This is a genomic window from Streptomyces sp. NPDC039609 (assembly GCF_055596705.1).
Genome location: NZ_JBVIUJ010000001.1, coordinates 1,044,379 through 1,099,247 on the forward strand (window position 1 = coordinate 1,044,379; position 54,869 = coordinate 1,099,247).

Genomic DNA, 54,869 nt, shown 5'->3' on the forward strand with positions numbered 1-54,869 from the left:
ATCCGGGCCGTGATCCAGGCCCGCCGGACGGGCGACTCCGGGTTCCGCGGCATCAGCGGCCGTCCCGGCTCCGCCTCCTGGTGGGCTGGGATCCTGTTCGTCCTCGCGCTCCTCGGCGGCGCCGCCGCCCCGATCGCCTCCATTGCCGGCCTGCCCGTTGGTCTCGGCACCGAGTGGCCCGTGCTGCGCTGGACGGGGCTGGTGGCCACCATCGTTGGGATCACTGCCACTCTGGCGGCGCAGAGCGCCATGGGAGCTTCGTGGCGGGTCGGTGTCGACGCCGCCGAGCGGACCGCCCTGGTCACCACAGGGATGTTCGCGAGCGTGCGCAACCCGGTGTTCACCGCGATGACCGTGACCGCGATCGGCCTGGCGCTGATGGTGCCCAGCGTGGTCGCCGGTCTCGCCCTGGCCGCTCTCGTCACCGCCGTCCAGCTGCAGGTGCGGATCGTTGAAGAGCCCTACCTCCGCTCCGTGCACGGAGCGGCGTACGACGCGTACACGGCCCGGGCCGGACGTTTCTGGCCCGGGATCGGCCGCCGCGCCGTATGACCGGCGAGGGCCGGTGGCGGGCGCTCCAGGGGTGTCTGGGTAGCATCGCGGTCATGCTCGTCCGCCCCGCCCGGTGCCCTCTGCCCGCGCTCGCCGCCCTGGTGGCCGGTGCGCTCCTGGCCTGCGCCCACCTGATGTGGGGACCCGGACACAGCGCGATGGCCATGGCCGCGCCCATGACCGGGATGACGACCACGGCCACGAGCCCGGCCGTGCCGACCGCGCACGCGGCCATCGTGGACGCCGAGCAACCTCCGCACCAGGCCGATCCGGCGCACGGCGAGTGTCCGGCGACGGGCTTGGACTGCCCGCTGGCGACCGCACAGACGCCCGTGCCCGTCGCTCTCGCGGCCGACCCCGGCCCAGACACCCTCGCAGCGCCGCCGGCCCCGGCCCAACCGGCGGCACCGGGCCCCGATGACGGGTGCGCCTGGCCACAGGCGCCCGATCCCGTCACTCTGCTCTGCGTCAGCCGTACCTGACACCACCCGCACCCCGCCGCGCCTTCTTGGCCGCCGGGTGCCTCGCCGTGTCCTGATCCGGCTCACTCACCAGGGAGAGTCCTCCTTCCATGGCCTCCACCACCACCCTGTTCGTCAGGCCGGCGACATCATCACTGCCATCGCCACCGCCGGCTACACCGCCATGCTCGTTTCCTGAACCCCCTGGGTCCCGGACTGCCGAGTCCGGGACCCAGGGGCCCCACCGGCCGAGTCCACCTCCCGCACGCACCCGAGCTCCGGCTTCCCGTCATGCCGCGACCAGTGCTGCGGAATCCGACACCCCACGTACGAGGAATCATGACCAGACTGAAGAAGAACCTCATCGCGGCCGCCGTCCTCGTCGCCGCGCTGGCCGTCGCGTTCGGCTCGTTCCTCCTCTTCGCGCCTCAGGACCGAGGCGCGGCGGCCCTCGACGCCGAACCCGCCGTGGACGCCCGGCCCGTCCGCGACACCAGCCATCGGCTCACTTCACCACAGCGCAGCGAGCTGACCGTCGTCGAGTTCCTCGACTTCGAGTGCGAGGGCTGCGGGGCCGTACATCCCACGGTGGAGAAGCTGCGTGCCGAGTACAAGGACCGGGTCACGTTCGTCGCCCGCTACTTCCCCATGCCTGGCCACCGCAACAGCACGACCGCAGCTCTCGCCGTCGAAGCAGCCGCCCAGCAGGGCAAGTTCGAAGCGATGTACACCAAGATGTTCGCCACGCAGAAGGAATGGGGCGAGTCCCAGGAGTCCAAGGCGGACCTCTTCCGTACGTACGCTTCCGGCCTCGGACTCGACATGACCACGTACGACTCCGCGGTGAAGGCGCCGGCCACCCTCCAGCGCGTCCAGGCCGATCAGCAGGACGGCCTCGGCCTCGGTGTCCAGGGCACGCCGACGTTCTTCGTCGACGGTGTGAAGATCCAGACGCCGGGCTCCTACGAGGACTTCAAGGCTCTCATCGAGGCCCGGCTCACGGGATGACCTCCGACGGCGCCTCACGGTTCGTCGGAGTCTCTGAATGGCTTCTCCGCGGCTCACTCGGCAGTCATCTAGGATGGGAACGTGAGTGCGATTGCGGGGGAGTCTCGACCCTCCCTGACCCCCAATCTGACCGGTGCGGAGCTGAGGCGCTGGTATTGGACCCTTGCTGAAGTGTCCGCGCTGGCCAGGGTGATGGGGCTACCCCTGGGCGGCGGCAAGGCAGCCGTGACCGCACGGCTGGCCGCCGCTCTGGACGGCCTCCCGGTGCCGGAGTCCGACCCGTCGCCGCGGCGGGCGGGGCGGCAGCTCGCCGCCCCCGTCCGCCGCGACACCGTGATCCCGCAGGGGCAGCGGTGCAGCCAGGTCCTTCGGGAGTTCTTCCGCAGAGAGATCGGGCCCGCCTTCCACTTCGACGTCTTCATGCGGGAGTACATAGCCGGGGCCGCCGGGCGAACCCTCGGCGATGCCGTCGCCCACTGGCACGCCACACGCGCCCAGGCGGCCGAACCCCAGGAGGTCGGTGCCCAGTTCGAGTTCAACCGATTCCTGCGCGACTGGCACGGCCGCCACCCGGAAGGCTCCCGCACAGCGGCCCTTGCGGCCTGGCAGGCACACCGGGCCCGCCCCCGTGACTGACGCTGCCCGCTCCGCGGTGATGCCAGACCTCGCCGACGCGGCCCGCGCCGTGAAAGCGAGCATCTCCTGCCGTAGCCAGGTCCCCCGACTGTCCGATTGAAGTCCTGAACAGCAGAAGCGTGGACATGCCCCGGCCAGGGGCCACCGGCAGGCGGGCGGGAGTCTTCGTCCCGTAGGGCCGAGAGGATGTCAGGCGGCCATGATGTCGTACGGCCGGCACGGTGCTTCTCGTGTCGCCCGTCATCGGTCGGGCGACCGGCCGTTAGGCTCGCGTCGCCACAAAGGTCCGATCTTCACGGAGGGCAGGGCGACGGGGATCAATCGAGAGCGCCTCGTCAGGACACTGACGTTCTGGCTGCGGCCGGCCTTCGCATTGCGGGTCATCAACCGGTTTCAGAAGATCGTGGGTTTCGACCGCTCGATGGCCCTGGCGTCCAGCGCCCTGACGGCGTTGGTCCCGCTCGCGATCATCCTCGGCGCGGTCTTGAGCAACGTCGTTCACTACGACGCCGCAGAGCAGATCATCAAGCGCTACAACCTCAGCGGAGCGGGGGCCGCGGCAGTCAGCTCGCTGTTCTCTCCTGCCGAAACGACCAGCGCGAGCGTGGGCATCTTCGGGTTCGTGCTTCTGGCGATCTCGGTGCTGAGCTTCGCGCGAGCCGCCCAGCGGCTCTTCGAACAGGTATGGGAACTCAAGCCCCTGAGCGTGCGCAACACACGCAACGGCTTGGGGTGGATCCTCACTCTCGGTGGCTACGCAGGGGTCACCGCGTTGCTCTCCGCGCTTCCTGAGGGAGGCGCGCTGGGTCTGGTCTCCGTCGTGTGTGGCGTACTGGTGACCGCCGTCTTCCTCGTCTGGAGCGGCTGGATCCTGTCGGCGAAACGGATCAGCTGGCCGGACCTGCTTCCCTTCGCCATCACCGGCGCCGTACTGACGGCGGCCTATTCAGTGGGCGCAGCCATCTACATGCCGCACCTGTTCAACTCCTCCGCAGCGCGCTACGGGGTGGTCGGTGCTGTCTTCGCGATGATCTCCGCCCTCTTCGCAGCCATGCTGGTCCTGGTCGCAGCGGCGGCACTGGGACGAGAAGTACAAGACGAGCTCACCCGGATCCGTGAGGGTGACCGCCCATCCGACCACGAGGTCCGCCGAGAGTGGGACACCATGGTCGAGCAGACGCGGTCACGATGGCGCACGGTACGTGGACAGGTCTCTCATCATCGGATCAAGAGCTCGAACCATTGACGTGCAAAGCCGGCCACGGCCGCCGTCAGGGCCTCGTAGAGGCGCTCGCCCCCGTCACGAGGCAGGCGGTTTACGCCGTGTGGACGGACGACACCATCCGGGCCTCCGACGACGTGACTTCACCGGCATCACCCTCCACGCGGCGCAGCGCAGGTGATGGCCATCCGGTCGATCCGGGCTGGTCGACAAGCCTGACTCTCCGCGTCGGCGCGCTGATGCTTCCATCAGTGCGTGACCGTGTCCGGAGGCTGCCAGGCGCGTTGACCATGGCATGAAGACTCGTGCTCTGCTTGGTGCCGTCACGCTCACGGCCTTGCCTCTGATCCTTGCTGTCCCTGCCCATGCCGATGAGCCCAACCACCTGAGTGACACGGCGAACGCCGTGAACGACCTGGCGGGCGAAGTGGCCGGCTCGGAAGCGCTCGGCGTCCGGGAGGTCGCGACCACTCTCGCCGGCCAATGAGCCTGCTTCTGGGCTGCCTGCCTCTGGACTGCTTCAGACCGGCCTCAGGCCGGCTTTGAGACCGGTGGCAGTTGGGCGTCCGTCGTCATGAGTTGATCAGCGCTCGGGGCGGAGCAGGCCGCGCTCGTACGCCTTCACCAGGCGCTGTGGCACCCGGTGCACCGCGCCGTCGACGGTGATCGGGACGAGCTGCGGCGTCGTGGCCTTCCACTGGGCCCTGCGGTGGCGGGTGTTGCTGCGGGACATCTTCCGCTTGGGGACAGCCATGGGGTTCTCCTTCGGTGATTCAGGGGCGACTTCGGGATGGGGAGCTCGACGTGCCCCGTAGCGGCCAGGCCTTTCCACGCCGTCGTGTCTGCCGGCCCGCAGAAGCGACGTCGGGGAGTCCTGGCCCGCTGCGGGGCTCTACCGGTTTCCGTACGGGAGCAAGGCCATTTCACGGGCGTTCTTGATCGCTGCGGCGAGCTGTCGCTGCTGCTGGGCGGTGACGCGGGTGACACGGCGGCTGCGGATCTTGCCGCGGTCGGAGATGAACTTCCGTAGCAGGTCGGTGTCCTTGAAGTCGATGTACGCGATCCCTGCTGCATCCAGTGGGTTGGGACGGGACCTGAGCGGCTTGTGCGGGTTCTGGCGGCGGGCCATGTGCGTTCCTTGTGGTCGTCGGGGTCGGCCGGGTCGTCGGGGCGTCAGGGTCGTCAGGAGACGGGGTCGAGGAGGGGGCCGAAGGCTGCCGGAAGGGACTTCCAGGCTTCGGGTCCCGCCGCGTATTCGGCGTCGGTGAGGAGGCAGGACTCGAGGAGTTGCTTCACACCGTGGCGGTCGAGGCCGGGGGACGTGAAGACGAGGTGCTGGCAGCAGTCGCCGTGTTCGGGATGCCAGTCGAGTGAGGCTGCCGCTCGGCGCATCGGCGGGACCAGGTCCCAGGCTGCGTCCGGCAGGGAGGCCAGCCAGGGGCCGACGTTCTCCACGCACAGGGCTCCGCCCGCCGCGTCCCAGGCGAGCAAGGTGTCGGGGCGGTCGGCGAGCCAGAACCGGCCGCGGCTGCGCGCGGCGGCGCAGCACAGGTCTTCCAGGGCGTCGTACAGGCGCTCGGGGTGGAAGGGGCGGCGGCTGTGCCAGACGAAGGTGGTGACTCCCGCTTCCTCCGCCTCCTGGGGAAGCAGGGCGCAGGCCGGGTGCTGGGCGGCAGCCGCCGCTTCCGCGTCGAAGCCGGCGCAGGCCGCCTGTGCGAGCTCGCCGGATGCGGCGAGCACCCGGCGTGCAGTGGGGTGGAGTTGGGCCAGCAGGGCGCGGTCCTCGTCGCCGGCTTCCTCGCTGTCGACGAGTGCGAGTACAGGTGCGTACTCGAGCTGTCGCGCCCAGGTGTCTCCGATGGTGCGCCGGTCGGTGGCGGCCGCGGCGAGGCCGGCGTCAGCCAGGTCGTCGCCGTTGACGAGGTAGGGCAGGACGAGCGACGGGTCCACCGCGGTGATCACGCCGGTGAGATCGAGTGCGTCGGCGCCGTGAGCGGCGATCACCTCCGCCATCGCCTTGGGTTCGACCGAGTCCCACAGCTCGACGACGGCCAGCCGGGTCAGGCCGCTGCCTGCAAGTCGTTCCAGCTCGGGGACCAGATCTTCGCGCAGTGCGCAGCAGGCGCAGTCGTTGACCAGCGGCGCCTCGTCCCGGGACAGCTCGCCCGAGGTGTCGCGCACCAGGCGCTGCACGGTGCCCTGCGCTGCCGTGGACAGGTCGTGATGGAGGGCGACGCTGCCGGGGACGGCCTGCAGCAGCCGGTCCACGACTTCCTTGCGGGCGTCGGAGTGGAGCCCGCCGACGATGACGACGGGCAGGGTCACGCCTTGCTCCCGTAGCGGCGCTGGAAACGCTCAACGCGGCCGGCGGTGTCCAGGACGCGGGCGGTGCCGGTGTAGAAGGGATGGCTCTGCGAGGAGATCTCGACGTCGATGACGGGGTAGCTGTTGCCGTCCTCCCACTCGACCGTCTTGTCACTGGTGGCGGTCGAGCGGGTGAGGAAGGCGAAGTCGGCGGCCTTGTCGCGGAAGACGACGGGTCCGTAGGCGGGGTGGATTCCGGGCTTCATGGGGTGTCCTTCAAGCGGGAGTGGGGGCGGAGGTCAGCGCTCTTCGCGGAAGTCGACGTGGCGACGCGCCACCGGGTCGAACTTGCGCAGCACCATGCGGTCCGGGTCGTTCCGCCGGTTCTTGCGGGTGACGTAGGTGTAGCCGGTGCCCGCGGTGGAGCGGAGCTTGATGATCGGGCGTACTTCGTTGCGTGCCATGCCGCTACTATACGGGAATGGAAATCGTTTTCAATAACGGTTCGGTTCAGAGAGAGGCAGCAGCACCATGTCCGCCCTATGCCAGCTGACCGGCGCCCGCCCGGGCTTCGGCAACGCCATCTCCCATTCGCACCGGCGCACCTCCCGCCGCTTCGACCCCAACATCCAGCGCAAGCGCTACTGGCTGCCGAGCGAGGGGCGCCATGTCCGCCTGACGCTGAGCGCGAAGGCGATCAAGACCATCGACCGAATCGGCATCGAGGCCGCGGTGGCTCAGATCCGCGCGCGGGGGGTAAGGGTCTGATGGCCAAGAAGAGCAAGATCACACAGAACGAGAAGCGCAAGGCCGTCGTCGCGCGCTACGCCGCCCGGCGCGGCGAGCTGAAGAGCGTCCTCCGGCGGCCGTCCTCGAGCGAAGCCGAGCGCCGGGACGCGTTGGAGGAGCTGGGCAAGCAGCCCCGCGATGCCAGCGCCACCCGGGTGCGCAACCGGGACAGCGTCGACGGCCGGCCCCGTGGGTACCTGCGAAGGTTCGGTCTGGCGCGCGTTCGGATGCGGCAGCAGGCGCACGCCGGATTCCTTCCAGGAGTCACCAAGTCCTCCTGGTAGCGCCCCTTCCTCCGGCGAGCACGCAAGAGTCCACATCTCCGGCGGGATGTGGGCCTGCGTGCCGCTGGCCCGTACCGACAGGGCGAGCGCGCGGTGGCAGCTCCTCACCGTCCAAGGCTCTGCACATGTGCTTCGAATCAGGCATGTGATGCCGAGCATGGCGCTCGGCCTGCCAGTCGTGGGCGCTCCTCGCGCCGACCCTGGGGTGATCGTTCTGTGACGTGCAGGAAGGCAACCTTTGATCCGACCGGGCGGTCAAGTGATCATGAGCAGACGCCTTGCTCGTACCGCCGCGCTCCCCACCGCCCTCCTGCTGCTCACCGCCTGCGCCGGTGGGGACGACGAGGGCGGGCACGCGAAGGCGCAGCCTCCGCGGCACCCGGTCTTCGACCAGCCGCTCGACCGCCAGGTCTTCCTGGCCCTGCGTCAGACGCAGAAGTCAGGCAGCGTGAGCTTCACTCAGACGGTGTCTCTCGAGGCCACGAGGGGCACGGCCGTACAGACACCGGTCGTTGCGTGGAGTCGATGACGGTGAGCGAGTGCCCGTTGCACGGGGTTGGTATGCGTCCTGAGTACCTGGTCGGGCGCCGTCTTGAGCAAGTGGTGGCTTCGTGGCACGTGTTCGGCTCGGAGGCCCCGTCCGGCCCGCTGGACGTGTGGCTGATCGACGGCGAGACGGTCGCCACGCACGTTATGACCGGTTCGGACTGGTGCCTGATCGTGGAGCCGTCGGCTCCCTTCGCGGGATACGACATGGCGGAGTCAGGCCGCGTCGAGGTAGCGCCGATCAGTGGCGAGACCCCGTTCGCCGATCACCTCGGCGAGACGGTACTGAAGGTCAGCCAAGAGGTTGCCCCGGACGGCGGGCGGCTCGCGCTGGAGATCACCTTCGACTCCGGCCGTGTCCGGTGTGAGACCTGGTTTGGGGAACTCCGCCTGTCCAGCAAGTGATCAGCACGCCGGGGCAACGGTGTGAGGCTGCCGCCGTGACTGGTGTGATCACGGTGACGCAGCCGACCTGGAAAGCCCGTTCAGGGGGTTGAGCCCCCGATGTCTTGGCGCGTTGGTGACACAGCTGCGGCATGAAAGAGATGACCCGGTCCGCAGAGGCCGTCCGTGGAGCCCGCCGTTGGAGGACTGAGTACTGCTGGTAATGGCGTACTGGCGCACCAACTTGACGCTGCGACAGCTCGCATCACTGGTCGCGTCTCACGGCCCGCAGCTGACCGCATTCATCAGCCACCTTGGCGCCCTGTTCGCGCTCAAGCCCCGCAGACGGTTCCGCAAGGATACCGTGCTCATCGCGGAGGGAACCCTGGTCCCGGCCGACGGGTTGGACGCCGCAGAGGCGGCCGCCCCCCCCACGACAGTAACGCGATCCTCGCCGCTTCGCACGTTGCGGGCACCGACTCGTGCTTGCGGTAAGCGCGTTCACGCACCGGATTCCTCCACGATCACCAACGTGCCGCGGCTGCCCGGGCCGACAGCGTGTCGAGCACCCGCCGGCACCCGGTACAGCTCGCCTGTTTCCACGGCGACCTTGGCGCCCTCCACCAGTAGTTCCAGCCGCCCGTCGAGCACCAGCAGCACCTCGTCTGCCTCGTGGGCCTCTTCCTCGACCGGGCTGCCGTCCATACGCAGGACTTTCACACAGGTCGCCCCCACCATTCCCAGAGTGTGGGAGCTCCAGGCAGCGGGCAGTGCGGCTGCTGTGTCCACGACGTTGATCGAACTCATTGCATGCCTCCTCAGCGGGTTGCCTCCGCCATGGCAGAAGCAGCCCGACCATCAGGTTCAGCGGATGCCGGAAAGCTACCTGAGCTGGGACGATCGTCGGTCGACCGTTTGGTAAAACCTGTCCCGACCACGCTCGATCACCCGGTCGGCGATGTGTGGCGAGCCGCTGGACGTTCGAGGAAGCGGTGCGATGGCTGCGCATCCACAACAAGTTGCGCGGCTCGGTGCCTGGGAGCGGTTGGCTACGGACGAGCCGAATGCGGCCGAAGGTGGGCGCCCCCGAATCGGCCGCGCAGATGGAGGCCGTGGCCAAGTCCACGCCCGAGCCGTGTGGAGAGGACTTCCCCCGGTTCGGGCAGGGCTCGGCCGGGGACGGGCTCAGTACCGGCCGGGACCTGGGGGCCTGTTGCGAATGTTGGTGGGGCGGACTTCTGGATAGCGCGTGGAATGCCCAGGTACACAAGGAAGTTGAGCACGTCATGACTCAGAAGCCTGCAGCTCCCCGCGCTCTGTCCGACGATGCTCTCTCCGAACTGCTGAACACGCAGCAGTTCGGCACCCTCGCCACCAATAAGCGCAGCGGCCATCCCCATCTCACCACCATGCTTTACAACTGGGACGCCACATCACGCATCGTGCGGTTCTCCACCACTGCCGACCGAATCAAGGTCAAGCAGCTCCGGCGTGACCCGCGCGCGGCCGTGCATGTTCCGGGAGGCGACGTGTGGTCTTTCGCCGTGGCCGAGGGCGAGGCCGAGGTCTCCGAGATCACGACCACGCCAGGTGATGCGATCGGGAGAGAGCTGCTCGCGATGGTGCCCGAGGCCGCGAAGCCGCAGGATGAAGATGCGTTCTTGGAGCAGTTGGTCGCCGAGCGCCGGGTGGTCATCCGACTGAAGGTATCTCGGCTGTACGGGACGGCACTCGACATCAACGGCTAATGACGATGTTCACAGTTGAGGTTGGGACGTGTTGGCATGGCGTGGGGTGGTGATCAGCGGCGGGCCGCCCGATCGGAGGCCAGGGACGCGACGGCATCGATGGTCTGGGCCAGGTGCTCCCGCTTGCGGTGGTAGCGCTTGAGGACTCTCCAGGTCTTGATCTCGGCGGTGGCGTGCTCGACGCAGATACGTTCGGACGACTGATGTAGGCGCGCACGCTGGTAGACGGTGATCTCGTTCGCAGAGGCGGCCTGGCCTTGCTCGGGCGGCGGGACCACGATCCGTTTCGGGTCGAGCTTGGCCAGGCCCTGGTAGCCGGAGTCCAGGGACAGCCCGACTTGGGGGAGCGGCCGAGCAGGTCTCCAATGCCTTCCGTCTTGAGCGCGGTCTGGTCGTGCATCCTGCCTGGCCGGTGGGCGCCGACCCACAGCAGACGGCCCTCGCTGTGGGAAGCGACGGTGTACTTGTGGGTGTTCTGCCGCCGCTTGTCTGAGACGAACCGGCGCCTTCCGGACGGGTGGGCGCGGGTCGGAGGACCTGGATTCCGTGCCGTCCAACCGCAGGCGCACGCCCTCGGCCTGGGCATAGGCGAAGACGTCGGCCAGGGTGGGCAGGCGGAACCCGGTGGGGGTAGCGAGGCCCAGGCGGTCAGGGCGCGTCCTGGCGATCTTCGACGTCAGTACGCTCTCCGGAAGACCAGGGCCTGGCACTACAGGTCAGAGAACGGAGGGAAAGGTCAGCGATGAGGGTCGAGTACGACGCAATGGCGAACATGGCTTACATCTACCTTGTCGACAGCATCGCCCCAGGAGAGGCCGTTCGGCAGGTGCCTGCCGAGGACGACACGGCGATACTCGACTACGACTCACACGGACGACTCCTGGGCATCGAACTGTTCAGTGCCAGACGCCGGTTGCACCCGGAGCTGCTGGCCGGCGCAGAGAGGATCGACCGTGATCCGCGTCCGCCGAGCACGTGATTCGTTGAGCGAGCCATGGGAGCCGAGGCACTCTGACGGATGCCCAGTGGGAGCGGCTTGAGCCGCTTCTGCCGATAAGCAACGGTCGTTGTGGGGGATGGCGGGACCACCGGCAGGTGATGAACGGGTGGTGCATCGGAGTCGGACGGGCGTGCGGTGGCGGGATCTGCCTGATCGCTACGGGCCGTGGAAGACGGTCCACGAGCGGCATCGCCGCTGGTCGGCGGACGGAAAAGGGAGGTGCTTCTTCGGCGGGTCCAGGCCGAGGCGGACGGCAGGTGACATTGACTGGGGCATCTCGGTCGACTCGACCTCCGATATCGCCACTGTGCCAGTCCTGAAGATCAGGTCGAGTCGGGTAGCCCCTCAGTCCTCGGGGTCGCGCAGGCCGACGCAGTCAAAGGCCCAAAATGCCTCTGAGTAGACGAAGGTGCCCGTCATCCACGGCTCGTGAGCGGACAACCGGGCGACCTGAAAGGCGGCTTCAGGGATCCGCAGCGACGGCGAACGGAAGCCCACCGCGCCGGCACCCTCGAAGCCTCGCGCGCCGTAGTAGCGCGGCGAACCCTCCAGGAATACCAACGGCACACCCTGGCTGTCGGCCGCCTCGAGGGCGTGGGCGACGAGCTGTGTACCGATGCCCTGACCCTGGAACTCCGGGTCCACGCCCAGCGGTGACAGCGACAGGACGTCCACGATCCGGCGCGGAGCGTCCAACCGCGTCGCGCTCAGCAGGACATGCCCGACGACCCGGTCATCAACGACAGCTACAAAGGACATCGGCACCAATGCGGCCTCGGTTACGCGAAGTGCCTCCACGAGCCCGGGAACCCGATCGCTGTCACCGAAGGCGCGCGTATGAACCTTGCGCACATCTCGGTGATCGTCAGCGGTCTCGTGCCGGATTACCAGCCCGGCACCACCGGGCGCTATCCGGGAGCTTTCAGGCGCATCGTGTGACGTCATGGCCGCGAGGATAGATCGCGGGGCGGCTCATGCGCGAGGCAATTGGGCACCAGGTCGTAGGGCCGGCTGCAGCCACTCATTGATGATGGCGACCAGCACTCTTGCCCCACTTCTCCGGAGGCCAGCGGAGGGTCGAAGGCCTATGCCCGACCGTAGGGGAGCAGACGTGCGCGCGCCCTTTGGGAAACAGTGCAGCAGCGGGGCCGGCCCCCCGGCGGCGGCCCAACGCGGCAGGCGTAGGCTGCCGTCCTCCAGGCCTGTGCCTCCATTGCTGATGCTCCGTCAACTTCTTTGACGCAAGCTGCCATCAGGGTCTTTCGCCGTCTACGAAAGAGAGGCTGCTCGGACCCTTGATGTGTCGCCCCGGCTCGCGAATGATGCTCCGGGCGTGTCGGCCGATGGTGGTCGCGTTCCGCCCGCCGTCACCGTCGAACCCGACCGGCCAGGGGGCCTGCTTTGCTGATGAATCGCCACATCCGGAAATCATTCGTTGCCGTCGTCACCCTCGCGCTGGTCATCGGCGCACAGCAGACAGCCTTCGCCGCCCCACCACCGGCCCTGCCCTCCCAGGCTGAAGCGATCGAGCTGACCTTCCAGCCGGCCTATGACTACGACACCGACGGCTGCTACCCGACCCCCGCCATAGGTGCGAGCGGAGGTCTGAATGGCGGACTCAAACCCACCGGCGCCCTCAACGGCAGCTGTCGGGACGCCTCGGACCTCGACAACACCAACGGTTACTCCCGCTGGACGTGCAACAACGGCTGGTGCGCCGTGATCTATGCGCTGTACTTCGAGAAGGACCAGGCCATCCCCGGCATCAGTCTCGGTGGCCACCGTCACGACTGGGAGCACGTGGTGGTGTGGATCCAGGGCAACGAGGCCAAGTACGTCGCGACCTCCGCCCACGGCGACTTCAACATCCATACGCGCGACCAGATCCGCTGGGACGGCACGCACCCCAAGATCGTCTACCACAAGGACGGCGTCGGCACGCACTGCTTCCGCGCGGCGAACACCAACGACGAACCGCCCGAGAACCACCGCCGTGCCTGGCAGTTCCCCGCGCTCGTCGGGTGGTCGGGCTACCCCGCGACACTCCGGGAGAAGCTCAGCGAGGCCGATTTCGGCAGCGCGCATTTCGGTCTGAAGGACAGCGCCTTCGCATCCCACCTGGCGGAAGCCAAGCCGGCGGGCATCCCCTTCGACCCGTACCTGTAGGCGCCCTTCGCGACCATCCGGCCGCATAGCAGGACGAGAACACGGAACGGTCCGTCCGGCTGCTGGGTCGGGCTCGGAGCGGCGCGGACTGCGGTCGCGCCAACACCCGGTCGGCGGCCACGGCAAGGAGGCCCAACCTTTCCGCACGCTGTGGCTTTCTCTTCCTTCAGAGGTTTGTTCGTCGGGTGGACGGTGACTGCGTACGGGATTCGGGCGCCGATCCGGGCCCGCCAAGACGGTAACGCCGGGTTCCGGGGAGTCTGCGGTAGGCCGAATTCGCCTCCTGGTGGGCGCGTGTCCTGGTCGTACTCGCGCCCTTCGGCGGTGCCGCAGCCCCAACGCTTCGCTCTCCGGACTGTCGGATCTGCCCGGCACCGCGACGCCGGTGCCGGGCAGGACGGGCTGGTGATCACGATCGCCGAGATCACCACCACGTTGGTGGCCCAGAGCGCCAACAGGATGGGCACCTCGTGGCGGATCGGCGTCGACGCCGACGAGTGGACCGTCCTGGTCACTCTGGGCAGTTCACCGCCGTGCGTAATCCCGCGTTCACCGGCGATGGCCGCGACCGCGATCGGCCGGCGCTGATGGTGCCCAACTCGGTCGCGGTCCTTGTCTGGTCGCCTCCGTCAGCCGAGGGCCGCGAACAGCTCGTTGCATGCCTCCTCGCACGAGCGGCAGGCTTCGGCACAGATACGGCAGTGCTCGTGCATGTCGGCATGGGAGGCGCATTCGTCGCCGCATGCCTTGCAGGCCATGGCGCATGCCCTCAGGATGGCCGCCGTGATGTTGGCGTCGTAGCCGGTGTGGCGGGAGAGCACAGCAGCGGTGGCGGTGCAGATGTCGGCGCAGTCCATGTCCATACGGATGCACTTGGTCAGATCACCCACCATTCCTTCCGACAGGCAGGCGTCCGCACACGCCGTACACGCCTGCGCGCAGGCGATGCATTCCTCGATGCAGCGGGTGAGCTTGGCCTGGTCGATGTCGCCGAGGTCGGCCGGGTAGGTGGCGAGCATGTCCTTCACGGTGGTGGACATCAGGGTGCCTCCCTCTCCGCGGAGCCAGCAGACCGGAGCGACCGCCTGGAAGCCCCACACATCTAGCTAACGCCCCTCGACGCGAACGTGCCCGGTTGGAGGCTCTGCTAGGGCTGGTGATCCAACTCGTCGAACAGTGGGCAGCGCGGGCCGGGCGCGACCCCGCCGGGGCGGCCCCGCGCCGGGCTCGGTTCGGAGCTGACGCCGCCGGGGCGGTGCCCTACTGCGGCGCTTCTGGCTGCACCCCTGCACTCGTATGAGCGGGCCGCGTACCTGGAGGCACTCGCCGCCATCGGTAGCCTCGATCTTTGGGACGCCTCCCGAGACGGGTTGCTGTGATCGCTGGCCTCACCTGCCCTGGAACTCCGGCGTGCTCGAAGACACGTCAATCGGATCAAGATGCTCAAACGGCAGATGTTGGGCCGAGCCGGATTCCAGCTCCTCCGCAAGCGCCTCCTGACGTCTTGATCGCCAGCCTCAACCGAGCGTGCAGGGAACTGGATGGCGTCACCTTCGGCGGCTGTGGAAAAGTTCTGGCGACAGCCACCAACGAAGAGACCGAGATGAACCATGACGATGCCCTCCAGCAGCTCAGCCGCATAGCGCATGAGAGGGCGTTCGGCCGGCAGGTTGGATCCCACCGGCTCATCCAGGCGGGGTTGGACGCACTCATAGCCGGGGTTGAGAGCCCTTCGCTCGCCATGCTCGCCGGCCTCCTGCGGAGCGAAGAACCGGAAGCCCCAGCTCTCTTCGACCAGGTCCTGGAGGAGCTCGGACTCCTCTTCCAAGCGCCGGCCGACCCCCGGGCCGCGAAGTGGGCCATGGCCTATTGGATCGCTGGTCAGATTGTGGACGGATCCCTCGATCCCGCTGCTGGCGCCCACCTGATCTGGGCCGACGTCGCCTACGACCTCGACTACCCCGAAGACCTGCAGCCACTCGTAACGTGCGCGCTCACACTGGATGACTGGGAGGAGAGCTGGGATGTCTCCCTCCAGGCACTGAAGGAAGAAGCGACCGAGGCGGCAGAACAACTCTTGATCAAGCAGCCGCCGGGAGAGAACAAGGACTGAGTGTCAGTGGATGCGCCGTTGAGTAGCTCATCCACTCGGCAGCAGTCGTCACATTCCGTGCACGCATCAGTGAATTTGAGCCAGAACCCGTTCTGGCGGACAGAGCCACGCGGCGGCTGTGCGGTCCCTGCCCGCAGGAGGCGCACTGACGGTCGTCGATGCCCCCCTCGCGCCCACCCGCGCCCACCACCGCCCTGGCGCGATGCCGGGGCGGGGCCGCCCGTGGAAGTGCGCCTCAGCTGGCCAGACGCTGCAGCGTCTGTTGGAGGGAGACCGTGCCGTTGACGGGCCGGTTGTGGGGGAGTTTGGCCAGGAGGACTGCCATGCCGCAGGTGTTGGTCACGCCGGAGAAGACCAGTCCGGCGCCGACAGCTGCGGACAGCCAGTGCGCGGGTGGCCAGGCGAGACCGGCCAGGAAGCCGGCGACGACCAGGGTGCCGGCGGCGAGGCGGACCTGGCGGTCCATGGGCCAGACGGCGCGTGCCCCGGCGGGACGCTCGACCTCGTGGCCGGCGGCGGCCCAGGCCGCGGTGCCGCCCTCCAGGGTGGTGGCCTCGATGCCGACGGCGGCGAGCCGAGCGCAGCCCTTGGCGGAGCGGGCCCCGGAGGCGCACACGACGAGGAGCGGCGTACGGCCTGCGACAGCCTTCAGGGTGTCGGCGGCCTCGGCCAGACGGTGGAGGGGGACGTTGTGGGCGCCGGGCAGGTGGCCGGCGGCGTACTCGCCGGGGGAGCGGACGTCGATCACGGTGAACTCACCGAAACGTCCGGTGGCCTGGGAGGGAGTCAGTGCGGCTGTCGTCACGGAGCGCATGCCTTTCTGGGTGATTCCTCCACGGTAGGATACCCATAGGGGTATGCGAGGAGGATGCTGTGCAACTCGACATGAGCGCAGAGGAGCTGAAGTCGGCGCTGAACCGGCTGCGGCGGGCACAGGGCCAGCTCGCGGGAGTGATCAAGATGATCGAGGAGGGCCGGGACTGTGAGGACGTCGTCACGCAGCTGTCCGCGGTCTCCAAGGCGTTGGACAGGGCCGGATTCTCGATCATCGCGACGGGGCTGCAGCAGTGCATGACCAGTGAGGACCCGGAGGTGCGGGACTCCGCGCAGATGCGGGCTCGACTGGAGAAGCTGTTCTTGTCCCTGGCGTAGTACTTGGGGCAGGCCACGGGGCTGTGTCACAGCGCCACGCCTGTCGCCATCGCCGCGGCCACGGCCAGCAGCAGGGCGCCGAAGACCCGCGGCAAGGCGGCGGGCGCGACCTTCGCGGCCAGCCGCCTGCGTCCCAGGCGCCCAGGACTGCCGCCGCGATGAACGGCATGATCAGCGCCCAGTCGAGGCTGACCCCGGCGGCCGCGCGCGCCGCGAGGGCGACCGGTGCGTTCGCGATGATGACCAGCAGGCTGGTGCCCACGGCCGCACTCATGGGTACGGCGAGCACGGTCACCAGGGCAGGCACGGCCAGGAAGCCGACGCCGAGGAAGCCGGTCACCGCGCCGAGTCCGGCCCCCGCGCCCGCCGCGCGTGCGACGGACACCGTCGCGTTCTCCGGCGGCGTTCGGTGGTGCAGCATCCGCAGGCCCGCCGGCACGGCCAGGGCCGCGAAAGCGAGAGTCGGTACGGTGGCGGGAATCTGCGCGGACAGAACACCGGCCGCGGCGGCGGGCAGAAGTCCGGCCGCCGCGAACAGCAGCCCGGCCGCCAGCGCACCTTCCCGGCGCGGGCATGGGCTGCCAGGGCGGTGGCCGAGGTGACGATCACGATGACCAGGCCGGCGGTGGTCGCCTCGACCAGGCTGAAACCGAGCAGGTAGATCAGGGCAGGGACGGTCAGGATGCTGCCGCCCGCCCCCAGGGAGCCCAACGCCAGGCCGACCAGCGCCCCGGCGAGCAGGGCGAGGACGAGCGCGATCATGTGACGGTGACCGCCTGGCCGTGTGCGTCCTGGATGGGCAGGCCCTCTCCGGCCCAGGCGATCATGCCTCCGGTGACGTCCACCGCCTCCACGCCGCGCGCGGCGAGCAGTCGCGCGGCCTGCCGGGAACGCTTGCCCGAACGGCAGATCAGTACGAGGCTGCGCCCCTCCCGGCTGCCGGGCGTATCCGCTCCCGCGGCTGCCAGCCGCGACAGCGGCACATGCAGCGCACCGGGCGCGTGACCGGCCTGGTATTCGTCCGCCTCCCGGACGTCGAGCAGGGCGGCTGTACGGTCCCGGATCAGGCGATGTGCCTCGGACGGAGTGATGCGGCCGGGGCCGCGTCGGAAGAAAAGCATGCTGTTCCTTGCGTGCTCCTCGTCTGCGGGACCGCCGACGGCCCGGCAGACGAAGCCGTGGGGGTTAGTTCCGGGCGGGCGTGACAAGCACGAGGTCGACGTCTGCGGCGGCTGCGTAGCCGTCGTCGATGGCCATCACGTCACGGCCCGCCGCGTCCAGCACGGAGGCGGCGATCGCCGCGCGCATCCCGCCCGCGCAGTGCACCCACACCGTGCCCGCGGGCACCTCGCCCAGGCGCTGATGGACCTGGTGGACGGGGATGTGCATGCTGCCCTCGATCCAGCCGTCGGCCCGCTCGCCGGCGCGGCGTACGTCCAGAACGACCACGCCCTCGCCCCGCCCGCGCGCGGCGGCCAGGTCGGCGAAGGTCGCGCGCGGGAACGACACCGGTTCCTCCTGCCCGGCGACCCAGTCGGCCGGTGAGCCGACGGCGGCTGCGGCCGGGCGATCGATACCCACGCGGGCCAGCTCGCGCTGAGCGCGGACGTCCTTGGCACTCCTCGCCAGCAGCGTCACAGGCTTGCCCCACGGGATCATCCCCGCCAGTTGGGTCGCCAGCTGCCCCTCGACCTCGAAGTTGAACGAACCGGCCACGTGCCCCTCGGCGAGCGCCACTCGTTTGCGCAGGTCGACGAGCCACTCGCCCGCCGCCAGACGACCCGCGATCTCGTCGGCGTCCGCGCGCTGTGGTGCGGTCAGGTCCACGGGAGCTGGGCCCGCGGAGTTGGCCGGGCCCATGTGCGCGTAGTAGGCCGGAGCATCATCCAGCCCGGCAACAGCTGCTGAGCACGCCTTCTTCTCCGACGAAACGGGCGTCGACTGGAATGTCACTTTCCTGCTGCTGGGGATGATGCTGATCATCGCAGTCCTCAAGCGGACGGGGCTGTTTGAGTTCGTGGCGATCTGGGCGGCCAAGCGGGTTCGAGGCCGTCCCCACCGGCTGATGGTGCTGCTGATTCTCGCTACGGCGTTCCTCTCCGCTTGGTTCGACAACGTCACGACCGTGCTACTGATCGCTCCGGTCACCATCGCGGTATGCCGCGACCTGGGGTTGCCGGTGGTGCCCTATCTGATCGCCGAGGTGATGGCCTGCAACATCGGCGGCGCGGCCACCCTGATCGGAGACCCGCCCAACATCACGATCGGTTCCCGGGCAGGCCTGTCGTTCAACGACTTCCTGCTCCACATGGCTCCCATTTCCATGCTGTTGATCGCGGTACTTGTCGCCCTGTGCCGGTGGATGTTCCGCTCCGCCTTCTCTTACGACCCCAAGCGTGCGGCCACGGTCATGGCGATGCGCGAGCGGGACGCCATCACGGATGGCAGGACGCTGGCGGTCAGCGGTGTCGTGGTCGCGATCGTGATGACTGGCTTCGTCCTGCACACGGCCCTGCACCTGGAGCCCTCGGTCGTGGCGATCGCCGGCGGCCTGGTGCTCCTTGCCGTCTCGCGGTTGAACACCAGGGAGGTGGTGGCCGACGTCGAGTGGGAGACGCCGGCGTTCTTCACCGGCCTGTTCGTCATGGTCGGTGCGATGGTGCGGACCAGGATCATCACCGATATCGGTGAGGCCGCCGCCCGAGCCACCGAGGGGCAGTTGTTCGGCGCGTCGATGGCCCTTCTGTTCGGATCCGTCATTCCCTCCGCCGTCATCGACAACATCCCGTTCGTCGCCTGGGTCAGCCCGATCGTCTCCGAGATCGTCGCCTCCTCCGGCGGAACGGAGGAGGCGGGCGTGCTCTGGTGGTCGTTCGCTCTGGGAGCGGACCTCGGCGGCAACGCGACGATCATCGCGTCCTCCGCCAACGTCGTCGTCGTGGGAATCGCCGACCGCAGCGGACACCACATCTCCTTCTGGCAGTTCAGCCGCTACGGCCTGGTCGTCACCGCCGTCACGATCACCGTCTCGGGCCTGTATGTCTGGCTCCGCTACTTTGCGCTCGCTTGACCACCGAAGGGGGTTGACAGCAATGGGCGAACCCGACGACGAGAGGATCGCCGACTTCGAAGCCCGACTGTGGCATGACGATCCCCGCTTCGCCCGTGGCTTGGACAAGGGCTGCCCCCGGCGGCCCCGCGAGGACCGCCGCGGCCGGGCATGGCTGGCCATGGCCTTCGCGCTGGCCGCCCTTGTCGCCGGAGCGCTTGTGCCGAACGGACTGCTGCTGGCGAGCGGCCTGGTCATGACCGCATTGCCGTGAACCTCCTCGACACCCGACGGCGCCGCCTCCACCGACGGAGGCACGAGGACCTGTTCTGAGTCCGGATCACGGGGGTGCTCGGCAGCCGCCGGCGCACCAGCCTCTTGTCAGACACCGCTGTTACGTTGACGGGAGGATCTTGCTTCGACCTCTGGAGAGGGCGTATGTACGACGAACGGCTCGCCGAGTTCTCCCGCGAGCGGCTGGACGGCCGTCCGGTACCCGACGACCTGCGCGTTCTGCTGGTGGCGCAGTGGGAAGGCCGTACCGACTTCACCCGCCTTCTCGACCTCGACTTCTTCGAGGCGGGAGAGGTCCACCCGCTCCTGGACACCAGCTATCTGAGCGAAAAGGAACTCGCGGACCCGGAGATGCAGGCTGTCAACGCCGCAGCTGCGGAGATGGCCACGTACGTCAAGCTCGTGGCGAAGGGCGGAAAGGGGTGGATCGGCTACTGGGTGCACCCCGACGAACCCGCGGACCGTGCATGGCATCTCACAGAGCTGGACACCGAGTTCACCTTCTGGAGCCTGGTCGGCCTCACCCTCACCGAGGGGGCCGCTGCCGAGCGGGCGAGCTACCAGGATGTGCCCGACGAGCGAATCGCGTTCGCACAACTGGCCGCCGAACTCGCCGAGCTTGGCCTACCGCTGAGCAACCAGGACTACGACGCCCTTGATGACACCGAGTACAGGGTTAACCCGGAGGAACTCATGGAGGAGCTGATCGAAGCCGAACGCGAGAAGCGCGGTCTTCGCTGAGCGGGGAGACGCCAGCGCCCCGGGTGCCGCACGGGAGGTGGTTGCTCTATGGGCCGCCGCCGGTCATGAGATATCTCGTTTGTCGGTCGAGCGGGCAATCCGAAGAAATGGCCTGCTGCAGCCCATCAACTACTTGGCCTGTTCGGAGTCGCAGCGGACGGCAGCGTCGGTCGGTCGACAGGTGAACCTTGCAGGTCAGACTGCCACGGGAGCCGCCCAGGGCAGCCGCCTTGCCGGGGACGACCTGCTCACTCGTCACCACCCCGGCGACCCGGCAGGCCACTGCACGACGCCCGCGCGCCGTCGGCCGTACAGGGGCGTCGTTGTCGTTCCCTGCAGACGGCCCACTCGGCCGCCGGCCTGTGCCCACCCGATGAGCGAAGTAGGGGTGCCGACACGGATCGACACGACCCTTCCGACCCGGTGAGGATGAAACGGGCACGTAGGCTTGGTCGCAGGTCCGAGCGCAGGGGTGGCAGGCTGGAATGGCGTGGAGGCATGTCGTCGTCCTGGCGATCGTCCTGCCGCCGCGCCTCTCATCGCCGCGGTGGCACGAGCGCTCTGCCAGTCACCGTCCCCGCCCCGGTCCTTTCGCCGACGTGTTCGGCCGCTACCTAGCGGCGGAGTCGGCCTCCGCGACCGCCTCGAACCGCCCCCGTACGCCATCCGTGTCGGGCTCATCGAACCCCGACCGCTGACCCCCTGAAGGAACAGTCCGCCCGTGCTGCTGCCCCTCGCCCTGTACGTGCTCCTCTTCGCATGTGCCTTGACCGTCACCTTCAAAGCTGCCCGGATCCGTACCTTGCCCGCGTGGCGCCGCTTCCTTCCGCTTGCCCTTTTGCTCGCCGCGACCGCGACCAGCCTCCTGCGCGGCGTCGGCGTCAGCGGACCGGCCGAGTTCGTCGCCTTCCCGCTCAATCTTGTGGCCATCGCCCTGGCCTGCCGCGAGATCCGGGCTGTTGGCGCCCGAACAGCGACCAGGCCGTCATAGGGGCCGCGTCGAGCTCTCACGCAGCAGAATCCACTGCGAATGACGCACGATGGAGATGAAGCGAAGGCAAGGGCGCTGCTGCCGCCTGCCGCCTGCCGCCTGCCGCCTGCCGCCTGCCGCCTGCCGCCGCACGCGCGGCGCGAAGGCCCGTGGAAGGGAAAGACCGTGGCACGCATCTTCATCACCGGCTCCGCCGACGGTCTCGGCCGAGCCGCCGCGCAAACCCTGATGGCCGCCGGCCATGACGTCGTCCTCCACGCACGCAGCGCCCAACGCCTCACCGCTGTCCGCGACCTCGTCGACCGAGGCGTCCTGGCAGTCGTGGGAGACCTGGCCGACCAGGACGAGACGTCGAGCGTCGCCGAACAGGTGAACCGGCTCGGCCCGATGGATGCCGTGATCCACAACGCCGGTGTCTACACCGGCGCACACGTCATGCCCGTCAACGTCGTCGCTCCCTATCTGCTCACGGCAATCATTCAGCGCCCGCGGCGGCTGGTGTACCTGAGCAGTGGCATGCACAGGGGCGGGAGGGCGGAGCTGGCCCACATCGACTGGAGCGGACGTCGCGCAACCGGCTCCTACTCGGACAGCAAGCTCTTCGTGACGACCCTTGCCGCCGCTGTTGCCCGGATCTGGCCGAACGTGATCAGCAACGCCGTCGATCCCGGCTGGGTGCCCACGAGGATGGGAGGACCCGGCGCGCCCGACGACCTGCGGCTGGGGCATCTCACCCAGGAATGGCTCGCCACCACCGACGACTCGCGAGCGCGCTCCAGCGGCGGGTACTGGTATCACCAGCGGCTGCAGGATCCCCACGGTGCCGTGCACGACGTCGACTTCCAGACCCAACTACTGGCCGCGCTCGCGGACTACACGGGCGCAGCCATGTCTGACCCATGACGGGACCGGCACCCGTGAGCCCGTCCCTCTGATGCCGAAGTGCTGCGGGCGCCCCGAAGAGCGGCCCGCAGCACTCGTCATCCGCGTGTCATCGCGTCATCGTGCCGGCCAGTGCGGCCACGTCGGAGCGAACGAGCACCAGTATTCGGGGCAGCCGACCCGGTAGGCCCGGGTCACCGTCTCCGTCACCGATGCGCCCGAGCGGTCCTCGGCGGTGACCTTGAGGGAGACCCAGCCGGTCTTCATCGCCGGTACGGTCACCCGCCGTTCGTCGTCCCGCCCGCCGACGCGCGCCGCCTGCCATGTGGCGCCGTCGTCCGTGGAGTACTGCACCGACACCCGTTCCACGTCCGCGCCGCCACGCGCACCCGCCTGGCGGCCGATCTCCAGCCCGAATGTGAACTCCCGGTCCTCCGGAGCCGAGTTGTCGCCGTCGAGCCCCGCCATGTCGTAGCGCGTGTCGAGGAGCGGCAGCGGGCTCTCGCCGTCGGTGTGCTCCGAGCGGAACCGCCAGACGTCCGTGACATGCGTACCAAGAGACCAGTCGGGATGGTCGCGGTGTGCCGTGGACGTCAGCTCGTACCACTGCCCCCGGCGCGGTACGTCGAAGGCGCCCTGCCCCGGCTCGTCGTTGCGTGCGACGACCCGGCCCGAGTCCTCGCGCAGCGTCGTCTCACCCGACTCCAGATCCCTCGCCGGATCCGACCGGTGACCCGCCGCGTCCGAGAACATCGGCAGCGCGAGACGCAGCTTGTCCCCGTCACGCGTGGCCTGCGCCCGGCCGTCGGGGCCGGTCACCGACAGCGACGGGTTGAACGGGCCGGTCAGCCAGTTGTCCTTGACCGTACGCCCCTCGCGGAAGACGGTCGGATTCGAGTACTGCACCCCGAGCGGGCCGTCGGCGTCGATCGCGTACTCGAACGTGGCCGTCGTCCACGGCACGTCCGGCGTGTAGTACGCCGTCATCCGGTGCGGAGCACGGAACAACGTCGACTGCTGGGCCAGCCGCAGGCCTTGGTGGGTCACCCAGCCGTAGATCCCCTTCGGGTCGTTCGGGTATCCGGTGGTGCGGAAGCTGTGTTCCACGCCCGCCAGGTCACGGCGGCGGTCCTGCCAGTGCGCACCGGCAGGAACCCCGTCGTCGTGCTTGTGGAAGGTGAAATAGGTGCGGTCGCCGTTGCGTTCTCCCTTGATCCGCAGCGTCACCTCCCCCTGGGCGAGGCGCTCGCGCAGCAGGGCCACGCCGAGCGCGTCGACGCCCAGCGGCGGGTCCGCCACGTCGAACGACGCGTACCCGGACATCAGGATCGCTGCCGGCTTCTGCGCCTTGATCGCCGCGTATCGCCTGTCCCGCTCCTCCCACGGCACGGACCAGCCCGTTTCGAAGAGCACGATCCGATCCTTCAGCTCCAGGCCGGTCAGGTCCTCGCCACTGCCCGCGTCGACGACATGCTTCTCCAGATCCCAGTCCATCCGACCCCAGGACACGAGCCGCACCGGCACGTCCACCGGGGCCGCGGCGCCGCCGACCGTCGTCGCGAGGACGTACGGCTGCTCCCAGGACGCGGCCGAGAAGTACGTCATCCCGGGTATCCGGACGCTGCCCACGGCGTATGACTTGTACGCACCGCCGAAGATCGGCGCGGCCAGCCCCGTCGTCGGCCGGTCCGCCCCCGTCGACGAGACGATTCCCGTCGCCGAGCCCTGCTCGTTGATTCGCATCTCCGGGTCGTCGATGCCCAGGGTGACCGGCTTCGCCGCGGACACATCCACCTTCAGTGTGCGGTCGCCGGTCAGGGAGACACGCTGTGCGACGGCGACGGAGGTCTCGGGAACGCTTGCCTCGCCGTGCGCGACGTACTCCCACACCCCGCCGAAGACCCGGTAGTCGCCGACCGGCACCCGGATCTCCTCGGGTTCCGTCGTGAGGCCGATGAGCTGCGACTCACCCGTCTTCTCGTTCTGCACCACGAGGTTCGTGTACGCCGCCTCGACGCCGGCCCGCTTCGCAGGGGGCTGGAGGGTGAGAGTGGCGCTCGGTCCCTCCGCGTCCACACCGACGGGCGTGCGCGCCGTGCTGCCGTCGCTGCCCCGCGCGGTGATCCAGGAGCTGTGGGCGCCGGGGGAGACCCGGTTCATGTCGATCCGTACGGTCGTGGAGGCCGTACCGCCGGCCGGGATCGTGAGCTGCCGCGCGGTGAGCGCGACCGGAGCCTTCCCACTCAGGGAGAGAGTGAGCCGGACGTCCTTGCCGCCGCTGTTGCGGTACGTGACCGTGCGCGTCGGAGTGCCTGTGTAGGGCCAGGCGAGTTCGGCGGAGACCGCCGCGGGGATGGCGGCGACCCGGGACGCGAGCGCGCCGGGCACGTCCACGCTGCCCGAGCCCTGCTCGTACACGCCCGCGCCGTCGACGGGGTCGGCGGTGGCGACCAGCGCCGCCTTGAGCTGCTGGGAGCTCCAGTCGGGGTGCCGCTGCTTGAGGATGGCGGCCGCGCCGGAGACATGAGGCGTCGCCATCGACGTGCCGCTGATCGTCGCGTAGAACTCGCTGCCCGCGGCGTCGTCGAGAGTCCCCGCCGCGCGGGCGGCGGTGATCGCGCTGCCCGCCGCGGTGATCTCCGGCTTGACGCCGCCGTCGGCGACCGCGGGACCGCGGGAGGAGAACGAGGACATGGCGCCCTCCTTCGTCACCGAACCGACCGTCAGTGCGCTCGGCGCCGCTGCCGGCGAGCCGATCGTGCGCGGTGCGCCGTCGTTGCCTGCGGCGACCACGAACAGCGGCCCGCCGTCGGCCGACAGGCTCTCGACCGCCTGCGACAGCGGATCGCTGCCGTCGCTCGGCAGACTGGAGCCCAGACTCATGGAGACGATGTCTGCGTCCTGGGCGGCCGCCCACTCCATCCCCTCGAGGATCCAGCTGACGTAACCGGATCCGCCACCGTCGAGGACCTTGCCGACGAGCAGGTCCGCCCCCGGCGCCACGCCCTTGTACCGTCCCTGCGAGGCGGCTCCGCTGCCTGCGACGGTCGACGCGACGTGCGTTCCGTGGCCGTTGCGGTCGGCGACGCTCTCGTCCCAGGTGAAGTTCTGCTCGGCGGTGACCTTGTTCTTCAGGTCCGGATGGGCAGGGTCGTACCCGGTGTCGAGCACCGCGACCTTCACGCCCTTGCCGTCGAGGCCCTTGCGCCATGCCTCGGGGGCGCCGGTCATGGCGACGGACCGGTCCAGGCTCGCCTTCACCTTGGCGTCGAGCCACAGCTTCCCGGAGGCTGCGGTACGTGACGTGCCCCCGCCCGTACCTGCGAGGAAGCCATGCCAGGCCGTCGCAGCCTCCGACTTGCGCACGGTGCGGGCTGTCAGCCCGAGCTCCGGGTACGTCTCCCGCTGGGTCGAGCCACGCAGCGCGGGCCCGCCTCCTGCCGTCGCGATGAGTGGGATGTCCGACCGGGCGGCATCGTCGTACCCCTGCGCGACGAGCACCGTGATGTCGAAGAGTTGCCGGTCCACACGCCCGTCCGCGAGGGCCTGCGTGGCGTCCACCGGGACGACGTACTCATGGTCGTCGACCCTCACCCGTGTGAACGCGATGTGCTCCCGGCCCTTGCCCGGACTCACCCCGCTGACCTGTATCCCGCTCCCGCTCCCGGCGAAACTGACCCGGTCCCCGCTCACCAGCGTGACGGTCCGCTGCCCCGGTACGGGACCACCTGGCACCCCTGCGCGCGCGGGCCCCGGTCGGGCGGCCTCCGGCCCTGCGGCCGCGGGCAAGCCTGTGGCCAACAGCGTCACCGCGACGGCCGCGACGACGGCCGCGGTCCTTGATCTCGATCTCATCCGCTGTACCAACTCCCTGAAGGTGTCGCGAACTTCACAGGAAGCACATTGGAGCCAGGAGTCGCCGCTGTGACAGTGGATGGGAAGGGCGGAAGGCCGCCATGGCGCAACACCGCCACGCCCGAGCGCCCCCTGCACTCCGCGTCTGCACCCCTCGGTCGCGCGGCTCCGTCGGCAGGCCGGGCGCGCGGGGCGCCCGGCCAGGCGCGACCGCTCCTTGCGAGCCTGCGGGGCGGACGACGAGGATGATCCACATGCGCCGCGTCGAGTCCTTCACGTACGGGCCCCTGAGCCGCTGGGGCGTACGCGCGGGCGGGACCGGCCTGCACCCCCGCGGCGGACCGCGGCGGACCGCGACGCCTGCGAGCAGGCACCCGCCCGTCCCGAACATCTCGCCGAGGATCCGCTGGACTCCCGGCCCGTCCAGCCATGGAGGAACCCGACCGTGACCACCGAGAATCTCGCTCCGCAGGCACTGATCGATAACGTCCCAGCCTTCGCCGCCCACGCCAGGACCGCCACCTTGCTCCGACCCACGGCCGGTGATCCCGGCCCGCGAGACAACTCCGTCGGAGGTCCGCTGCTGTGGCCTTCAGACGAGCCGTGGCCGGAATGCCAAGCGCCGCACGTGGTCCACAAGCGCGAGAAGCTGTCGGATCGGGACCGTGAGCTCTGGGAGGAAGTCGACCGCGAGATGAAGGCGCGGCGTCAGGCACGCGGCGGCGGCCCGTACGTGCTGACCGAGGAGCAGGTCGAGACCCAGAGCCGGATCATGGACGGCGCCGGCGTGCTTGACAGGGTCACATGGGAGCGGATCCGGACGGTGCACGAGCCCCCTGCCGCACCGTTCCCATGGTCCCCGTCCTCCAGCTCCATGCCCGGGACGTCCCCGACCTGACCATGCCGGACGGCACGGACCTGCTCCAGATGCTGTGGTGCCCCGTGGACCACGCCGAACTGCCCGGCCAGCCTCGCTATTGGGGGCCGAACATCGTGCTACGGCACCGCGTGGCGGAGACCGTCGGAGCGATACTCGACCCGCCCCGGCCGGAGCAGGCCCGGGGCGCCTATCTGCCGCAGCCGTGCGTCCTCGACCCGGCCCGCGTCGTCGACCTGCCCGACCAGGACGAGCTCCCGGAGGACCTCGTCGACACGGCGTACGCGTGGGCCGAGGATCGGGGCGTCGAGTACGCCCGCCTCCTCGCCTGCCTGCCCGGCTGGAAGGTCGGCGGCTGGCCGAGCTGGCACCTCACCGACCTCGTTCCCATCGACTGCCGTTGCGGGGTCCGGATGCGCCTCATGCTGACCCTGGACAGCGGCGAGGGCCCGGATCTCAACGTGGGCCGCTTCGGTGAACTCCGCGTCTTCGCATGCCCCGCGGACCTCTCCCACCCGTTCCGTTTGAATATCCAGTAGCCCCCGCGGGAGGTGCGGGTCGGACCGGGCCGGGTGGGGGCGACGGGACTCGAGTCCGGTACGAGGGTTCGGCGAGTGGGCGGTCGACAGTCGGCGTGTCGACAGGCATTGGTGTCGGACAGCGATGAGTTGCGGGAGGACGCTGGGTCAACACGTGCAAGGGCTACCCGAAGCCCTCGGAACGACGAGGAGATGTGATGAGCGCTGTGGTGATGCACAACGTCGTCTCCGTGGACGGCTTCATCGCCGACGCGGAGGACCAGGTCGGCCCGCTGTTCGACTGGTACTCCAACGGCGACACCGCACTCGGCGAGGTCGGCAAGGTCTCGAAGGTCTCGGCGGAGTATGTCAGGCCGATCTGGGCAGGCATCGGCTCGATGGTGATCGGGCGCCACCTGTTCGACATCACGAACGGCTGGGAAGGGGCACCGCCGGCGGGTGAGCATGTGGTCGTGGTGTCGCACCGGCCCAAGCCCGACGGGTGGCACCCCGAGGCGTCGTACCACTTCGTCGGCGACGTGGCACGGGCGATCACGAAGGCCAAGGAACTCGCAGGGGAGCGTACGGTCGCCGTGGCGGCGGGCGACGTCGGAGGTCAGGCGTTCGCCCTCGGTCTGGTGGACGAAGTGGCGATGGATGTCGTGCCTGTGGTCTTCGGCTCCGGCAAGCGGTACTTCGGGCCGGTCGATTCCCGGCATCTTCTCGAAGATCCGCACACGGTGATCCAGGGCGACAGGGTGCTGCACCTGCGCTATCGAGTCCGCCGCTGACGAGCTCCGTTGGGAGGCGCCGAATCCGATCTGGTGTTCCGCAAGCGACTCGAACCGGTGAAATCGTAGCCCCGGCCCAACTCCTCCAGGTCGCGCCCCGCGGCGGGCACCCGGACTCGCACCACAGCGTGCCGACCGGGCCGAACGCCTCACCGGCCGTCCCGTTCCGCTCCAGGGTCCGCGGCCTCGTGAGCCAGGCAGTCAGAATTCTTCGCGATCCCGTCGATGAGCCACATGCAACGATGTCGCCCGTGACTGGATTGTCCTCCGCGCCTGTTGTCGATGGCACGCCCCGCAACCACGGCCTGGGCCCCCGTGCCGCAGCCGTGCTCGTGTTCGGGTCGTCTGCCGCGGTCCTGGTGGTGGAGATCGTCGCTCTGCGGCTGCTCGCTCCCTACCTCGGCCTCACCCTCGAGACCAGCACCCTGGTGATCGGTATCGCCCTCACGGCGATCGCCGTCGGCTCCTGGCTGGGTGGGCGGGTCGCCGACCAGGTCAATCCACGCCGGCTCATCGGCCCCGCGCTCGGGCTGTCGGGCGCGGTCGTCGCACTCACCCCTGCCGCGCTGCGGACTACTGCGCAGTGGGCACCAGAGCTGCTCCTGTTGATCGCGTCGCTGACCATCCTGGTGCCTGGCGCACTGCTCGCTGCGGTGACGCCGATCGTGACCAAGCTGCGCCTCACCAGCCTCGCCGAGACCGGCACGGTTGTCGGCCGACTGTCCGGCGTCGGCACTGTCGGCGCCATCGTCGGTACGGTCCTCACCGGCTTCGTCCTCGTTTCGCGGTTGCCGGTCAGCGGCATCCTGATCGGCCTCGGAACACTGCTGGTGGTCGGCTCGGCGCTGGTCGAGTGGCGCACGCGCGGATGGAGCCGCACGCCTGCCCTGACGCTCGTGGTCGCCGTCGGCGGCCTCGCCACCATGGTCGCGCCCGGTGGCTGCGACACGGAGACCAGGTATCACTGCGCAACGGTCGTCGCGGACCCTGATCGGAACAGCGGCCGCACCCTCGTTCTGGACGGCGTGCGGCACTCCTACGTCGACATCGACGACCCGACCTTCCTGGAGTTCGAGTATGTGCGCGCCGTCGCGTCGGTGGTCGATTCCGCCTTCCCCGAAGGCGAGCCACTCGCTGCCCACCATGTGGGCGGCGGTGGCCTCACCTTCCCCCGGTATCTCGCAGCCACACGGCCCGGGACGCGCAGCCTCGTGTCCGAGATCGACAGCGGCGTCTTGCGCATCGACCACGACCAGCTGGGTCTGACATCACAAGGCGGTATCCACGTACGCGCCGAGGACGGCAGGCTCGGCCTGCGCCGACTGGACACCGCCAGTCGAGACCTCGTCGTCGGCGACGCCTTCGGGGGCGTCAGCGTGCCGTGGCACCTCACTACCGTGGAAGCGATGGCCGACGTGAGGCGGGTGCTCGACGAAGACGGCCTGTACGTCGCCAACCTCATCGATCACGGGCGTCTGGCCTTCGCACATGCCGAAGTAGCCACCCTCAGGGCGACCTTCAAGCACGTCTCCCTCCTCGGTGAACCCGGCGACATCGGCCTCGACCCGACCGCCACCTCGGAGGGCGGCAATCTGGTGGTGCTCGCCTCCGACCGGCCGGTCGATCTGCGCGCGACCCAAAAGGCACTGGACGCCCGGAAAACCGGCTGGAAGATCGCCACCGGCGCCGACCTCACCTCCTGGATCGGCGATGCTCAACTGCTCACCGACGACTACGCACCCGTCGACCAGCTCCTCCAGCCCTACAGCACACGGAGCAGCCAGTGACAGGACACCCGTCCAAGCCCTGTCGAGATACTTGAAAACACGCTGTCCCAGACCCTGTTGGCCATGTGCTGCCGCGTGACTCCCCCTGTTCGGCAGAGACCGTGCGACACCCGGTCTCGCGCAGGGCGAAGTCCATCACCCTCGTCGAGCGTCCGCCTCGGCGTCGGCGCGGTCCAGGTCGCGGTAGCCCTCCAGATGCGCGGCTGCGCCGCCTCCGCGGCCGCTCCGTCACCGGCGCTGCGTCCATCGCCGCCGTACCGCTCGCGGAGCGCTCGTGCAGACCCATCGACCAGGTCCATGGCCCGGAACGGTCGGCGGGGGAGCGGCTCCGGTTCAGGGCGAGCGGAGGCCCGCGATCCGGGACGCGGCCAGGCGTACGGAGGGAGGAACGCAGAGCCCGGCGGTCCGGGCCAGAACCATCGTTCGCGCGCTGGCCGGCAGCTCCACCGATGTGGCGTCCCCCGGGTGGTCGACCACGGTCCGCGGACGGGCATCGCCGACGGACGCAGCGGTACCGCTGCGGGGGGTGGGGCGGAAGCGTCTCATGGACGACCCTCTCGTCAATGTTCCATCCGGAAGTCGCTTTGGACAATGTGGAGGGATCTACGCGCGTTGGAATCGGCGTCGGCATATGAGAAAGCACCAGACCTCGCCGGCGCAGTTGGAGAAATGGCCACAACCTTTCGGCAGGGGGCGCCATATGCCCCGAGCCAGGAGAGAATTCCGGACGCACTGTCCAAAAGAATCAAAAGGAAAGATCCGTGCGACCAAGACTCTTCGGCGCGACCGCCTCCGTGGCCGCACTCGGGCTACTGGGCTCCCTCGTCACCTCCTGCGGCTCGTCCGGGAGTGACGGCGGGACGACACTGCGCTTGGTGGCCGCGGAGTACGGCACCAGCCCAGCGACCAGCTCCAAGGCGTACTGGGACAAGCTGACCGCCGCCTTCACCGCCGCCCACCCCGGCAGCAAGGTCGAGGTGACGCTCTACCCGTGGGCCGACGTCGACCGCGAGGTCACTCGCGTGGTCAAGGAAGGCAATGCCCCGGACGTGGCCCTTATGGGCGCGTACTCCGACTTCGCGGCGCAGGGCCGCCTCTACGCCGCAAGTGAGGTGCTGTCGATCAAGGCGGAGGCGAACTTCCTGCCGCCGCTCGCGGAGGCGGGTTCGGTCGACAACACGCTCTACGGCTTGCCCTTCGTGGCCAGCAGCCGACTGCTCTTCTACAACGAGACGCTGTTCGACAAGGCCGGAGCGGAGCCGCCGGAGACGTGGGAGGAGCTCGAGGACGCTGCCAAGGCGCTGAAGGAGGAGGGGGTGCTGTACCCGTACGCCCTGCCGCTCGGCCCCGAGGAGGCCCACGCCGAAGCCCTGATCTGGGAACTGAGCAACGGCGGAGGGTACGCCGGGATCAGCGGCGGCTACAACATCGCGTCCGAGCAGAACACCCAGACGTTCCGCTGGATCAAGAACAATCTGGTCGCGCCCGGCTTGACCGGCCCGGTTCCACCGGCCGAACTCAACCGCCAGGATGCCTTCGCCGCCTTTCTGCGCGGCCAGGTCGGCATGCTCAACGGCTACCCCTCGCTCCTCCACGAGGCGAGGGCGAAGGGCATGAAGGTCGGCACACTCAGCATGCCGGTGTCGGACACGCTGAAAGACGGGCAGCCCTTGCCGTCGGCGGGCGTCGCCGACTGGATGATGGCCTTCAAGCGCGACGGCAATCGTCAATTGGTCAGTGATTTCCTGGAATTCGTCTACGAGGACAAGAACCTCAGTGAATTCGCCGGGCGTTACCACCTCTTGCCCTCGACGGTGTCCGCGAGTCAAACCTCCAAGGCCGTGGCGGCGGACCCCAGCGCCGCACAGTTCCTGCACGCACTGCGCAATGCCGAGCTCTACCCGGTCAACGAACCGTCCTGGCTTCAGGCCAGCGACACCATCAAGCGGAACATCGGCAAGGCCGTCGAGCCGTCCGCCGACCCGAAGGCCGTGCTGGAAGGCATCGCCCGGGAGGTCCAGGACATAGCGAAGCAGACGTAGGCGGTCCGGCGGTCCCGGAGTCCGCGGAGACCGACCGCTTCTCCCGTCGTCGTTCTCTCCACTCCCCTGGAGGAGCGCTTCGCCGACAACGCGTCCGCCGACAACCCGTTCGCGGACGCTGCCCATGCCTGCGCACTGGAGTCGCCGGGCCGACCAGCCGCGCGGCCGAAGGGACCTACCCGACCCCCCCCGTGCACTCTCCGAGCGTCGAGAAATGCCAGGTGAACCGGGTGAGGGCCGGGCTACAGTCCACCACATGGCGAACGACTTCCTGCTACCCACCCGGCACCTCGGCGGCGGCGAGCGGCTGTTGCACGGAAAGCCCGTGGCCTCGGCTGTGGCGCCCGGCGGGGCCGAGGACTGGGTCCGGCTCGACGCCGACATCTTCCGCAGGACCCTGGAGTACGTCGCCGGATCGAGCACCTCGTCGAGGATCCTGATCGGCGACCGCTGGTTCGACCGCCGCGAGATCGCGGACCGGGGCTCCGCCCCGTACTGGCGCAAGGCCGACGACGGGACCGGGGCCGGCCAGTCCCGGGGACGCCCGCTGACCACGTCCGAACTCGCGCTGGGCCTGTGCCACGCTGATGCACGGGTCCGGGCGGCTGCGCTGGACGCGGTCGGTGGGGAGCCGCCGCTGCCACTCCTCCTCCTGCGCTGCGCGGACGGCGACGAGCGTGTACGGGAGCAAGCCCGCACCGTCTTCGCCAAAGCCCTCGCGTCGGTCGATGACGACTCCGCACGCGCACTCACCGCGCTGGCCCTGCGCCTCGGCGGCCGCAGGCACGGCCGCTGGGCGCGGGACACGGTGCTCGCGCGGACCGGAGGCATCCACGCGGCAGCCGTGCGGGAACTGCTGGCGAGAGAGGGCCGGGCAGGGGAGGAGTCCAGGATGGCAGGCATCCGGGCCGGAGCGGAATCCGGGCTGCTGAACGAAGACGCCCTGTATCAGATGGCCATGACGTCAAAGGAGAACCGCGAGCGCCTCGCAGGGATCCGCGCCGCGCTCTCTCTGGGCCAGGACGAGGCAGCGCGGAAACGGTTCCTTGCCTTCCTGAACGCGTGCGAGGACTCGGAGTTGCGGGTCATGGCTCTCCGACATGCGCTTGCCGTGCTGCTGCCGTCCACCGGCGACCTGGCCGACCTCGCCGTGGGCCACCGCGACCGGAACGTCCGGCGGCTCGCGGCCCGGGCGCTGTTGGACCGGCCGGCTGCACGGACTGTTCTGGACCGGCTGTTGGCGGCGCCCGACGCTGCCGTCCGAGGCTTGGCCGTCCGTCGGCTGCGAGCCACCGGACGGTCCGAAGACCTGGTGCCCCACCTCACCGATCCCTCTCCCTGGGTGCGAGGCCTCGCCCGGTGTGGACTATGCGCGGCGGGCGGCGATCCACACGAGTGGTACCGCGCGGTGTGCGCCGATCCGGATGCCGTCACATCCGCGGCGGTCAGCGGCCTCGCGGAGCGCCGGGACCCCGAGGACGCCGCGCTGCTGCGCGCGCTCGCTCGGCACACCGACGGTGGCGTACGGGCCCGGGCCCTCGGTGGTCTGCGACGGCTCGGCGCCCTCGGCGACGACGTCCTGATCCGGTACGCCGACGATCCCGACCCACGCGTGGGAGCGGTCGTCCTGCGCGCACTGCGTGACGACCCCGCGGCGCTGCGCGCGCTGCTCGGCCACCCGCTCGCGCGTGTGCGGGCCCGGGCCTTGGTCCACCTTGCGCACCGTCATACCATCGGCTGGGACGAAGCCCTGCCGCTGCTGTCCGATCCGGCGCCGGAGGTGACCCGGGCCGCACGCGGCGCCTTGAAGGCCGTAGGCCGCGAGGTCCCTGTGACACGACTTCTCGCCCTTGCGGCACCGGGCGAGGCGCCGGAGCGGCGGGCACTGGCGATGTACCTTCTCGGCCGCTCGTTCACACCGGAAGCCCTGCTCAACGCGCTGCGCCTGTTGGACGATCCCCTGCCTGCAGTGCGTGCCGCAGCCCGCGATCAGGCGGAGTGGGTCCTGCGTGACAGAGTTGCTGCCGAAGGGCCGCACGCGGACAAGATCCGAGCTCTTGCGGAACGGCACAAGGAACGGCTTGCCGCCTGGCGTGCCGAGGAGGGGAGACGCCGCCGTGCTCGACGAGACCGGTGAGCGTTTCTGCCGCCCCGGTGCTGCGCCCGACGTCCGCCCGGCCGCGGCACCGCCGCGCCTGTGCCGGCGGTGTCCGGTTCCTGGCTGGGGCTCGTTCCGCCGTCCGTTCAGACGGCGCGTACCGAGCTGAAGTCGACAGCCCGGTCCGCTTCTTCCAGCACCCGCGCGGCCACCTGCCTGGCCTCCGCCGGCACGTCCCCGCGTTCCCGGACGAGAGTCGCGTAGATCGGAGCGTCGCCTGCTGCCCGGCTCATATGGTCGTGCTGGTTCACTGCGGTGGTCCTTACCTGTGGCGGAATCGGCTAGCGAGTGTACGGGGCTGCGGTGAGCTCCGTGCGGTGTGGGTCGCTCGTGCAGAGCGACCGCTGGCTGCCGGGCTCGGTCCGACCAGTGCCCAGGCCTCATCCCATCGGCGGTGGGCGGCCGCACAGTACGACTCAGGCACGCCTGTGGCGGGGCCGGTGTGAAGGCGGCTCCGCACTCACAGTTGCAGCAGGCGTAGGGGGTGGGTGCGGCGCGGTGGCCCAGCCAGGTGGCGCGCTGCGCGGCGCTGGGCGCGGCGGGGAGCGGAACCGGACTCTGCGACGGAGGCCCGGACGTATGCCGACGACACGACAAGGGCCGGCCTGACCTGATGGTGAGGACGTACTGGCTGTGCCTGGCCTCGACAAGGGGCGGCCTGACCCGATGGCGAGGCAGTACTGGCTGTGCCTGGCCGACTTGGTCCTGGGGGGACCGTCTCAGCGGCAACCACCGGCAAGGCCGGGGGCGAAGAGTGTGTGTTTGACAGGCGTTTCGGCGGTGAGGTGAGAGGCACGGTCCTTTGGACATGTACGACTCATCGACTGGGGAGCCATGGAGAGCCTTCTTCGACTGACGCTCCTGCTTGGCGGCTCGGCGCTCGTGACCTTCGCCGCCGGCCGCGGGGCGGACCTGTTCCTGCGGCACGCGGACGCACGCCATCCCGAGACCCCGCTCTGGGGGCTGCTGCGCCGGTGCCGAACACCGCTGTACGTCGTCCTGTTCACCGTCGTGCTGAGGTGGACCCACCGCGCCTCGGACTGGGCGCCGTTGCGCGAGCACCGCGGGGCGGTCGTCCACGTCCTGCTGCTGTGCCTGATCGGCGGTGGCGCCTGGCTGGCCGTACGTGTGGCGTCGGCCGCCGTCGAGTCGTCGTACGCGCGCTACGCAGGGCGGTCCCGCGATCCGGCCAGGGTGCGCCGGGTCCGTACCCAGGTCACGCTCATCATGCGCGTGGTGACCGTCGCCGTCGGTGTGATCGCCACGGCCGTGGCCCTGGTGACCTTCCCGTCCTTCCGCGCCCTCGGCACGTCACTCCTCGCCTCGGCCGGAATCATCGGCATCGTGGCCGGTGTTGCTGCGCAGTCGACGCTCGCGAACCTCTTCGCCGGGTTCCAGATCGCGTTCGGCGACATGGTGCGCATCGGCGATACGGTCGTGGTCGACGGCGAATGGGGGCTCGTCGAGGAGGTGACGCTGACCTTTCTCACCGTACGGACCTGGGACGAGCGTCGAGTCACGCTGCCCGTCTCGTACTTCACCTCCCGCCCGTTCGAGAACTGGTCGCGCGGCAGCGCGGAGATGACCGGCACGGTCTTCGTCCACTGTGACCACTCCACGCCGATCGCGCTGATGCGCACACACCTCCGGGAATTCCTGGAGACCTGTCCCACCTGGGACCGCAGGGGCTGGGACCTGGCCGTCACGGACACCTCCCCGACCGGGATAACGGTCCGCGCGCTCGTGACCGCAAAAGATGCCGACCACGTGTGGACCACGCGCTGCGCCGTACGGGAGGAACTTGTCTCCTGGCTCGCCCGTGAGCATCCTGACGCACTTCCGCGCGTCGCCACCGCGCCGGCCCCCGGCACATCACCGAAGGACCGAGGGGACGACCGCTTCTCCACATCGTGACGACATCTCGGCAGAGGTGAGGAGACCGGAGAGCCGCCCGCGCCGGAAGAAGGAGGCGAAGACGCTTTGTCGCGTGGTGACTTGTTCGGCCGCGCGCGCCGCACGTTATCTGCTGCCGGAGATGGAGGAGGGCGTGATCAGGTTGCGGTGGTGAGCAGGTCGCTCAGGGGCTGGGCCGAGTCCGTTCCGGAGTGGCCGAGGGGCGCGTCGAAGCTCCAGACGAGGAAGAGCAGGAAGACCACGAGGGCGCTGAAGGTGGTGGCCAGCAGCAGTTCGCGCGCGGAACGGCGGATCTGCAGGGTGTAGAGCAGGCCGAGGGTGACCAGGGCGCCGGCGACAAGGCCGAACCAGAGTGCGGCGGGCAGGGTCGTGCCGGATGTGTCCAGGCGCTGGTGACGGGCGTCGTCCGCGGCAGCTACTTGGTCCAGGAGCGGCTGGTAGGCCTGGGCCTGGAGTTCGTCGGCCGGGGTGCGGTGCGCGATATCGCTCCGGATGCGGCCCAGCAGCTCGGCGCCGGTGCCGTCGACGGGCGTGCCGTCCTTCAGAGCGGGCCATTCGGCGGTGACGGCGTGCCGGGCGTAGGCGTCGATGTGCTCCTTGATCTGCGTCCGGAAGGCGGCCGGGTAGACGTCCAGGCGTTGGTCGATCTCGTACAGAGCCTGAGCCTCGCGCTGAACGGTGTCCTCGGCCGCACTACGGGCTTCCCACACGCCGGCGATCGCCAGACCGAGCACGATGGCGTAGACGACGCCGACCATCATGACCATGTACTCCAGCACGTCCGGGGTCTCGGAGGTGTCCTCATCGACGGCAACGCGGCGGTGCCGTACGACAGTCGCCGTGATGACGAGAACGCAGACCAGGACCGAGGCCAGGGTGTAGACGAGCCATTCCGGCATTGCACAACTCCAGGACGAGCGAAGCGACGTGAACGAAGTACGGGACAGGCGCGGTGGACCGATCGCGGAGCAACCGGCCCACCGGGGAGACGACGGTCAGCCACGGGCGCGGCGACGGGACCCCGGCCGCAAGGCGGCCGCGGCCAGAACACCCGGCAGGGTGACCACGACCGTGGACATGGTCATCGAGATACCGGCCGGAGCCGGACGCGACGGACCGCCGGTGTATTGCGAGCGCGGCACCCACCGAAAGGCTTGAGGCTTCTGGGCCAGTCGCGGCGACGCGGGGGCCGGGGTGGCGCTGCGCGCCTGGTCCACTGGCGGTGTCAGGTCCGGGCCGGGAGCGGGGGGCGCCGGCGTGACGGGTGCCGGGGCCGCTTCCGGAGGAGCTGAGAGTGGGAGCCCGGGCGGCGTGGGCGATGCCGGCTCGGGGGCCGACGGGGACGGAGGCGGTGGAGGCGGCTGCAACGTGGATGGTGGAGACGGCCGCGACGTGGGCGGTGGAGACGTCGGCGGCGAAGGCGGCGGCGTGCACGTGGGGCGCGGGGTTTCGGGTGCCTCATCGCCGTAGCCCATGTCGATCACTACATCCGGGGCGCACACCACCAGGCGATCGCTGGTGGGGGTGTGGTCCATGACGACGGCTACGTCGCCCCACTGCGGCAGCGGGCACAGGGCTGCCGCAGCCCCCAGACCGACACTGATCCAGCCACCCACGCGTCATCCTCCTGGTACTCAAAGAGGCGGGGATGTCGCCCTCAGACGCCGCCACTGCGGGTAACGATCATGGAGAGGGCCGGTCACGGACACCGGATGCGCCACCCGCCATCGGGGTGAACGAGCCTCGACCTCGTGGCCCGTCGGGCCGCAGCCCGAGAGCACTACTGCGGGGCCGAAGCGATGGGGGAGCGACTGCCACCGGCCCATCTCGTACGGCTCGCATCGTGGCCGACGCCTGGCGCACCTCGTGCTCGACGAGGGCCGATCGGCATCGATTCCGTCTGTGGGAACCCGACCTCGAACCGTGGGCGGCCATGCACGCCGACGCGGAGGTCCGGGTGCCTGGGTGCGTTGCCGGCACGGGAGCAGAGTGATGCCACCCGAGCACTCAAGCGGCCGAGTTCGACGCGCCAGGGTTCTGGTTCGGGTGGTGAGCGCTCGAAGGCCCTGGCGGCACCAACGGCCGCCGGTCGGCAGTCTGCTCGGCCATGACCTCCCAGCAGATCGCCCACGGCTGCGACGCAGGGGCTCTCTTGATCAGCGGATCAGCGTCTCCTTCGTCCCTGGGCGCGTGTGCCCGAGGTACGCCGGATCAGCGCGACCGGGTGCCCCCGACGAGGGCCAGGGAGCGTTTGGGGAAAGGCCGGGTCCAGTGGGTTCTGCAGGACACCGATCGCGCGTCACGCGTGCGGCGGCCGCCGGCGCCGCCCCCTACTGTCACTGGTTCGGCCGTGAGACCTCGGGCGCCCCGGCGGCGCCTTTTGAAGCGGCGGGACGAGCATTCCATGGCTTGACCGGCGGCGGCTACCGTGCGGGCGACCGTCCGTGAAAGAGGCGACCAGGGACAGGGGTGAGGGATCGGCCGCGATCTCGCACCTCCACCACACCGGATGTTCTTGCCATGAACAGGGGCCGCGCCGGAGTCGCTGGCTGCCCTTCGTGGTCCTCTTGCTTGAACGTCCAGCGCAGTTCGGCCAGGCAGGCCGCATCGGCGGGTCGAGCCGGACGTACGGTGAAGTCATTGGTCATGGGGCGAGTTTCCCGGCCACATCGCGGTGGAGAGAAGCGATTTCCTTACCGGTCAGAGCCATTCGGTGATGGGCGCGAGGAGGGCGCTGGCTTCGCAGCGAAGGGCGAAATTCTCGCAGCGGGTGGCCACCGTCGGATGTCAATTGAGGCGGATTACGCCACACTCCACCGTGTAGCGCTCGCGGTAGTCGGTCTCGTCGGACTCCGGCGGGCGGCCGCCACGGGCACCGAGCTCCTTGCGGTTGCAGGCGTGGTCGGCCCCGTCCGAGATTCGGCAGCGAATCCCGCATCTGCACAGGCGGGTGTGGTTCTTCCAGGAGGCGTTCCCTTGTCGGCCCCGCACTCGGCGGGGGCGGGCGTGCGGCCTGCCCGGTCCCAGACGACGTACCTGGATCTCCTTCAGCACGGGCTCGAACTGTGGAAGTCCGTGTCCGCCACCGGACGCGGTTGATCAGCTGCCGCCGGGCCCATCTCTTTGTTCGGTTGGTCAGTTGATCGGATATGTCCGGCCGGTTAGTGATCACTGATGCGATGTGGGACCGGATCGAGCCGCTGATGCCGGCCGACCCGGTCCGTGGTCGGCCGTGCGCCGATCACCGCCGAACCGTGGAGGCCATCGCATGGAAGTACCGAACGTGCTCTCCCTGGCGGGACCTGCCCGACGAGCTCGGCTCGTTTCAGACCGCCCACAAACGGCTGATCAGGTGGGCCGTGGACGGCACCTGGGAACGCATCCTTGCCGCGGTCCCGGCAGCGGCCGAGGGTACTGACGACATCAACTGGACCGTGTCGGTGGACTCCACCGTCTGCCGGGCACACCAGCCACGCCGCCGGAGCCAGCAAAGGGGATCCAGGCCGGGCCGAACCCGACGATCACGCGGTCGGCCGCTCCCGCGGCGGTCTGAGCACGAAGGTCCACCTCGCCAGCGACGGCCATGCACGACCCCTGGCCCTCCACATCACCGCAGGCCAGGCGGCGATGCCCCAGCCTTCGAGACCGTCATGGCCGGCATCCGGGTTCTGCGAAGCGGCCCCGGAAGACCGAGGACCCGACCCGACGCCGTGCTGGCGGACCGCGCGTACTCATCCCGCGCGATCCGAAATCACCTCCGCCGACGCGGAATCCGCGCTGTCATTCTCCAGCCGTCCGACCAGATCGGCCACCGGCTGCGGCGAGGCCGCGCCGGCGGTCGCCCACCCGCTTTCGACGCCGATGCATACAGCAACGCAACGCGGTCGAGCGATGCATCAACCGGCTGAAACAGTGGCGCGGCCTGGCCATGCGAACGGACAAGCTTGCCATCGCCTACCAGGCCGCACTCCACCTCGCCGCCATCCTCATCTGGGCACGGCGGTGACGATGAAGGGACGGCCTTTCAGTCGTAGAAGAAGAGCTCAAGGTCCTCGATCGACCCCGGCCCGGTGAGGAAGCCCTCAGCCTTCGCGATTTCGTCTTCTGATGGCAGCTCGCCCTTCAGGAGCCGCTGCATCCAGATTTCTCCCTGCTCGCCGACCGCGTAGATGCCAGACAGCAACTCGGTCATGCCGGCAGGGTTTGACGGGATGCGTCCGGCGACCGGTTGGAGCACCCAGCCGCCTGACCTGGCCGCGAGCCGCAGCACCCCGGCCCAGTTCGCGATCCTCCCGATGCGTACGTGCCACGAGTCCTCGGTGAACGGGGCCATCCGCCCACCATGGAGAGGGTTGGTGGCGGCAGCGATGTCCTTGATGACTTGCCGTTCCACGGCGTCACGGACCCAGCGCCCCTCCTGCGCTTCTTCGATGGCGGCCTCCCACCACTTCCATCCGCCGTCGAGTCGGTCCTCGAATGTGTCCATGTGGACAGGCTTCCATGCGCGATGCCGCGAGATTCAGGGGGCGCCGATCAGAGGATCGACTCATCAAGGAGACAGGCTATGTCACAGGCGAGCCCGACCACCGGAGTCAGCCGCCGGAACGGGCCTATCGGGCGGTGTCGCCGTAGGTGTACGCGGTGCGGATGCGTCCGTCGCGGGCGTGAACGAGGACCTGCGCGGGGGTGTGCTCCTTGGCCCGGTCGCGTGCGGAGTCGATCGCGTCCTTCTGCGTATGGTGCGGCTCGTGCAGCCGTCGACGGCCTTCCCTGCCCTCGACCTGCCACTTCACTCCCGCGGCCGCCGCCCGCTCGCCGGATTGTGTGACGTGGTAGACGGTCCGCTTCGCTGTCATGACTCTTCTCCTCGCCGTCCAGGCGGACTCCCGGCGCCAGAAGGCAGGTGGATCTGCAGGAACGCGATGCCGTGACTCTCCGTAGCTGGTTCGTGGTTGCAGGGCACCGCCACGATCCCGAACGAAGGCGCCCCCGGACCATAGACTTCGAGCGGGCATCACGTCCTCCAGGAGCCCCTGGGTCTGACCTCAGGCTATGCAGGCCCCGCCGTGATCGCACGCCCCAAGGGCTATTCCCCGTTCCCCGGCGCACCTCGTGCCGCCGCATGAGGCCCCGTACGCGTCACCTGGAGACCGTCTTCACCAAGGCGCAGCTCCACGGCTTGGAGAAGAAGGCAGGAGCGGTGTCGATCTCAGCTCCACCGCCGCCCGCACCCTCACGGCTCTGACCGGGACGAATTGCCGGCTGGTCGCCGATGTCCAGGAACCGTACGCATCCCTCCCGCGACCTGGAGCGACCGGTCACCAGCTCGACGCCGGCACCTTTGTCGCGTCCTCGCCCAGCTCACTGACGTCGAAGACCGTGTGACTGCCGGACTCCCGCCCCCCAGACGTCCTACCTCCCGTTGCGTTCGGGCGGCTGTGGTCCCTGCGGTCCGCACACGGCGCTCTTGACGGGAGCTGGTGACCCGCCTTCCCAACCCCGCCTTCCCACCCCGCCGTTCCCGGCCCCTTCCTCCCGGACGGGAACGCCTGCTCGGCATCCACTTCAAGGATCACTACGCGGACTCCACGGGGGATTGCCCCTGCACGTTGCGTGGCTGCATCTGGCCCTGGTGTGCGCCTCTGTCATCGGTACGTACCTGCCGGGCCCGCCAAGGGGTGACCCGTCGACGAAAGGCATGGCCGGCCAAGTGCCGCCCAGGGCCGACGGAGAGCGCAACGAGGCAGACGCACCCACCGTCCTGTCATCAGCAGCCGAGGCGGCTCGGCTGATGGACGGCAAGCTTAAGGATGCGGGCATGACGGAGAACCCCGAATTCGGCGCGATGCTGGCGTGGTTACTGAACCACAGAGGGCTCGGCACAGAGGCGCTGGCCGAACGCGCCGGGTTACTTGCGGACGAGATCCGAGCGGTGCTGGCGGGGGACACCCCGAGCGAGGGGCTGCTCCGGCGGCTCGCGCCTGCGGTGGGCTTCCACGCCCTCGATCTCGTCATCCTCGCGGGGTTGGCGGTCCCGGACGATATGGCGCCGGTGGACGCCACTGCCGAGCAGTCGGTGCGGGACCTCGTGATGGACGCGGTGCACCTCCCAGCGGCGGGACGGCAGGAAATCCTGCAGCTCATCCGCTCACTGCCACAGGAGGAACGAACCTCCCGCTTCGCCCCGAAGTGGTCTGTGTATCTCGCCGACGGTCCGGGCGGGTGGATGGTCTCCATGCTCCATTACCGCAACCTGAGCTGGACGGGCATGGCTCACATCTTGGGTGTCGTGACACCCACATACTTGTCGACGGTGACCTATCGCGTGATCGGCGAAGGTTACAAGGACCTGACACCTCGATTGGTGACGGACTTCGCGGCCCTATTGGGCATCGACGCCCGCGAACTCGCCGCGCTGACGGGCGTCGCTCTGCCTGAGGTGCCACGGCCTCCGACTCCGGAGGCCGTGGACGCCGCAGCGCTGGTGTGGGAGGCGCGTCGCCTGTCCGCCGCCCAGGCCCAGCACGTCTCCCAACTGGCGAGCTCGATGCGAGGGGACTCCCGCGACGAATACTGCATCAACCTGCCCGGGTCCTGACGCCTGCGGGTCTCCGCTCCGGCAGACCGGGGCATACGAGCGCAACGAAGCCGGCCAAGCGGCATACCTGAGTGAGCTGCTGGAGTCCTTTCGACAGAGAAGGCGTCGGCAGCGCCCTCGCATCCCACTTCGCGCTCTACAACCTGCCGCACCGCCCTGACGGCGATCCCGGCGAATGACGTCGACCTCGCCAACCTCGGCTTGTCACGGTCCTCGAAGGTCGCCACGGCGACGTACGCCAACCTCCCCTGGGAACCCAAGGCCTCCTTGCCGCCACTGCCGACCACTCCCGCGGCGGCTGAACACCTCACGCCGTCGGGGCTCACGCCTCGTTGACGCGTTACTCGTCCGCAGCCGGGTCGCGCAGCGGGCCATGAGCGGGTCTCTGGGCATCGTATGGCGGAGGTCGCGAATGGCCAGGCGGCCTGGCCGCAACCGTCGGTGCCGGGGCAGCCGCCGAGCAGGGGGCGAAGTCGACGCTCGGGAGAGGGTCGCACGACTCGGGCTGGAGGCCGAGATCTGGGTGGAACGTTCGCCGAAGCGGCGGACGAGCTCCGTCAGGTACGGCGAGACGTGCACGTGCGACGGCCACCGCACTGAGCCCATGGACTCATCGTCACGTCCGGTCATCCAAGGCGCGGATGGAGCCGGAGGTGGTGCCACCGTAGGCCGTCAGCTCGTAGCGGTCACCGGTCAGTGGTCGGCGCGGGCCGGCCCTCGAGGTCCGCGCCGTAGCACGTCTCAGAGCCGTGGGACCGGCAGCAGGACGAGTGGAAGCGTTCCGGCTTCCACCGTGGCCCGGTCGATCGTGAGACCGCAGTACTCGCCTACGCCGGCGAACACGCGGGCCGGAATGTCGCGGTGGTGCTCTTCGAAGTACCGCGACGCCTCCTCCTGGGTGTGCACGCCGTCGTAGGCGGTGGGGAAGACGGCCCCGGCAGCATGCAGGGCGGTGTCGAGGTTCGAGTTCCGGCCGGTGCTCTCGGCGAACTCGGCCTGCCAGGTACGGGCGTCGTCACCCGGGGCGTGCAGGATCCGCGACGGGCCCGGCCCGAGATTCAGGGTGAGACAGATGATCTCCTCGCCGACGAGGGGCTCCATCTCCGGTACCTCGCGGAAGCCGAGGGACCAGGTGGCAGCCCACGTGTCCTCCAGGACGTACAGCCAAGCGCCGCAGGTGCCGTACATGGCGCGGCTCACGTCCCCCATGTCTGGAGGTAGGGCGAGCTCGTGGCGCTCCTTATACAGGTCCCCGCATTCGAGCTGCTCAGGATCTGCGCCCAGCCGGACGAGGAACTCTTCCGCATCTACGCCGCGGGCCGCCGTCAGGGAAATGCCGTGGAGCATGCCTGGCATACGGCCTTTCGCGTCCTGGTAGGCATGCTCGCCGATCCACCGCAGACCTGAACCGCGTTGATCGCTCATATGATCAATCTACAAGCGATCGCCCACATCAGGGTCAACGAGTCCGCGCGGCGTTCGCAGCGGCCCAAGGAGCACCCAGGAGGCGAGGGCGATTGCTGCGAAACCGACGCCTACGCATTCCTTGGCTTAAGGGCTGTCCCGTAGAGGTCTCCTGGCGCGTCGTGCGCTCTGCTCGTGGTTGTGTCGCCTCAGGCTCGCCGGGGAAAGTCAGGGTGGTCGGTGTAGGGCGAGGCGAGGTCAAGCAGGTCGTCGCATGGCCAGGGGTCGCCGTCGAACTGGCAGAAATTGCGGTCGTCCCACGGTAGTTCCGGCTCGCCCAATGCTGGATTGAGGGCGTGACTGGCCAGGATGCGTCGCTTCAGCTCCTCAGTCGATGCCGCAGCTGCCTCACCGAGCACCGGTCTCACAGGTGCACGTGCATGGCTCAGGCAGAGACAGGCGTACGGGACAGGGCTGTGCGCAGCGCGAAGACACTGAGCAAGCCGCCTGCCGCGAACCGCTGAGCGGTCATCACGCGGGGCCGGGCAGCCAGAAACCCCGACACCCGTGCTGCGCCCAGCATGATCAGAGCGTTCACGGAGATCCCCACGATGATCTGCACACCACCGAGCTGCAGCAGTTGCGCCCAGGCCGGACCCGCCTGCGGATCCATGAACTGGGGCAGAAGAGCGGCGTACATGAGAGCGATCTTGGGGTTGAGCAGGTTGGTCAGGAGCCCCATCGAGAACAGGCGGGCGTCGGAGACGGGAGGCAGGTCCTGGGCCGGAGCGAAGGGTGAGCGGCCACCGGGCTTGAGCATGTCCCAGGCCAGGTAGGCCAGGTAGGCGGCCCCGGCGAGCTTGACCACCGTGAACGCCAGCGGCACGGCGGCGAACAACGCGGACAGGCCGGCGGCCGCGGCCAGCAGATAGCAGAGGAATCCCACGGCGGTCCCACTCAGGCTGACCAAGCCTGCCCTGCGGCCTTGGGTAATCGCGCGGGAGGCGAGGTGGATCATGTTCGGTCCCGGAGTCAGGGCCATGCCCAACTCGACCAGGGCCACTCCCCCGACTGCGGCCAGACTGATCACTGTCAACTCCCGATCGTTTGCCGCGTACCCGGTACCCGGCGTGGGTGGCGCCCGGCGGCTACGGCCGGCTGCGACGCATCGGCAGTGCCTGCGTCGCCTGCCTCAGGATACGGCCCTGCCATTCGGTGTCTCCGTGCACCCTGACTCCAGCCGGCCAACGGCATCAACGACTGCCCCGTGAGCGCGTCGGCGATTTCCCGCCATCACCTGCTCCTTACGGAGTCCGGTCCGGGAGTAGCAGCTCGATCCGCGCCGGGACGACTCGAGCAGTCGGAGGTAGCCCCCGACTTCTCGGGCTTCAGCAGGGGTCACGAGCGGTAGGCGCGGGTCCTCCGGGTAGTCGCCATTTACGGGCTCTATGAACTCCACGACAAGGCGACCAAGCCACAGCCAGAAGATCACGCCCAGATGGGGGACCACCTCAGGCGCGCCTCGCCAGGCACAACACCTTGAGACGCTACGTCGTAGCCATGACCGACTTTCACGACGAACCAGAGCGCCGGGCCGCACTCCGGCAATCAGTCGAAGCCCGATTCGGCCGGCCCGGCGATTGGACCCTCAAACTCCAAGCCGCGTACGCCCAGCGCGAAACCATGCACAAGCTCATGGGCGACGACTACGCACCCTTCGTCGCCCTCGCCCAAGAAGCTGTCCACCGCCAACGCGACCGACAGACCCTGCGGCTGCTCTTCCGACGAGACCACCTCTCGATGCTGTTGCAACCCCGCTTCGGCGAGCAGTCACTCACAGGAGATGTCGGCTGGGCACTCAACATCGCACTCGAGTCCCTCCTCACAGAGGATGAGTACGAGCAGATCATCGACGCCGCAGTCGAAGCCACACAACCCACGCCCGTGAGCACCCACTGACACGACGAGGCCCGCCACCCGATGGGGTGGCGGGCCTTGTTCCAGCCCAAGCCACCGAATGGTCGCCCATCCGCGAGACGGCAGCGAAGAGAGCCTCCCGTTCGCCAAGCTCCAAGACACGGCCGCCGCAACCCGACACGACGGAGTCCGCAAGGTCTACCCAACCCGGTGGCTCGGCTAGAGCGAGCGTCGTTCGGAGGACGCGTCCTGTCCTATACGGAGGCCATGCTTCCGGTAGGACTTCTCAGGTCAAGCCCATGCGCTCGCGAGGAGTTCCGTCCCTTCCTGCTCAGCTTCCCCTTCAAGGAGTGATCCTCATGAAGCCGCCCGCCATCGCCCCGTGCCTCGGTGTTTACGACACCCAGGCGACCGTGGACTTCTACGAGAAGCTCGGCTTCACCGCCCTGCCCGCCGGCAACGACCCGGACGACGACCTGCGCATCCTGCTCTTCGACGGCGAGTTCGCGCTGATGGTCTACCGGGACGAGCACCTGCGCGGCTGGTTGCCCGTCCTGAAGGACACCCCGGTCGGCGCGTTCGGCATGTTCTACCTGGCCGTGGACGACTTCGACACCTACGTGGAGCGCATCCGGCCTTTGGTCACTGTCCAGAAGGACGTGATGGAGCACCACGGCGACAAGCTGTTCTACTTCACCGACCCCAATGGTTACGTCATCGGCGTCAACCAGAAGCGGACCCGGTGACCAACATGACAAGAACAACGGCACGGCTGCCGCGGGCATAGTGAATGGCGCGGCCTTCTGGGGGCACGACGGAAAGGCCCTCGCCGGCTTCTACGCCGCTGCCCTGGGCTGGAAGGTCACCCAGACCTTCGGTGACCTCCGCGGCGATGATCACCGATGGCACCACGAAATACGTCTTCTACACGGCCGAGTCCTTCCAGGCTTCGGATCGGCCCAACGGCGAACTCGTCGACCACCTCGACCTCGCCTTCGGCGATGTCGAGGCTGCCGAGAAGCGTCTCGTCGATCTCGGTGCCGGCAGGCCCGCCCACCGACCCGGCGGCAGCCATGGGACCGTGCTGCTGGACCCTCCGGTCATCCCTTCTGTATGAGCTCAGCGGGCAAGGACCGGTGAATGCCTGCGCCGGAGGCGGCTTCCGGCCCGCTCCGGGGCGACCGTCGCTCCCATGGCAGCCCGGTTGCTTCGCTCCGGAAGTACCCCCGAGCTCCTGTGAACCGGCGCAGGCCGGAGCTCCTCTGAAGCCGCGGTCTGCAACCGCCGACGGCGACGGGTGGACGCGTGGAGTTCCCCGTGCCCGTCGCCTTGGCCCAGACTGCGCCCCGTCTGCCGTCCGGCCCGGCACTCTGCTGCCGACACCAAGTGCCGCGGCACGGCACCGGCCCCCGAGCCGCCGCGTGGAGCGGAAGGCGGCCCAGGCCGTCGGCCGCGGCGCCGCGCGTCGGGGCACGGCCGTCACACCGGCGACGGGCACTCTCCACACGGCGATGCAGCGGTGCTCAGCACCGCTGCATCGCCGAAGTACCTGCGCAGGGCCCGTGGGTGGAGCAGGCGTCGCCGCGGTGCCTGTCAGCCGAGGCGAGTGAGCTTGTCGGTGAAGGCAGGCTCCGTCAGGTCCGTCTGCACTGTCACCGGGACCGAAGGGGCACCCGGCCCACTGCCCACGGTCAGCGTGGCGACCTCTGTGCCCGCCGCGGCGGACCGGGGGAGTGCTTTGTCGTTGCCGCTCAGGACGGCGTTCAGCTTCTGGCCGGGTACGCCGACGACCTGCAGGTCTTTCGCGGCGACCACAGGTGTACGCCGGCCCAGACCGTCCTCCACGTGCCCGACGACCTGACCCTTCGAGATGACGGTCACGGACGTGAGACCCGCGCGGACGGCCGCGACGACCTTCTCGCTGTTGGACTTCACCAGGGCCAGGCTCCTGATGGCATCCGGGTCGGGCCCTTCGACCCGCTGGCCCATCATCGAGCCGAGGATCAGCGGCGTTCGCGAGCCGATCGTCTTGTACGCGGCCCACACCAGCGTTCCGCCTGCCGGCGTGCTGGATCCGGTCTTGATGCCCCTGATGCTCAGCCCGGCGATCAGCAGGCTGCCGTTGTTGTTGTGCAGGGGCTCGGGCAGCCCCTTGATCGTGGCGGTCGGCATGGCGACGATCGCTCGGAAGACGTCGAACTTCATGACCGCCTCTGCCAGCTTCAGCTGGTCGACGGCCGTGCTCACGGTCTTGCGGTCCAGCCCGCTGGGGTCGGTGTAGACGGTGTCGTGCATCCCGAGGTCCCTGGCCGCCGCGTTCATCTTCGCCACGAAGGCCTCGGTGGAGTCGCCCCCGCCGTCCCACCGGGCCAGCAGCCGAGCGACGTTGTTGCCCGACGGGATCATCAGCATCTTCAGCATGTCCTGCTGGCTGAAGGTGGCCCCCACCCTCAGGCCCTGGATCCTGGACTCGTGCTTGGCCGTCCCGTCCGCGACGGCCTTGGCGTCCACCGTGATCTGCGGCCCCTCCTCGCCCCTCTTCAGCGGATGCCCCTTGAGGATGACGTACGCAGTCATGATCTTCGCGACGCTGGCCGTCGGCACTGGATTCTGCGCACCGAACACGGCGACGTCTCCGGTGCCGGGAATACGGACCGCTCCCTGCCCGTGGTCGGGCCACGGGATCTCGAACCGGCCCGGCAGCGCGTACGAGGCCTCGGCTCCGCCGAGGGTGGGCTCCGGCAGCGGCCGTAGCCCCTGCACGACCATGAAGACCACGGCCGGCAGCAGGACCAACGGAGTCCAGAGTCCGATCCGCCGGATGAGGGTCCGCTTCGGAGCCGTGGGCGGCGGGGGAGTGTCGGTGAGCTGCGCCAGCAGATCGAGGGCGGTCAGTGGGGCCTCGCGCCCCGGTTCCGGACCGCGACGGCGGGCGCCCTGTGAGAGGGCGAGGTCGGGTGCCGGTGCAGGAAGGGGCGTGAGTGGTCGTGTCGATTCGGGCTGCGGCTGCGGCTTGGGCGCGGGGGCGGCTTCGTGCTGGTCCGCGGTGTCGCCGGGGCTGGCGTCGGCCTCGCCGTCGACCGAGAAGCCGGGCTGCGGCCCGTGCTCCGGTTCCTGTTCCGGCTCGGCCTCCGGTGCCGTGCCGGGACCGGTCGCCACCTCCGCCTCAGGCATCGAATCCTCCAGGACGGCGGAACGTGCCCGTCCGCCCTCGACGGCGCCCGTACTCTCCACCGGCGCAGCGTCCTCGCCGCCCGGCGTCTGCCCGCTCTCCGACCCGCTGGGGGACGTCCCGTCCACCGGTGCTGCATTCATCGTTCGGCCTCTTACCCGCGTCTGATCATGTCGAGCACCTAGAAGATCGAGGTGGTCGGAAAGTTGCTCATCCGGTCATCCTGTTGCCAATCGGTCACATTCGCACGGCAGCCGCCCCCGAATGAGGGGAACCGATCTCAGACCCACCGGCTCAGGCGCTCGGGCCCCAGCCTGTGAGGAGCGGTCCAGGACTGGCAGTGCCCGCGCGCCGCAGGTCGCCGTCGTACGGATCCCAGGCACGGCCCAGTAGGGCATCGATGCGGCTTTCAGGCCTATCGGCAGGAGCCGCGTGTGCGGTTCAAGCCTCCGGCTCACGCTGGTGCTCCGTACGAAGACCGTGAGGTCGGCGTCGTGGCCCCGTGAGTCCCATGGCGAGGTGTGGCTGGAGGCCCGCAGCAGGGGAGGGGTTCGCGAAGCAGGTGGGGGCGCTGGCCGCGGAGGGGCCCTGCGTGAAGCCGACTCTCTGGTGATACACGGAGAGTAAGCGACCTAGGTCGGTGAGTCGTGAGGCCGCCCAGGCGGTCGCCGCAGCTGTGATGCCCCGCACAGGAGCTACGTCACGTCCTAAGGGAAGTAGTAGGCGGGGGTCCCGCGATCCCGCGCCCGCGTGGCTCGCGGCAGATCATTTCGGACATTTGCTATGCGGTGGGGTAGTACGTCACATCCTTGCGCTGGGCTCGGAGCGCCCCTAACCATGGCTGTCGTTCCGGGGATCCCGGTGCGGGCCGGACAGCAGAGCATCGCTCGACCGCCCCGCCACCTCGCGGAGAACTGCTCCGCTTCCGCCGCACGCATTCGGTCGGCATCCCCACGTCGTCTTCAGATGGAGAGTTACTCGCGTATGACCGCCACCACGCAGAACACCACCAGCCGCATCGCCCGATTCCGCAAGCTGTCCGTCGCCGGCATAGTCACCGCAGGTGCCGCAGCGGCGGCGCTCACGCTGGCCCCGTCGCCCGCTCAGGCAGCCCCGGTGCCGGCGAATGTCTCGGCGTCCCAGGTGTCAGCGGTGGATGCTCCGGCGGCGAAGAAGGCGAAGAAGCAGTACGCCGACAACCTCGACGGCTGGATCAAGGAAGCCCTGGACATCATGAAGTCCGAGGACATCCCCGGTAGCTACGAGGGTCTGCACCGCAACATCATGCGTGAGTCCTCCGGCAACCCGAACGCCCAGAACAACTGGGACGTGAACGCGCAGAACGGCACGCCGTCGAAGGGCCTGCTCCAGGTCATCCAGCCGACGTTCGACGCCTACCACGTCCCCGGCACCCCGCATGACCTGACCGACCCGGTCGCCAACATCACGGCGGCCGCCAACTACGCGGCCGACAAGTACGGCTCCATCGACAACGTCGACTCCGCCTACTGATCCACCCTTCCCGGCCCGCCGAGCGCGTCGAGGTCCCTCGGCACCACACAACCGAAGCCGTCGCCAGCGCCGTCACCGGCTGTCGCACTTGCTTGCCGGCCCTCGCCCTGTAGCGCTTCGTCCAGGGCGGCCGGCCCTGCACCGTGGAAGCCTGTATCGGTCGCGCCGGACGTAGCCCGGCGCTCGCCGAACAACTGCACCCAGCGGGGGCCGCAGCCCGGGACGGGCCGAGCGGGGTGCGACGGCCACCAGCAGCACCCGTTCCGCCCGCGGAAGAGACCACCCTCCAGGAAGTGCTGCCCCAGCGCTTGGGCGCCTCTTGCATCCCGACCGGGGCCCCTCGATCAGCGGGTGGCCGGTGCGAGTCGCCCAGGTCCGGTGGGACTGCCGCGGTACGCCTCCGTCAAAGGATCCGGATTGGGGACAGGGGCGGAGGGCTGTCGTTCTCCGTGCTCAGCTTCAGTGGCAAGGTGCTGTGCCTGCCCTGCGCGCACCGGCACAGCCACATCTGTGAGCGAGCAGCAGTTCGGCTGCTTCCGCGACAACGGGCGCGCCGCGCCCATGACTTGATGGTGGAGTTCACCGACATAGAGGTGATCGAGATCGACCTCTGCCTCTTGGGCGCCGGTCAGGTCCGCACTGCTTGTGACTGAGTGCCCCACTTGGAGGGTCACTGTTTGAGTTGGGTGACTGCTTGAGTTGTCGACCCTGAGCGTTCAACCGAGTCTCAAGACTGGCGCCGCTGCGGCGCGGTGGTCGGTAGGAGTGATGCCGCGAAGGCGTTTGAAGGCGACGCTCAGCGCGAAGGTGTTGGCATAGCCTACTTTCCGTGCGATAGAGCCGACCGTGGCGTCGGTCCCGCGTAGCAGTTCGGCGGCCAAGTCGATGCGCCAAGAGGTGAGGTAGGTCATCGGTGGTTCGCCGACCTGTGCGGTGAACCGGCGGGCGAACGCGGCCCGAGACAGTCCCGATTTGGCCGCCAGGTTGGCCACGGTCCATGGGTGGGCCGGATCGGAGTGGAGCAGTCGCAAAGCATGGCCCACCGCCGGGTCATCCATCGCCCGGTACCACGCGGGCGCATGCGCCTCGGACTGATCGAACCAGGTCCGCAATGTGGAAAGGAGCATCAGGTCGAGCAGCCGGTCACGCATCACCTGCTGGCCGGGGCCGTCCCTGATGATCTCCTCGACCATCAGATCCAGCAGTGGGGGGTGAACGTCGGTGCTGCGGACCACCAGCACTTCGGGTAGCGCGTGCAGCAGCCGCTCGCTGATCTCACCCTGGCCGGTGTACGCGCCACTGAGAAGGAGGGCTGAGCCCTCCCGGCCGTCGTCGGCCTCGCCGACGTCGGGGCCGCGAAGACAGTAGTCGGCGCTCTCGACCACGATCTGTGGTGGGGTGGCCGGGTCGTCCGCGACCGTATAGGGCGCCCGGCCGCGGATGACCGTGATGTCCCCGGCCTTGACCGACACCGGTTCGCCATCGGCAGGCACGATCCACGCCTGGCCGCGGAGCATCGTGGCCAGCGTCAGCGGTGATCCGCTGGCGAAACACAGGGACCATGGCTGGTCCATGACGGTCCGACGGAACAGGGCACCGCGGGCCCTCACTCCGTCGAGCAGTTCGGAGAGCACATCCACGGCGCTAGCGTAGACGCATAGACATCGAAGTGAGTTTCCGAGCCATGGATCATCTCGCGAGAGATGACTTCAATGACGTCATGACCAAGCAACCAATTCTGGTGACCGGCGCTACGGGAAAGACCGGGAGCCGGGTCCTGACCCTGCTGCGAACGCAGGGGGTTCCTGTCCGGGTGGCATCGCGCGCCGGCGAACCGCGATTCGACTGGCTCGACCGCGCCACCTGGGATTCCGCGCTGGACGGCGTGAAGACGGTGTACCTCGTGCCGGTCGACGGGGAACTCCTCACACGCCCCTTCGTCGAGCGTGCCGTCGAGCTCGGCATCGAACGCATCGTGCTGTTGTCGGGGCGCGGCGTGGATGTGCCGGGATACTCCGGCGAAGCCAGCATCGCCGGTGCCACACACATTGACGGGGAGAGCGCGGTGCGCGATAGCGGTGTCGCGTGGACGATCCTGCGACCTGCATGGTTCGCACAGAACTTCAGCGAGGGCATCTTCCTGGACGCGATCCTCGCCGGTGAGCTGAGGCTGCCGGCTGGGGACGGTGCGGTCTCCTTCGTCGATGCCGGCGACATCGCCAGGGTCGCGGTCGCGGCGCTCACCGAGGATGGCCACGACGGGCAGACCTACGAACTCTCCGGGCCCCAGGCCCTGACCATTGCGCAAGCCGTCGCTGAGATCTCCGGGGCCACCGGCCGAGACATCCGGTACGTCCCGCTGTCCCCCGAAGATTTCGTCGCGGAGCTCACTGGGCGGGGATGGGCGGCCGCCGAGGCGGAGGACTATGCGGAGGCGGTGAGCCCGATCCGACGCGGCTTGGACAGCCACTTGTCCGACGGAGTAGGGCGCGCTCTCGGCCGACAACCGCGTGACTTCACCGACTACGTGAAGGCGTCTGTCGGTGCGTGGCGCGAGTGAGCACAGAGCCGCACCACCGGCAGAAGTGATCCGCTGAGCCGTCCGCGCCTGGTTCCGCCGACTGTTGGGCCAGACCTGAGCTGAACCGAGTCACATACAAGGGCATTCAGGGGAAGCCTGTGCGGGAACGAGCCGAGGAGAGGCTCGGGGGCGCTGATGGTCCACGACGTCGTCTCGGTGGTGGCTCAGCGCGTCCTGCTCCCTTTCGGCACCTCCGGCTTGACAGCGGTTTGACGCGAGCCGATTGCACCGCGTGCGCATCGTGAGCGCGGTCGGCTACCCGGAGAGCTTCACTAGACGGTGGGAAACCGGTCCTGCGGTCTCGCCCGTCAACGACGTCCTGACCGCGGGGGCCCGCTCTTCATCGGATACCTACGGGCCGGGAGGCGATGGATGTCGGCGGAGACTGGTGAACGACTTCGGAACGGGACCCGAGTACGGGCCCGTCTCCGGCGGCACCCTGCTGTCCCCCAACACCTCAGGACGCTTTCGCCACGGGGGAGTTCAACAAGCAGCCGGTGCTGGCAGGGCAGCATCCGCCGCGAGGAGCGGGGGCAGGGCCGAGGGCTTCGAGCGCCAGTCCGCGATCTCCAGGTATTTGCCGCTGCACGCTGATCAGGGCCATCGAGTCGTCGGATCCGCCGGATTGGATGCTCCACCGCTGATTGGCCCCTCCGGTGCAGCCCACTGCAGGACCGGAGCACCGGTCTCCGTACTCCAGTCCCGCGACCTCTAGGCACCTACCACTGATTTCGTTGTAGCTGGCCTCTCACTCCGCTGATGTGAGAGGAGGTCCATTACATGTTGTCCCCGCCAGTTGGCAGTCCCACTGCCGGGCCGGCGTGCCGTTGTCGTTGCGCCAATCCGCAACCTCAAGACACTTGCCGCTATGGGTGTTCGCCGAGAGCTCCCAGGGCATCGCGGCAGCGGGCGGCGCCGGAAGGCGGGGCGACACAAGCACACCCGCCGAAACCACCCCAACAGCACGGCCCCCAGACTTGGCAACACTTAGTCCCACGAGGAAGCCCCCCTTCACACAGCCGGCAACAACCGGTCCACGACACACGTCATCAGGCTGGATACACGCCACCGCGGCTGCTCTTATGTTGAGGCGGTGTTCCCAGCAACGGTGAATCTAGGCCCGAGCGGCGCGCGGTGGTGTGCGTGACGTGCAGGGTTTCTGTGCTCTGCGTGCCGTGGGGCGATCAGGGACAACGAACGGTGTTCGGTAGGGGTGATCCCGTAGGCTTCGCGGAATGCCCGGCTGAACGCCGTAGCACTGGAGAAACCCCAGCGAGCCGCGATCACTTGAACGGGCTGACCACTCAGTTCCCCGCATGCGAGGTCGGCGTGCGCGCGCTCCAGCCGGCTCTGGCGGATGCGTGCCGAGATGGTCAGGGGCTGGTCGCCGAAGAGCGTGTAGAGCCGGCGTAGGGACATGT

General features: G+C 69.0%; 57 protein-coding genes and 5 pseudogenes (2 of these 62 only partly in view). 37 read left to right on the forward strand and 25 right to left on the reverse strand.

Annotated features, from left to right (window positions below):
- From ACZ561_RS04670 to ACZ561_RS04695, 6 genes are all read left to right on the forward strand, one after another.
- Positions 1–552: the 3' portion of a methyltransferase family protein gene (locus ACZ561_RS04670; RefSeq protein ID WP_470989667.1), read on the forward strand. 63 nt of this gene lie to the left of the window's left edge; the window shows 552 of its 615 coding nt (coding positions 64–615); the start codon falls outside the window, past its left edge; the stop codon is at positions 550–552.
- A 53-nt stretch (positions 553–605) separates the two neighbouring features.
- A complete protein-coding gene (locus ACZ561_RS04675; protein WP_470989669.1) occupies positions 606–1,034 on the forward strand; it encodes a hypothetical protein in 429 nt (142 codons plus the stop codon).
- Between the two features lie 318 nt (positions 1,035–1,352).
- A complete protein-coding gene (locus tag ACZ561_RS04680; protein ID WP_470989671.1) occupies positions 1,353–2,021 on the forward strand; it encodes a DsbA family protein in 669 nt (222 codons plus the stop codon).
- Between the two features lie 81 nt (positions 2,022–2,102).
- A complete protein-coding gene (locus ACZ561_RS04685) occupies positions 2,103–2,657 on the forward strand; it encodes a DUF6434 domain-containing protein (protein WP_470989673.1) in 555 nt (184 codons plus the stop codon).
- 199 nt (positions 2,658–2,856) lie between these two features.
- On the forward strand, positions 2,857–3,903 hold the full coding sequence (locus ACZ561_RS04690; RefSeq protein WP_470989675.1) for a YihY/virulence factor BrkB family protein: 1,047 nt from the start codon (positions 2,857–2,859) through the stop codon (positions 3,901–3,903).
- 271 nt (positions 3,904–4,174) lie between these two features.
- Positions 4,175–4,366: a hypothetical protein gene (locus ACZ561_RS04695; RefSeq protein ID WP_470989677.1), complete on the forward strand. Its 192-nt coding sequence runs from the start codon at positions 4,175–4,177 to the stop codon at positions 4,364–4,366.
- Positions 4,367–4,462: 96 nt separating this feature from the next.
- Here the strand turns inward: ACZ561_RS04695 and rpmF are convergent, their stop codons facing one another.
- From rpmF to rpmG, 5 genes are all read right to left on the reverse strand, one after another.
- Positions 4,463–4,633, reverse strand: a complete 171-nt coding sequence (gene rpmF, locus ACZ561_RS04700) for a 50S ribosomal protein L32 (protein ID WP_470989679.1) — start codon at positions 4,631–4,633, stop codon at positions 4,463–4,465.
- Between the two features lie 138 nt (positions 4,634–4,771).
- Positions 4,772–5,008, reverse strand: coding sequence for a 30S ribosomal protein S18 (gene rpsR / locus ACZ561_RS04705; protein ID WP_470989682.1), 237 nt, complete (start codon positions 5,006–5,008; stop codon positions 4,772–4,774).
- 53 nt (positions 5,009–5,061) lie between these two features.
- Positions 5,062–6,204 (reverse strand): CobW family GTP-binding protein, encoded by a 1,143-nt coding sequence (locus ACZ561_RS04710; protein WP_470989684.1) that lies wholly within the window; start codon positions 6,202–6,204, stop codon positions 5,062–5,064.
- Positions 6,201–6,449, reverse strand: a complete 249-nt coding sequence (locus tag ACZ561_RS04715; protein ID WP_470989687.1) for a type B 50S ribosomal protein L31 — start codon at positions 6,447–6,449, stop codon at positions 6,201–6,203. Before ACZ561_RS04715 ends, ACZ561_RS04710 begins: the two co-directional genes overlap by 4 nt.
- Before the next feature lie 33 nt (positions 6,450–6,482).
- The gene (gene rpmG / locus ACZ561_RS04720) at positions 6,483–6,647 is read right to left on the reverse strand and encodes a 50S ribosomal protein L33 (protein WP_030118432.1); all 165 of its coding nucleotides are present in this window, start codon (positions 6,645–6,647) and stop codon (positions 6,483–6,485) included.
- Between the two features lie 67 nt (positions 6,648–6,714).
- On the opposite strand from rpmG, the gene rpmB reads away from it, so the two are divergent.
- From rpmB to ACZ561_RS04745, 5 genes and pseudogenes are all read left to right on the forward strand, one after another.
- Positions 6,715–6,951, forward strand: coding sequence for a 50S ribosomal protein L28 (rpmB, locus tag ACZ561_RS04725; protein WP_470989690.1), 237 nt, complete (start codon positions 6,715–6,717; stop codon positions 6,949–6,951).
- On the forward strand, positions 6,951–7,256 hold the full coding sequence (gene rpsN, locus ACZ561_RS04730) for a 30S ribosomal protein S14 (protein ID WP_470989693.1): 306 nt from the start codon (positions 6,951–6,953) through the stop codon (positions 7,254–7,256). Before rpmB ends, rpsN begins: the two co-directional genes overlap by 1 nt.
- 265 nt (positions 7,257–7,521) lie before the next feature.
- Positions 7,522–7,785, forward strand: coding sequence for a hypothetical protein (locus tag ACZ561_RS04735; protein WP_470989696.1), 264 nt, complete (start codon positions 7,522–7,524; stop codon positions 7,783–7,785).
- Positions 7,782–8,207 (forward strand): hypothetical protein, encoded by a 426-nt coding sequence (locus ACZ561_RS04740; RefSeq protein ID WP_470989698.1) that lies wholly within the window; start codon positions 7,782–7,784, stop codon positions 8,205–8,207. The genes ACZ561_RS04735 and ACZ561_RS04740 overlap by 4 nt, the downstream gene beginning before the upstream one ends.
- Before the next feature lie 35 nt (positions 8,208–8,242).
- Positions 8,243–8,604 (forward strand): annotated as a pseudogene (locus ACZ561_RS04745) (helix-turn-helix domain-containing protein); the annotation flags it as partial.
- 83 nt (positions 8,605–8,687) lie between these two features.
- Here the strand turns inward: ACZ561_RS04745 and ACZ561_RS04750 are convergent.
- On the reverse strand, positions 8,688–8,993 hold the full coding sequence (locus ACZ561_RS04750; protein WP_470989700.1) for a cupin domain-containing protein: 306 nt from the start codon (positions 8,991–8,993) through the stop codon (positions 8,688–8,690).
- A gap of 479 nt (positions 8,994–9,472) precedes the next feature.
- On the opposite strand from ACZ561_RS04750, the gene ACZ561_RS04755 reads away from it, so the two are divergent.
- Positions 9,473–9,934, forward strand: coding sequence for a TIGR03618 family F420-dependent PPOX class oxidoreductase (locus ACZ561_RS04755; RefSeq protein WP_470990070.1), 462 nt, complete (start codon positions 9,473–9,475; stop codon positions 9,932–9,934).
- A gap of 53 nt (positions 9,935–9,987) precedes the next feature.
- On the opposite strand, the gene ACZ561_RS04760 is transcribed toward ACZ561_RS04755, so the two are convergent.
- Together ACZ561_RS04760 and ACZ561_RS04765 are read right to left on the reverse strand one after the other, a co-directional pair.
- The gene (locus tag ACZ561_RS04760; protein WP_470990083.1) at positions 9,988–10,212 is read right to left on the reverse strand and encodes a hypothetical protein; all 225 of its coding nucleotides are present in this window, start codon (positions 10,210–10,212) and stop codon (positions 9,988–9,990) included.
- 32 nt (positions 10,213–10,244) lie between these two features.
- Positions 10,245–10,520, reverse strand: a pseudogene (locus ACZ561_RS04765) (transposase family protein); the annotation flags it as partial.
- 156 nt (positions 10,521–10,676) lie between these two features.
- Between ACZ561_RS04765 and ACZ561_RS04770 the strand changes: the two are divergent.
- Both ACZ561_RS04770 and ACZ561_RS04775 read left to right on the forward strand, forming a co-directional pair.
- On the forward strand, positions 10,677–10,913 hold the full coding sequence (locus ACZ561_RS04770) for a DUF2283 domain-containing protein (RefSeq protein WP_470989702.1): 237 nt from the start codon (positions 10,677–10,679) through the stop codon (positions 10,911–10,913).
- Between the two features lie 97 nt (positions 10,914–11,010).
- Entirely contained in the window at positions 11,011–11,337 is a 327-nt protein-coding gene (locus tag ACZ561_RS04775) for a transposase (RefSeq protein WP_470989705.1), read from the forward strand.
- Here the strand turns inward: ACZ561_RS04775 and ACZ561_RS04780 are convergent.
- A complete protein-coding gene (locus ACZ561_RS04780) occupies positions 11,280–11,879 on the reverse strand; it encodes a GNAT family N-acetyltransferase (RefSeq protein ID WP_470989707.1) in 600 nt (199 codons plus the stop codon). The two genes, ACZ561_RS04775 and ACZ561_RS04780, sit on opposite strands and share 58 nt — an antisense overlap.
- A gap of 462 nt (positions 11,880–12,341) precedes the next feature.
- Here ACZ561_RS04780 and ACZ561_RS04785 point away from each other — a divergent pair, with 462 nt between their 5' ends.
- Together ACZ561_RS04785 and ACZ561_RS04790 are read left to right on the forward strand one after the other, a co-directional pair.
- Complete coding sequence (locus ACZ561_RS04785; protein WP_470989709.1) at positions 12,342–13,100, forward strand: NPP1 family protein; 759 nt, start codon at positions 12,342–12,344, stop codon at positions 13,098–13,100.
- A 405-nt stretch (positions 13,101–13,505) separates the two neighbouring features.
- Positions 13,506–13,688 (forward strand): hypothetical protein, encoded by a 183-nt coding sequence (locus ACZ561_RS04790; RefSeq protein ID WP_470989710.1) that lies wholly within the window; start codon positions 13,506–13,508, stop codon positions 13,686–13,688.
- A gap of 41 nt (positions 13,689–13,729) precedes the next feature.
- Here the strand turns inward: ACZ561_RS04790 and ACZ561_RS04795 are convergent, their stop codons facing one another.
- Positions 13,730–14,140 carry a four-helix bundle copper-binding protein gene (locus ACZ561_RS04795; RefSeq protein WP_376430298.1) on the reverse strand — a complete coding sequence of 137 codons (411 nt, stop codon included), beginning with the start codon at positions 14,138–14,140 and terminating at the stop codon, positions 13,730–13,732.
- Positions 14,141–14,604: 464 nt separating this feature from the next.
- On the opposite strand from ACZ561_RS04795, the gene ACZ561_RS04800 reads away from it, so the two are divergent.
- The gene (locus ACZ561_RS04800) at positions 14,605–15,213 is read left to right on the forward strand and encodes a hypothetical protein (protein WP_470989713.1); all 609 of its coding nucleotides are present in this window, start codon (positions 14,605–14,607) and stop codon (positions 15,211–15,213) included.
- 235 nt (positions 15,214–15,448) lie between these two features.
- On the opposite strand, the gene ACZ561_RS04805 is transcribed toward ACZ561_RS04800, so the two are convergent.
- The gene (locus ACZ561_RS04805) at positions 15,449–16,027 is read right to left on the reverse strand and encodes a rhodanese-like domain-containing protein (protein WP_470989716.1); all 579 of its coding nucleotides are present in this window, start codon (positions 16,025–16,027) and stop codon (positions 15,449–15,451) included.
- A 59-nt stretch (positions 16,028–16,086) separates the two neighbouring features.
- Between ACZ561_RS04805 and ACZ561_RS04810 the strand changes: the two genes are divergently transcribed.
- Entirely contained in the window at positions 16,087–16,365 is a 279-nt protein-coding gene (locus ACZ561_RS04810) for a metal-sensitive transcriptional regulator (protein WP_019548565.1), read from the forward strand.
- 26 nt (positions 16,366–16,391) lie between these two features.
- On the opposite strand, the pseudogene ACZ561_RS04815 reads toward ACZ561_RS04810, so the two are convergent.
- The 3 genes and pseudogenes from ACZ561_RS04815 to ACZ561_RS04825 all read right to left on the reverse strand — a co-directional run.
- Positions 16,392–17,127: pseudogene (locus tag ACZ561_RS04815) on the reverse strand (sulfite exporter TauE/SafE family protein).
- On the reverse strand, positions 17,124–17,486 hold the full coding sequence (locus ACZ561_RS04820) for a rhodanese-like domain-containing protein (RefSeq protein ID WP_470989718.1): 363 nt from the start codon (positions 17,484–17,486) through the stop codon (positions 17,124–17,126). The pseudogene ACZ561_RS04815 and the gene ACZ561_RS04820 overlap by 4 nt, the downstream one beginning before the upstream one ends.
- A gap of 64 nt (positions 17,487–17,550) precedes the next feature.
- Positions 17,551–18,264, reverse strand: a pseudogene (locus tag ACZ561_RS04825) (rhodanese-like domain-containing protein); the annotation flags it as partial.
- On the opposite strand from ACZ561_RS04825, the pseudogene ACZ561_RS04830 reads away from it, so the two are divergent.
- The 5 genes and pseudogenes from ACZ561_RS04830 to ACZ561_RS04850 form a co-directional block, all read left to right on the forward strand.
- Positions 18,260–19,435, forward strand: a pseudogene (locus ACZ561_RS04830) (ArsB/NhaD family transporter); the annotation flags it as partial. The pseudogenes ACZ561_RS04825 and ACZ561_RS04830 sit on opposite strands and share 5 nt — an antisense overlap.
- 22 nt (positions 19,436–19,457) lie before the next feature.
- The gene (locus tag ACZ561_RS04835) at positions 19,458–19,688 is read left to right on the forward strand and encodes a DUF3040 domain-containing protein (RefSeq protein WP_470989719.1); all 231 of its coding nucleotides are present in this window, start codon (positions 19,458–19,460) and stop codon (positions 19,686–19,688) included.
- A 164-nt stretch (positions 19,689–19,852) separates the two neighbouring features.
- Entirely contained in the window at positions 19,853–20,449 is a 597-nt protein-coding gene (locus ACZ561_RS04840; RefSeq protein WP_470989721.1) for a hypothetical protein, read from the forward strand.
- Between the two features lie 721 nt (positions 20,450–21,170).
- On the forward strand, positions 21,171–21,440 hold the full coding sequence (locus ACZ561_RS04845; protein WP_470989723.1) for a hypothetical protein: 270 nt from the start codon (positions 21,171–21,173) through the stop codon (positions 21,438–21,440).
- 39 nt (positions 21,441–21,479) lie between these two features.
- Positions 21,480–22,343, forward strand: coding sequence for an SDR family NAD(P)-dependent oxidoreductase (locus ACZ561_RS04850; protein ID WP_470989725.1), 864 nt, complete (start codon positions 21,480–21,482; stop codon positions 22,341–22,343).
- Between the two features lie 96 nt (positions 22,344–22,439).
- On the opposite strand, the gene ACZ561_RS04855 is transcribed toward ACZ561_RS04850, so the two are convergent.
- Positions 22,440–26,015 carry a S8 family peptidase gene (locus ACZ561_RS04855; protein WP_470989728.1) on the reverse strand — a complete coding sequence of 1,192 codons (3,576 nt, stop codon included), beginning with the start codon at positions 26,013–26,015 and terminating at the stop codon, positions 22,440–22,442.
- Positions 26,016–26,805: 790 nt separating this feature from the next.
- Here ACZ561_RS04855 and ACZ561_RS04860 point away from each other — a divergent pair.
- The 4 genes from ACZ561_RS04860 to ACZ561_RS04875 all read left to right on the forward strand — a co-directional run bounded on the left by ACZ561_RS04860 (position 26,806) and on the right by ACZ561_RS04875 (position 30,150).
- A complete protein-coding gene (locus tag ACZ561_RS04860; RefSeq protein ID WP_470989730.1) occupies positions 26,806–27,075 on the forward strand; it encodes a hypothetical protein in 270 nt (89 codons plus the stop codon).
- Complete coding sequence (locus ACZ561_RS04865) at positions 27,030–27,593, forward strand: hypothetical protein (RefSeq protein WP_470989733.1); 564 nt, start codon at positions 27,030–27,032, stop codon at positions 27,591–27,593. Before ACZ561_RS04860 ends, ACZ561_RS04865 begins: the two co-directional genes overlap by 46 nt.
- 197 nt (positions 27,594–27,790) lie before the next feature.
- Positions 27,791–28,363, forward strand: coding sequence for a dihydrofolate reductase family protein (locus ACZ561_RS04870; protein ID WP_470989735.1), 573 nt, complete (start codon positions 27,791–27,793; stop codon positions 28,361–28,363).
- A 251-nt stretch (positions 28,364–28,614) separates the two neighbouring features.
- Entirely contained in the window at positions 28,615–30,150 is a 1,536-nt protein-coding gene (locus tag ACZ561_RS04875; protein ID WP_470989737.1) for a fused MFS/spermidine synthase, read from the forward strand.
- 333 nt (positions 30,151–30,483) lie between these two features.
- On the opposite strand, the gene ACZ561_RS04880 is transcribed toward ACZ561_RS04875, so the two are convergent.
- On the reverse strand, positions 30,484–30,696 hold the full coding sequence (locus ACZ561_RS04880; RefSeq protein ID WP_470989739.1) for a hypothetical protein: 213 nt from the start codon (positions 30,694–30,696) through the stop codon (positions 30,484–30,486).
- A gap of 215 nt (positions 30,697–30,911) precedes the next feature.
- Between ACZ561_RS04880 and ACZ561_RS04885 the strand changes: the two genes are divergently transcribed.
- The gene (locus ACZ561_RS04885) at positions 30,912–32,192 is read left to right on the forward strand and encodes an extracellular solute-binding protein (RefSeq protein WP_470989741.1); all 1,281 of its coding nucleotides are present in this window, start codon (positions 30,912–30,914) and stop codon (positions 32,190–32,192) included.
- 256 nt (positions 32,193–32,448) lie between these two features.
- Entirely contained in the window at positions 32,449–34,329 is a 1,881-nt protein-coding gene (locus tag ACZ561_RS04890; RefSeq protein WP_470989742.1) for a hypothetical protein, read from the forward strand.
- 107 nt (positions 34,330–34,436) lie between these two features.
- On the opposite strand, the gene ACZ561_RS04895 is transcribed toward ACZ561_RS04890, so the two are convergent.
- Complete coding sequence (locus ACZ561_RS04895; protein ID WP_470989745.1) at positions 34,437–34,601, reverse strand: hypothetical protein; 165 nt, start codon at positions 34,599–34,601, stop codon at positions 34,437–34,439.
- A gap of 583 nt (positions 34,602–35,184) precedes the next feature.
- Here ACZ561_RS04895 and ACZ561_RS04900 point away from each other — a divergent pair.
- Complete coding sequence (locus ACZ561_RS04900) at positions 35,185–36,264, forward strand: mechanosensitive ion channel family protein (protein ID WP_470989748.1); 1,080 nt, start codon at positions 35,185–35,187, stop codon at positions 36,262–36,264.
- Positions 36,265–36,401: 137 nt separating this feature from the next.
- Here ACZ561_RS04900 and ACZ561_RS04905 read toward each other — a convergent pair whose 3' ends face one another.
- The gene (locus tag ACZ561_RS04905) at positions 36,402–37,163 is read right to left on the reverse strand and encodes a bestrophin-like domain (RefSeq protein ID WP_470989751.1); all 762 of its coding nucleotides are present in this window, start codon (positions 37,161–37,163) and stop codon (positions 36,402–36,404) included.
- Between the two features lie 2,304 nt (positions 37,164–39,467).
- On the opposite strand from ACZ561_RS04905, the gene ACZ561_RS04910 reads away from it, so the two are divergent.
- Entirely contained in the window at positions 39,468–40,172 is a 705-nt protein-coding gene (locus ACZ561_RS04910; RefSeq protein WP_470990073.1) for a transposase, read from the forward strand.
- 116 nt (positions 40,173–40,288) lie between these two features.
- Here the strand turns inward: ACZ561_RS04910 and ACZ561_RS04915 are convergent, their stop codons facing one another.
- Positions 40,289–40,750: a hypothetical protein gene (locus ACZ561_RS04915; protein ID WP_470989754.1), complete on the reverse strand. Its 462-nt coding sequence runs from the start codon at positions 40,748–40,750 to the stop codon at positions 40,289–40,291.
- A gap of 124 nt (positions 40,751–40,874) precedes the next feature.
- A complete protein-coding gene (locus ACZ561_RS04920; protein ID WP_470989757.1) occupies positions 40,875–41,120 on the reverse strand; it encodes a DUF2188 domain-containing protein in 246 nt (81 codons plus the stop codon).
- 935 nt (positions 41,121–42,055) lie between these two features.
- Here ACZ561_RS04920 and ACZ561_RS04925 point away from each other — a divergent pair.
- Entirely contained in the window at positions 42,056–42,862 is an 807-nt protein-coding gene (locus ACZ561_RS04925) for a hypothetical protein (RefSeq protein WP_470989760.1), read from the forward strand.
- Between the two features lie 741 nt (positions 42,863–43,603).
- Here the strand turns inward: ACZ561_RS04925 and ACZ561_RS04930 are convergent.
- Both ACZ561_RS04930 and ACZ561_RS04935 read right to left on the reverse strand, forming a co-directional pair.
- Positions 43,604–44,287, reverse strand: coding sequence for a hypothetical protein (locus tag ACZ561_RS04930; RefSeq protein WP_470989763.1), 684 nt, complete (start codon positions 44,285–44,287; stop codon positions 43,604–43,606).
- 424 nt (positions 44,288–44,711) lie between these two features.
- Positions 44,712–45,356, reverse strand: coding sequence for a LysE family translocator (locus ACZ561_RS04935; RefSeq protein WP_376440828.1), 645 nt, complete (start codon positions 45,354–45,356; stop codon positions 44,712–44,714).
- Between the two features lie 470 nt (positions 45,357–45,826).
- On the opposite strand from ACZ561_RS04935, the gene ACZ561_RS04940 reads away from it, so the two are divergent.
- The 3 genes from ACZ561_RS04940 (at position 45,827) to ACZ561_RS04950 (ending at position 47,300) form a co-directional block, all read left to right on the forward strand.
- Positions 45,827–46,225: a hypothetical protein gene (locus ACZ561_RS04940; protein ID WP_470989766.1), complete on the forward strand. Its 399-nt coding sequence runs from the start codon at positions 45,827–45,829 to the stop codon at positions 46,223–46,225.
- 317 nt (positions 46,226–46,542) lie between these two features.
- Positions 46,543–46,929: a VOC family protein gene (locus ACZ561_RS04945; RefSeq protein WP_470989769.1), complete on the forward strand. Its 387-nt coding sequence runs from the start codon at positions 46,543–46,545 to the stop codon at positions 46,927–46,929.
- Positions 46,930–47,075: 146 nt separating this feature from the next.
- Positions 47,076–47,300 carry a VOC family protein gene (locus ACZ561_RS04950; protein ID WP_470989771.1) on the forward strand — a complete coding sequence of 75 codons (225 nt, stop codon included), beginning with the start codon at positions 47,076–47,078 and terminating at the stop codon, positions 47,298–47,300.
- Positions 47,301–47,776: 476 nt separating this feature from the next.
- Here the strand turns inward: ACZ561_RS04950 and ACZ561_RS04955 are convergent, their stop codons facing one another.
- Positions 47,777–49,417: a serine hydrolase gene (locus tag ACZ561_RS04955; protein WP_470989772.1), complete on the reverse strand. Its 1,641-nt coding sequence runs from the start codon at positions 49,415–49,417 to the stop codon at positions 47,777–47,779.
- 922 nt (positions 49,418–50,339) lie between these two features.
- Here ACZ561_RS04955 and ACZ561_RS04960 point away from each other — a divergent pair.
- Entirely contained in the window at positions 50,340–50,867 is a 528-nt protein-coding gene (locus ACZ561_RS04960) for a transglycosylase SLT domain-containing protein (RefSeq protein WP_470989774.1), read from the forward strand.
- A gap of 716 nt (positions 50,868–51,583) precedes the next feature.
- On the opposite strand, the gene ACZ561_RS04965 is transcribed toward ACZ561_RS04960, so the two are convergent.
- Positions 51,584–52,507, reverse strand: a complete 924-nt coding sequence (locus tag ACZ561_RS04965) for an AraC family transcriptional regulator (protein WP_470989776.1) — start codon at positions 52,505–52,507, stop codon at positions 51,584–51,586.
- Positions 52,508–52,551: 44 nt separating this feature from the next.
- Between ACZ561_RS04965 and ACZ561_RS04970 the strand changes: the two genes are divergently transcribed.
- Positions 52,552–53,427 (forward strand): NAD(P)H-binding protein, encoded by an 876-nt coding sequence (locus ACZ561_RS04970; RefSeq protein ID WP_470989779.1) that lies wholly within the window; start codon positions 52,552–52,554, stop codon positions 53,425–53,427.
- Between the two features lie 1,101 nt (positions 53,428–54,528).
- Here ACZ561_RS04970 and ACZ561_RS04975 read toward each other — a convergent pair.
- On the reverse strand, positions 54,529–54,869 hold the final stretch of the coding sequence (locus ACZ561_RS04975; protein WP_470989782.1) for an AraC-like ligand-binding domain-containing protein. It continues 718 nt past the right edge of the window; only the last 341 of its 1,059 coding nucleotides appear in the window; its start codon lies off the right edge, out of view; its stop codon occupies positions 54,529–54,531.

Excerpts from the sequence above, each read along its gene's own strand:
- ACZ561_RS04675 (WP_470989669.1), top strand. The coding sequence starts at position 606 with ATGCTCGTCCGCCCCGCCCGGTGCCCTCTGCCCGCGCTCGCCGCCCTG.
- ACZ561_RS04680 (WP_470989671.1), top strand. The coding sequence starts at position 1,353 with ATGACCAGACTGAAGAAGAACCTCATCGCGGCCGCCGTCCTCGTCGCC.
- ACZ561_RS04690 (WP_470989675.1), top strand. The coding sequence starts at position 2,857 with ATGATGTCGTACGGCCGGCACGGTGCTTCTCGTGTCGCCCGTCATCGG.
- ACZ561_RS04695 (WP_470989677.1), top strand. The coding sequence starts at position 4,175 with ATGAAGACTCGTGCTCTGCTTGGTGCCGTCACGCTCACGGCCTTGCCT.
- rpmF (WP_470989679.1), bottom strand. The coding sequence starts at position 4,633 with ATGGCTGTCCCCAAGCGGAAGATGTCCCGCAGCAACACCCGCCACCGC.
- rpsR (WP_470989682.1), bottom strand. The coding sequence starts at position 5,008 with ATGGCCCGCCGCCAGAACCCGCACAAGCCGCTCAGGTCCCGTCCCAAC.
- ACZ561_RS04715 (WP_470989687.1), bottom strand. The coding sequence starts at position 6,449 with ATGAAGCCCGGAATCCACCCCGCCTACGGACCCGTCGTCTTCCGCGAC.
- rpmG (WP_030118432.1), bottom strand. The coding sequence starts at position 6,647 with ATGGCACGCAACGAAGTACGCCCGATCATCAAGCTCCGCTCCACCGCG.
- rpmB (WP_470989690.1), top strand. The coding sequence starts at position 6,715 with ATGTCCGCCCTATGCCAGCTGACCGGCGCCCGCCCGGGCTTCGGCAAC.
- rpsN (WP_470989693.1), top strand. The coding sequence starts at position 6,951 with ATGGCCAAGAAGAGCAAGATCACACAGAACGAGAAGCGCAAGGCCGTC.
- ACZ561_RS04735 (WP_470989696.1), top strand. The coding sequence starts at position 7,522 with ATGAGCAGACGCCTTGCTCGTACCGCCGCGCTCCCCACCGCCCTCCTG.
- ACZ561_RS04740 (WP_470989698.1), top strand. The coding sequence starts at position 7,782 with ATGACGGTGAGCGAGTGCCCGTTGCACGGGGTTGGTATGCGTCCTGAG.
- ACZ561_RS04750 (WP_470989700.1), bottom strand. The coding sequence starts at position 8,993 with ATGAGTTCGATCAACGTCGTGGACACAGCAGCCGCACTGCCCGCTGCC.
- ACZ561_RS04755 (WP_470990070.1), top strand. The coding sequence starts at position 9,473 with ATGACTCAGAAGCCTGCAGCTCCCCGCGCTCTGTCCGACGATGCTCTC.
- ACZ561_RS04770 (WP_470989702.1), top strand. The coding sequence starts at position 10,677 with ATGAGGGTCGAGTACGACGCAATGGCGAACATGGCTTACATCTACCTT.
- ACZ561_RS04775 (WP_470989705.1), top strand. The coding sequence starts at position 11,011 with ATGGCGGGACCACCGGCAGGTGATGAACGGGTGGTGCATCGGAGTCGG.
- ACZ561_RS04780 (WP_470989707.1), bottom strand. The coding sequence starts at position 11,879 with ATGACGTCACACGATGCGCCTGAAAGCTCCCGGATAGCGCCCGGTGGT.
- ACZ561_RS04785 (WP_470989709.1), top strand. The coding sequence starts at position 12,342 with ATGAATCGCCACATCCGGAAATCATTCGTTGCCGTCGTCACCCTCGCG.
- ACZ561_RS04795 (WP_376430298.1), bottom strand. The coding sequence starts at position 14,140 with ATGTCCACCACCGTGAAGGACATGCTCGCCACCTACCCGGCCGACCTC.
- ACZ561_RS04805 (WP_470989716.1), bottom strand. The coding sequence starts at position 16,027 with ATGCGCTCCGTGACGACAGCCGCACTGACTCCCTCCCAGGCCACCGGA.
- ACZ561_RS04820 (WP_470989718.1), bottom strand. The coding sequence starts at position 17,486 with ATGCTTTTCTTCCGACGCGGCCCCGGCCGCATCACTCCGTCCGAGGCA.
- ACZ561_RS04835 (WP_470989719.1), top strand. The coding sequence starts at position 19,458 with ATGGGCGAACCCGACGACGAGAGGATCGCCGACTTCGAAGCCCGACTG.
- ACZ561_RS04840 (WP_470989721.1), top strand. The coding sequence starts at position 19,853 with ATGTACGACGAACGGCTCGCCGAGTTCTCCCGCGAGCGGCTGGACGGC.
- ACZ561_RS04850 (WP_470989725.1), top strand. The coding sequence starts at position 21,480 with ATGACGCACGATGGAGATGAAGCGAAGGCAAGGGCGCTGCTGCCGCCT.
- ACZ561_RS04865 (WP_470989733.1), top strand. The coding sequence starts at position 27,030 with ATGGTCCCCGTCCTCCAGCTCCATGCCCGGGACGTCCCCGACCTGACC.
- ACZ561_RS04870 (WP_470989735.1), top strand. The coding sequence starts at position 27,791 with ATGAGCGCTGTGGTGATGCACAACGTCGTCTCCGTGGACGGCTTCATC.
- ACZ561_RS04880 (WP_470989739.1), bottom strand. The coding sequence starts at position 30,696 with ATGAGACGCTTCCGCCCCACCCCCCGCAGCGGTACCGCTGCGTCCGTC.
- ACZ561_RS04890 (WP_470989742.1), top strand. The coding sequence starts at position 32,449 with ATGGCGAACGACTTCCTGCTACCCACCCGGCACCTCGGCGGCGGCGAG.
- ACZ561_RS04900 (WP_470989748.1), top strand. The coding sequence starts at position 35,185 with ATGGAGAGCCTTCTTCGACTGACGCTCCTGCTTGGCGGCTCGGCGCTC.
- ACZ561_RS04905 (WP_470989751.1), bottom strand. The coding sequence starts at position 37,163 with ATGCCGGAATGGCTCGTCTACACCCTGGCCTCGGTCCTGGTCTGCGTT.
- ACZ561_RS04910 (WP_470990073.1), top strand. The coding sequence starts at position 39,468 with ATGCCGGCCGACCCGGTCCGTGGTCGGCCGTGCGCCGATCACCGCCGA.
- ACZ561_RS04915 (WP_470989754.1), bottom strand. The coding sequence starts at position 40,750 with ATGGACACATTCGAGGACCGACTCGACGGCGGATGGAAGTGGTGGGAG.
- ACZ561_RS04920 (WP_470989757.1), bottom strand. The coding sequence starts at position 41,120 with ATGACAGCGAAGCGGACCGTCTACCACGTCACACAATCCGGCGAGCGG.
- ACZ561_RS04925 (WP_470989760.1), top strand. The coding sequence starts at position 42,056 with ATGGACGGCAAGCTTAAGGATGCGGGCATGACGGAGAACCCCGAATTC.
- ACZ561_RS04930 (WP_470989763.1), bottom strand. The coding sequence starts at position 44,287 with ATGAGCGATCAACGCGGTTCAGGTCTGCGGTGGATCGGCGAGCATGCC.
- ACZ561_RS04940 (WP_470989766.1), top strand. The coding sequence starts at position 45,827 with ATGACCGACTTTCACGACGAACCAGAGCGCCGGGCCGCACTCCGGCAA.
- ACZ561_RS04945 (WP_470989769.1), top strand. The coding sequence starts at position 46,543 with ATGAAGCCGCCCGCCATCGCCCCGTGCCTCGGTGTTTACGACACCCAG.
- ACZ561_RS04950 (WP_470989771.1), top strand. The coding sequence starts at position 47,076 with ATGATCACCGATGGCACCACGAAATACGTCTTCTACACGGCCGAGTCC.
- ACZ561_RS04960 (WP_470989774.1), top strand. The coding sequence starts at position 50,340 with ATGACCGCCACCACGCAGAACACCACCAGCCGCATCGCCCGATTCCGC.
- ACZ561_RS04970 (WP_470989779.1), top strand. The coding sequence starts at position 52,552 with ATGGATCATCTCGCGAGAGATGACTTCAATGACGTCATGACCAAGCAA.